At 54.6% G+C, this 57,338-nt stretch carries 52 protein-coding genes (1 of these 52 only partly in view); 28 read left to right on the forward strand and 24 right to left on the reverse strand.

Annotation, left to right across the window (positions count from 1 at the left end; all coding sequences use genetic code 11):
* Positions 1 to 276, forward strand: partial view of a TetR/AcrR family transcriptional regulator gene (locus tag H7K52_RS05515; protein WP_182629803.1) — the end only. Its footprint begins 375 nt before the window's first position; 276 of the gene's 651 nt are visible here — the last part of the coding sequence; its start codon lies beyond the left edge, outside the window; the stop codon is at positions 274 to 276.
* A 34-nt stretch (positions 277 to 310) separates the two neighbouring features.
* On the opposite strand, the gene rhaM is transcribed toward H7K52_RS05515, so the two are convergent.
* Genes rhaM through rhaB form a run of 4 tightly spaced genes read right to left on the reverse strand, consistent with a single transcriptional unit; the run spans position 311 to position 4,189 of the window.
* Positions 311 to 625, reverse strand: coding sequence for an L-rhamnose mutarotase (rhaM, locus tag H7K52_RS05520; protein ID WP_003853684.1), 315 nt, complete (start codon positions 623 to 625; stop codon positions 311 to 313).
* Positions 615 to 1,457 carry a rhamnulose-1-phosphate aldolase gene (gene rhaD, locus H7K52_RS05525; RefSeq protein WP_008925223.1) on the reverse strand — a complete coding sequence of 281 codons (843 nt, stop codon included), beginning with the start codon at positions 1,455 to 1,457 and terminating at the stop codon, positions 615 to 617. Before rhaD ends, rhaM begins: the two co-directional genes overlap by 11 nt.
* Positions 1,458 to 1,467: 10 nt before the next feature.
* Positions 1,468 to 2,724, reverse strand: coding sequence for an L-rhamnose isomerase (locus H7K52_RS05530; protein ID WP_003853686.1), 1,257 nt, complete (start codon positions 2,722 to 2,724; stop codon positions 1,468 to 1,470).
* Positions 2,717 to 4,189 carry a rhamnulokinase gene (gene rhaB, locus H7K52_RS05535; protein ID WP_182629804.1) on the reverse strand — a complete coding sequence of 491 codons (1,473 nt, stop codon included), beginning with the start codon at positions 4,187 to 4,189 and terminating at the stop codon, positions 2,717 to 2,719. The genes H7K52_RS05530 and rhaB overlap by 8 nt, the downstream gene beginning before the upstream one ends.
* Positions 4,190 to 4,480: 291 nt before the next feature.
* On the opposite strand from rhaB, the gene rhaS reads away from it, so the two are divergent.
* Together rhaS and rhaR are read left to right on the forward strand one after the other, a co-directional pair.
* Entirely contained in the window at positions 4,481 to 5,302 is an 822-nt protein-coding gene (gene rhaS / locus H7K52_RS05540; RefSeq protein ID WP_003853688.1) for an HTH-type transcriptional activator RhaS, read from the forward strand.
* 11 nt (positions 5,303 to 5,313) lie between these two features.
* Positions 5,314 to 6,180, forward strand: coding sequence for an HTH-type transcriptional activator RhaR (gene rhaR, locus H7K52_RS05545; RefSeq protein ID WP_008925224.1), 867 nt, complete (start codon positions 5,314 to 5,316; stop codon positions 6,178 to 6,180).
* 309 nt (positions 6,181 to 6,489) lie between these two features.
* Here the strand turns inward: rhaR and rhaT are convergent, their stop codons facing one another.
* The gene (rhaT, locus tag H7K52_RS05550; protein WP_182629805.1) at positions 6,490 to 7,524 is read right to left on the reverse strand and encodes an L-rhamnose/proton symporter RhaT; all 1,035 of its coding nucleotides are present in this window, start codon (positions 7,522 to 7,524) and stop codon (positions 6,490 to 6,492) included.
* Positions 7,525 to 7,883: 359 nt separating this feature from the next.
* Here rhaT and H7K52_RS05555 point away from each other — a divergent pair, with 359 nt between their 5' ends.
* Both H7K52_RS05555 and H7K52_RS05560 read left to right on the forward strand, forming a co-directional pair.
* On the forward strand, positions 7,884 to 8,207 hold the full coding sequence (locus H7K52_RS05555; RefSeq protein WP_003853693.1) for a hypothetical protein: 324 nt from the start codon (positions 7,884 to 7,886) through the stop codon (positions 8,205 to 8,207).
* Between the two features lie 43 nt (positions 8,208 to 8,250).
* Complete coding sequence (locus tag H7K52_RS05560; RefSeq protein WP_008925225.1) at positions 8,251 to 8,349, forward strand: YoaK family small membrane protein; 99 nt, start codon at positions 8,251 to 8,253, stop codon at positions 8,347 to 8,349.
* A gap of 3 nt (positions 8,350 to 8,352) precedes the next feature.
* Here H7K52_RS05560 and H7K52_RS05565 read toward each other — a convergent pair whose 3' ends face one another.
* Positions 8,353 to 8,619: a DksA/TraR family C4-type zinc finger protein gene (locus H7K52_RS05565; protein ID WP_003853696.1), complete on the reverse strand. Its 267-nt coding sequence runs from the start codon at positions 8,617 to 8,619 to the stop codon at positions 8,353 to 8,355.
* Positions 8,620 to 8,813: 194 nt separating this feature from the next.
* On the opposite strand from H7K52_RS05565, the gene aldA reads away from it, so the two are divergent.
* Positions 8,814 to 10,250 carry an aldehyde dehydrogenase gene (gene aldA, locus H7K52_RS05570; RefSeq protein WP_182629806.1) on the forward strand — a complete coding sequence of 479 codons (1,437 nt, stop codon included), beginning with the start codon at positions 8,814 to 8,816 and terminating at the stop codon, positions 10,248 to 10,250.
* Positions 10,251 to 10,326: 76 nt separating this feature from the next.
* On the opposite strand, the gene H7K52_RS05575 is transcribed toward aldA, so the two are convergent.
* Positions 10,327 to 11,595: an MFS transporter gene (locus H7K52_RS05575; RefSeq protein ID WP_003853701.1), complete on the reverse strand. Its 1,269-nt coding sequence runs from the start codon at positions 11,593 to 11,595 to the stop codon at positions 10,327 to 10,329.
* The gene (locus H7K52_RS05580) at positions 11,592 to 13,013 is read right to left on the reverse strand and encodes a M20 family metallopeptidase (protein ID WP_182629807.1); all 1,422 of its coding nucleotides are present in this window, start codon (positions 13,011 to 13,013) and stop codon (positions 11,592 to 11,594) included. The genes H7K52_RS05575 and H7K52_RS05580 overlap by 4 nt, the downstream gene beginning before the upstream one ends.
* A 140-nt stretch (positions 13,014 to 13,153) precedes the next feature.
* Between H7K52_RS05580 and H7K52_RS05585 the strand changes: the two genes are divergently transcribed.
* Entirely contained in the window at positions 13,154 to 14,068 is a 915-nt protein-coding gene (locus H7K52_RS05585; protein ID WP_182629808.1) for a LysR family transcriptional regulator, read from the forward strand.
* A gap of 43 nt (positions 14,069 to 14,111) precedes the next feature.
* On the opposite strand, the gene H7K52_RS05590 is transcribed toward H7K52_RS05585, so the two are convergent.
* On the reverse strand, positions 14,112 to 15,707 hold the full coding sequence (locus H7K52_RS05590) for an ABC transporter substrate-binding protein (protein ID WP_182629809.1): 1,596 nt from the start codon (positions 15,705 to 15,707) through the stop codon (positions 14,112 to 14,114).
* 127 nt (positions 15,708 to 15,834) lie between these two features.
* Between H7K52_RS05590 and pepT the strand changes: the two genes are divergently transcribed.
* The 4 genes from pepT to H7K52_RS05605 all read left to right on the forward strand — a co-directional run bounded on the left by pepT (position 15,835) and on the right by H7K52_RS05605 (position 18,769).
* A complete protein-coding gene (pepT, locus tag H7K52_RS05595; RefSeq protein WP_182629810.1) occupies positions 15,835 to 17,061 on the forward strand; it encodes a peptidase T in 1,227 nt (408 codons plus the stop codon).
* Between the two features lie 293 nt (positions 17,062 to 17,354).
* Positions 17,355 to 17,777, forward strand: a complete 423-nt coding sequence (locus H7K52_RS19005; RefSeq protein ID WP_310736375.1) for a hypothetical protein — start codon at positions 17,355 to 17,357, stop codon at positions 17,775 to 17,777.
* Entirely contained in the window at positions 17,774 to 18,046 is a 273-nt protein-coding gene (locus H7K52_RS19010) for a hypothetical protein (protein ID WP_310736376.1), read from the forward strand. Before H7K52_RS19005 ends, H7K52_RS19010 begins: the two co-directional genes overlap by 4 nt.
* 243 nt (positions 18,047 to 18,289) lie before the next feature.
* The gene (locus tag H7K52_RS05605) at positions 18,290 to 18,769 is read left to right on the forward strand and encodes an Hcp family type VI secretion system effector (RefSeq protein WP_182629811.1); all 480 of its coding nucleotides are present in this window, start codon (positions 18,290 to 18,292) and stop codon (positions 18,767 to 18,769) included.
* A gap of 79 nt (positions 18,770 to 18,848) precedes the next feature.
* Here the strand turns inward: H7K52_RS05605 and H7K52_RS05610 are convergent, their stop codons facing one another.
* Together H7K52_RS05610 and H7K52_RS05615 are read right to left on the reverse strand one after the other, a co-directional pair.
* Positions 18,849 to 19,625 (reverse strand): transporter substrate-binding domain-containing protein, encoded by a 777-nt coding sequence (locus tag H7K52_RS05610; RefSeq protein ID WP_003853710.1) that lies wholly within the window; start codon positions 19,623 to 19,625, stop codon positions 18,849 to 18,851.
* A gap of 60 nt (positions 19,626 to 19,685) precedes the next feature.
* Positions 19,686 to 20,852, reverse strand: a complete 1,167-nt coding sequence (locus H7K52_RS05615) for a methionine aminotransferase (RefSeq protein WP_078804431.1) — start codon at positions 20,850 to 20,852, stop codon at positions 19,686 to 19,688.
* A 125-nt stretch (positions 20,853 to 20,977) separates the two neighbouring features.
* Here H7K52_RS05615 and H7K52_RS05620 point away from each other — a divergent pair, with 125 nt between their 5' ends.
* Entirely contained in the window at positions 20,978 to 21,859 is an 882-nt protein-coding gene (locus H7K52_RS05620; RefSeq protein WP_039660196.1) for a LysR family transcriptional regulator, read from the forward strand.
* Here H7K52_RS05620 and H7K52_RS05625 read toward each other — a convergent pair.
* The 4 genes from H7K52_RS05625 to H7K52_RS05640 form a co-directional block, all read right to left on the reverse strand.
* Positions 21,817 to 23,481, reverse strand: a complete 1,665-nt coding sequence (locus H7K52_RS05625; RefSeq protein ID WP_008925235.1) for a methyl-accepting chemotaxis protein — start codon at positions 23,479 to 23,481, stop codon at positions 21,817 to 21,819. The two genes, H7K52_RS05620 and H7K52_RS05625, sit on opposite strands and share 43 nt — an antisense overlap.
* Positions 23,482 to 23,698: 217 nt before the next feature.
* Positions 23,699 to 25,219: a carboxylesterase/lipase family protein gene (locus H7K52_RS05630; RefSeq protein ID WP_110411379.1), complete on the reverse strand. Its 1,521-nt coding sequence runs from the start codon at positions 25,217 to 25,219 to the stop codon at positions 23,699 to 23,701.
* A gap of 429 nt (positions 25,220 to 25,648) precedes the next feature.
* Complete coding sequence (hglS, locus tag H7K52_RS05635; protein ID WP_182629812.1) at positions 25,649 to 26,992, reverse strand: 2-oxoadipate dioxygenase/decarboxylase HglS; 1,344 nt, start codon at positions 26,990 to 26,992, stop codon at positions 25,649 to 25,651.
* A 67-nt stretch (positions 26,993 to 27,059) separates the two neighbouring features.
* A complete protein-coding gene (locus H7K52_RS05640; RefSeq protein WP_003853721.1) occupies positions 27,060 to 28,394 on the reverse strand; it encodes an MFS transporter in 1,335 nt (444 codons plus the stop codon).
* Positions 28,395 to 28,714: 320 nt separating this feature from the next.
* On the opposite strand from H7K52_RS05640, the gene H7K52_RS05645 reads away from it, so the two are divergent.
* Positions 28,715 to 29,635 (forward strand): LysR substrate-binding domain-containing protein, encoded by a 921-nt coding sequence (locus H7K52_RS05645; protein WP_003853723.1) that lies wholly within the window; start codon positions 28,715 to 28,717, stop codon positions 29,633 to 29,635.
* On the opposite strand, the gene smrA is transcribed toward H7K52_RS05645, so the two are convergent.
* A complete protein-coding gene (gene smrA / locus H7K52_RS05650) occupies positions 29,632 to 30,198 on the reverse strand; it encodes a DNA endonuclease SmrA (RefSeq protein WP_003853725.1) in 567 nt (188 codons plus the stop codon). The two genes, H7K52_RS05645 and smrA, sit on opposite strands and share 4 nt — an antisense overlap.
* A 316-nt stretch (positions 30,199 to 30,514) precedes the next feature.
* On the opposite strand from smrA, the gene H7K52_RS05655 reads away from it, so the two are divergent.
* Positions 30,515 to 31,267 (forward strand): FNR family transcription factor, encoded by a 753-nt coding sequence (locus H7K52_RS05655; RefSeq protein ID WP_003853727.1) that lies wholly within the window; start codon positions 30,515 to 30,517, stop codon positions 31,265 to 31,267.
* Positions 31,268 to 31,384: 117 nt separating this feature from the next.
* Complete coding sequence (gene uspE, locus H7K52_RS05660; RefSeq protein ID WP_003853729.1) at positions 31,385 to 32,341, forward strand: universal stress protein UspE; 957 nt, start codon at positions 31,385 to 31,387, stop codon at positions 32,339 to 32,341.
* A gap of 48 nt (positions 32,342 to 32,389) precedes the next feature.
* On the opposite strand, the gene pntB is transcribed toward uspE, so the two are convergent.
* Together pntB and pntA are read right to left on the reverse strand one after the other, a co-directional pair.
* Positions 32,390 to 33,778, reverse strand: coding sequence for a Re/Si-specific NAD(P)(+) transhydrogenase subunit beta (pntB, locus tag H7K52_RS05665; RefSeq protein WP_003853732.1), 1,389 nt, complete (start codon positions 33,776 to 33,778; stop codon positions 32,390 to 32,392).
* 3 nt (positions 33,779 to 33,781) lie between these two features.
* Positions 33,782 to 35,314, reverse strand: coding sequence for a Re/Si-specific NAD(P)(+) transhydrogenase subunit alpha (pntA, locus tag H7K52_RS05670; protein ID WP_182629813.1), 1,533 nt, complete (start codon positions 35,312 to 35,314; stop codon positions 33,782 to 33,784).
* 539 nt (positions 35,315 to 35,853) lie between these two features.
* Here pntA and ydgH point away from each other — a divergent pair.
* Both ydgH and H7K52_RS05680 read left to right on the forward strand, forming a co-directional pair.
* A complete protein-coding gene (gene ydgH / locus H7K52_RS05675) occupies positions 35,854 to 36,807 on the forward strand; it encodes a DUF1471 family protein YdgH (RefSeq protein ID WP_003853736.1) in 954 nt (317 codons plus the stop codon).
* A 203-nt stretch (positions 36,808 to 37,010) separates the two neighbouring features.
* Positions 37,011 to 38,402: a basic amino acid/polyamine antiporter gene (locus tag H7K52_RS05680; RefSeq protein WP_003853738.1), complete on the forward strand. Its 1,392-nt coding sequence runs from the start codon at positions 37,011 to 37,013 to the stop codon at positions 38,400 to 38,402.
* 133 nt (positions 38,403 to 38,535) lie between these two features.
* On the opposite strand, the gene H7K52_RS05685 is transcribed toward H7K52_RS05680, so the two are convergent.
* Positions 38,536 to 38,949 (reverse strand): hypothetical protein, encoded by a 414-nt coding sequence (locus tag H7K52_RS05685; protein WP_003853740.1) that lies wholly within the window; start codon positions 38,947 to 38,949, stop codon positions 38,536 to 38,538.
* A gap of 178 nt (positions 38,950 to 39,127) precedes the next feature.
* Between H7K52_RS05685 and rstA the strand changes: the two genes are divergently transcribed.
* From rstA to H7K52_RS05710, 6 genes are all read left to right on the forward strand, one after another.
* Positions 39,128 to 39,853, forward strand: a complete 726-nt coding sequence (gene rstA / locus H7K52_RS05690; protein ID WP_003853741.1) for a two-component system response regulator RstA — start codon at positions 39,128 to 39,130, stop codon at positions 39,851 to 39,853.
* A complete protein-coding gene (rstB, locus tag H7K52_RS05695) occupies positions 39,850 to 41,151 on the forward strand; it encodes a two-component system sensor histidine kinase RstB (RefSeq protein WP_003853743.1) in 1,302 nt (433 codons plus the stop codon). Before rstA ends, rstB begins: the two co-directional genes overlap by 4 nt.
* 18 nt (positions 41,152 to 41,169) lie before the next feature.
* The gene (locus tag H7K52_RS05700; protein ID WP_078804437.1) at positions 41,170 to 42,657 is read left to right on the forward strand and encodes a carboxypeptidase M32; all 1,488 of its coding nucleotides are present in this window, start codon (positions 41,170 to 41,172) and stop codon (positions 42,655 to 42,657) included.
* Between the two features lie 159 nt (positions 42,658 to 42,816).
* Positions 42,817 to 43,347 (forward strand): acid resistance repetitive basic protein Asr, encoded by a 531-nt coding sequence (gene asr / locus H7K52_RS05705; RefSeq protein ID WP_003853747.1) that lies wholly within the window; start codon positions 42,817 to 42,819, stop codon positions 43,345 to 43,347.
* A gap of 81 nt (positions 43,348 to 43,428) precedes the next feature.
* Positions 43,429 to 43,527, forward strand: coding sequence for a small membrane protein YdgU (ydgU, locus tag H7K52_RS19075; protein WP_008925242.1), 99 nt, complete (start codon positions 43,429 to 43,431; stop codon positions 43,525 to 43,527).
* A gap of 115 nt (positions 43,528 to 43,642) precedes the next feature.
* Positions 43,643 to 44,452, forward strand: coding sequence for a trypsin-like serine peptidase (locus H7K52_RS05710; protein WP_182629814.1), 810 nt, complete (start codon positions 43,643 to 43,645; stop codon positions 44,450 to 44,452).
* A gap of 56 nt (positions 44,453 to 44,508) precedes the next feature.
* Here the strand turns inward: H7K52_RS05710 and hrpA are convergent, their stop codons facing one another.
* Complete coding sequence (gene hrpA / locus H7K52_RS05715; RefSeq protein ID WP_182629815.1) at positions 44,509 to 48,411, reverse strand: ATP-dependent RNA helicase HrpA; 3,903 nt, start codon at positions 48,409 to 48,411, stop codon at positions 44,509 to 44,511.
* Between the two features lie 255 nt (positions 48,412 to 48,666).
* Between hrpA and azoR the strand changes: the two genes are divergently transcribed.
* The gene (gene azoR / locus H7K52_RS05720; protein WP_140033388.1) at positions 48,667 to 49,266 is read left to right on the forward strand and encodes an FMN-dependent NADH-azoreductase; all 600 of its coding nucleotides are present in this window, start codon (positions 48,667 to 48,669) and stop codon (positions 49,264 to 49,266) included.
* 63 nt (positions 49,267 to 49,329) lie between these two features.
* Here azoR and H7K52_RS05725 read toward each other — a convergent pair whose 3' ends face one another.
* From H7K52_RS05725 to H7K52_RS05735, 3 genes are read right to left on the reverse strand one after another with little or no spacing between them, the layout of a single operon-like run.
* A complete protein-coding gene (locus H7K52_RS05725; protein ID WP_008925245.1) occupies positions 49,330 to 49,668 on the reverse strand; it encodes a YdbL family probable chaperone protein in 339 nt (112 codons plus the stop codon).
* 11 nt (positions 49,669 to 49,679) lie between these two features.
* A complete protein-coding gene (locus H7K52_RS05730; RefSeq protein WP_003853757.1) occupies positions 49,680 to 49,868 on the reverse strand; it encodes a YnbE family lipoprotein in 189 nt (62 codons plus the stop codon).
* On the reverse strand, positions 49,865 to 52,495 hold the full coding sequence (locus H7K52_RS05735; protein ID WP_304622240.1) for a YdbH family protein: 2,631 nt from the start codon (positions 52,493 to 52,495) through the stop codon (positions 49,865 to 49,867). Before H7K52_RS05735 ends, H7K52_RS05730 begins: the two co-directional genes overlap by 4 nt.
* Positions 52,496 to 52,641: 146 nt before the next feature.
* Between H7K52_RS05735 and H7K52_RS05740 the strand changes: the two genes are divergently transcribed.
* Positions 52,642 to 53,634 carry a 2-hydroxyacid dehydrogenase gene (locus H7K52_RS05740; RefSeq protein ID WP_003853762.1) on the forward strand — a complete coding sequence of 331 codons (993 nt, stop codon included), beginning with the start codon at positions 52,642 to 52,644 and terminating at the stop codon, positions 53,632 to 53,634.
* A gap of 45 nt (positions 53,635 to 53,679) precedes the next feature.
* Here the strand turns inward: H7K52_RS05740 and H7K52_RS05745 are convergent, their stop codons facing one another.
* The gene (locus H7K52_RS05745; RefSeq protein WP_003853763.1) at positions 53,680 to 53,955 is read right to left on the reverse strand and encodes a putative hemolysin; all 276 of its coding nucleotides are present in this window, start codon (positions 53,953 to 53,955) and stop codon (positions 53,680 to 53,682) included.
* 184 nt (positions 53,956 to 54,139) lie between these two features.
* Here H7K52_RS05745 and H7K52_RS05750 point away from each other — a divergent pair, with 184 nt between their 5' ends.
* The 3 genes from H7K52_RS05750 (at position 54,140) to ttcA (ending at position 57,336) form a co-directional block, all read left to right on the forward strand.
* Entirely contained in the window at positions 54,140 to 54,796 is a 657-nt protein-coding gene (locus H7K52_RS05750) for an MgtC/SapB family protein (RefSeq protein WP_003853765.1), read from the forward strand.
* 281 nt (positions 54,797 to 55,077) lie between these two features.
* Positions 55,078 to 55,263: a hypothetical protein gene (locus H7K52_RS05755; RefSeq protein ID WP_003853767.1), complete on the forward strand. Its 186-nt coding sequence runs from the start codon at positions 55,078 to 55,080 to the stop codon at positions 55,261 to 55,263.
* A 1,137-nt stretch (positions 55,264 to 56,400) separates the two neighbouring features.
* Positions 56,401 to 57,336, forward strand: a complete 936-nt coding sequence (gene ttcA, locus H7K52_RS05760; protein WP_008925249.1) for a tRNA 2-thiocytidine(32) synthetase TtcA — start codon at positions 56,401 to 56,403, stop codon at positions 57,334 to 57,336.
* The last annotated feature ends 2 nt before the right edge of the window (positions 57,337 to 57,338 follow it).

Here is a 57,338-nt window from a genome sequence, read left to right on the forward strand (position 1 = left end):
CTGTCGGCGGCGTCGAAGGAGATTGCCACTATGCTGCAACAGCAGCATCAGTCGCAGGAGCATGTATTAAGCGATTTTCTGCTGGCGCGTCAGCAGCGTAACGAACTGAGCGCGTCAGTCAATGTTCCGGCGCTGTCCCGTTATCTGGGTTGTATGCTGCAGGGCATGTCGGTGCGGGCGCGTGAAGGCGCTGAGCGCGACGATCTTGATAGTATTATTGATACGTTGATGGCGATGTGGCCAACGCTGACCGGCCTGTGTCAGACTAAACGGTAGATCATCAGGGCGGCGATGCCGCCCTTTCCCTCCACTACTCCAGAAAGAACACCGGTTTCAACGGCTGACTGATTGGGCTGTTATCGGCATTCGACGGCATTAAATCTTTCATTGATGCCCACCAGCGCTGGCACACCTCCGTCTTTGCCACCGCATGCCAGCGCTCCTCAGATTCAATCTCAACGCTGGCGAAGAGCAGATGCCGTTCGGCGTCCAGCCAGATAGCATAGTTGTGTGCGCCATGCGCTTTCAGCGTCTCAGCCAGTTCCGGCCAGATCGGGGAGTGGCGGCGCTCATACTCTGCATGAGCGTCGGCATTCACCTGCATCACAAAAGCTTTACGCAGCATTAGCAGGCCCCACATCCAGCGCGGGTTGCCACGGCTTCACCCCGAAGCGCTCACCCAATGCGACCAGCTGTTCTGTGGTAATGCTCTGGCGAATCCCGCCCATAGACAGCACTTTGACGATCACTTCGGACGATTTCTCCGCTGTGTCTATCAGACCAAAAGTCTCATCGAGCGTCGGGCCTGTACCAAAGACGCCGTGGAACGGCCACATTACCAACGTGTGCGACTGCATCTGCCCGGCCGTCGCCGCGCCGATTTCATCGGTGCCGGGCACCATCCATGGCAGCACACCCACGCCATCCGGGAAGACCACCAGACATTCAGTGCTGCCTTCCCATAACAGGCGGGTAAAGCGGGCAGAATCCATCTCCACCACATAGCTCAACGCCATAAAGTTGGTGGCGTGACAGTGCATGATCACCCGATCTGCGCCCTTGCTGACCGCTTTACGCACCGCGTGAGACTGGAAGTGTGACGCCAGCTCGGAGGTCGGCAATCCGCCATTCGACAGGCCCCAGTGAATGGTATAGGAGAGCCCTTTGTCATCGACCTGCAGCAGCGCCAGGCAATCCGCCGGATCAAGCTGAACGTTGCGCATGAATTTTCCAGACCCGGTCACCAGAAACCAGTCGTTTGCCAGCGAAGGTGCCGGTTGAGTCAGCTCAATGCAGCGAGGTGCTTTACAGAAGTCGTGGACGAAGGGTTTGACCTCCTCCTCCAGCAGACGCAGGCTGACGTTGCCGCCGTTGCGTTCGTCCCAGCCCTTCAGCCACATATCACTGGTCGCTTTGACCATTCCCTTAACAAACCCGGAAGAAAGAATGTTTTGCATCATGAAATCCTTAACGTTGGCTCAAGATCTGTTGTTCATAGTGACGGACATCACCTAACCAGCTGGCATCAGCCGGGACATCATGGCGCAGGCACCACGCTTCCCATACTGCCTGCCACGGCAGCGATTTTTGCTCTTCCAGCAGGGTCAACCGTGCGGTGTAATCACCGCTGTTTTCGGCCTGCCGCAAACGGTCGGTGGGCTCCAGCAAGGCACGCAGCAGCGCTTTTTTCGTGTTGCGTGTGCCGATAACCCAGGCGGCAATGCGGTTGATAGAGGCGTCAAAGAAATCGAGCCCGATATGGACTTTATCGAACAACTGGTGACGAACGATCTCATTCGCGATCGCCTGAGTTTCATCGTCCAGCAGCACCACATGGTCGCTGTCCCAGCGCACCGGACGGCTGACATGCAGCAGCAGACGCGGCACATAGAGCATCGCGGCAGAAATTTTGTCGGAGATCACTTCGGTGGGATGGAAATGGCCTGCATCCAGGCACAACGCCGTCTGGCGGCTGGCAGCGTAGCCGAGACAAAACTCACTGGAACCTACCGTATAGCTCTCTGCGCCAATGCCAAACAATTTGCTCTCTACCGCATCGATATGGTGCTGCGGGTTGAGTTTTTCTGAGATGACCTCATCCAGTGCGCTCATCAGACGCTGACGCGGAGCCAGTCGATCCACGGTGATATCTTTCATGCCGTCTGGCACCCAGATATTCATCACTGATGGCGAGCCCAGTTGCTCACCAAAATAGGCGGAAATACGGCGACTCGCTTTGCAGTGATCGATCCAGAACTGACGCACGGTTTTATCACTGTGCGACAGCGTAAAACCGTCTGCGCTCATCGGATGCGAGAAGCAGCTGGGATTAAAATCCAGCCCTAAATTGTGCTCTTTCGCCCAGTCAACCCAATGGGCAAAATGGGCAGGTTCAATCGCATCGCGCGTCACGGGTTTGTCGCTTTCCAGATAGATGGCGTGCAGATTCAGGCGTTTTGCACCGGGAATCAGGGACATCGCTTTGTCGATATCTCTGCGGAGTTCATCGGCGTTACGTGCTCGCCCTGGATAGTTACCCGTCGCCTGAATACCGCCGGTCAATGGGCCCTGTGGGTTTTCAAATCCCCGGACATCATCCCCCTGCCAGCAGTGCATTGAAACCGGGATGCGGTCCAGCTGACGAATAGCCTGTTCAACATCAACCCCCATGTCGGCGTAGCGGTGTTTAGCCAGTTCAAAAGCCTGTTCAATCTGCTTAGTCATAAATGGGTTCCTTAGCGGGTTGAGTCAGCGTCGCGAAGCGTGCCTGACTGGCACTCAAGACGCTGTGAGTTTGCGGTTCGAATTTTTCGAGAGGAAAGTTGTTAATAACGCTGCAGCGAAAATCCGCCACATCCGTCAGCTCGCCCAGCGCAATCAGCTGGCACCCAATATTGCCCAGCGTGGAGGCCTCAACCGGACCCGCCAGCACCGGAATCTGGCAGGCATCGGCGCAAAGCTGGTTCAGAAAACGATTCTGACTGCCACCACCCACTACGTGCAGCTGGCTGAAAGATTTGCCACGTAGTTGTGCAAGTTCGTGAATCACGTCGCGATAGAGGAGTGCCAGGCTGTCAAAAATGCAGCGCGCCAGCGCAGCGGCAAATTGCGGCACCGGCATGTCCTGCTCTGCACAGGCATTCTGAATTTCGCTTACCATGCTGTCGGGATTAATAAAGCGGGCATCGTTGGGATTGATCAGTGAGACACAGGCGGGCTGGCGGGCTGTTTCTTCAATCAGCGCGTTAAGATCGTCAATCTGCAGTTCGGCACAGATGCGCTGCAACAGCCACAAGCCCATAATGTTTTTAAGTACGCGATAACCCTCTGCGCCGCCCTCATTGGTGATATTGGCGCGCAGCGCGGCGTCGCTGGCATAGGGCTGCAGACTTTCAAAGCCCATCAGCGACCAGGTCCCGGAGCTCAGATAGGCGGCGTCATCCTGCATCAGCGGCGTTGCCAGCACTGCGCTGGCCGTGTCGTGCGTGGCGACCGCGATGACCGGAACCGGTATGCCTGCGCGGTTAATCCAGTGGCCGACGGTATTGCCCGGTGCCTGCGGCTGTCCGAACCACTGCGCATCCACCCCCGCCCAGGCGAGCAAATCACGATCCCACTCGCCGCTGTGAATATTGAGCATCTGCGTGGTAGTGGCGTTGGTGTATTCCCAGTTAAGGTTGCCGGTCAGACGAAAATGCAGGTAATCGGGAATCATCAGTGCATGTACTACGCGGGCCTGCCAGTCGGGCTGTTGCAGATGCAGGGCGCGCATCTGATAGAGCGTGTTAAATGGCAGAAACTGAATGCCGGTGCGGGCATAGATCACACTGCGGCCCAGTTCCTGATGCGCCTGCTCCATCACACCGTGAGTGCGCGCATCGCGGTAGCTGACCGCCTCACCCACCGGCTCGCCCTGTGCGTCCAGCAGCACCATATCAACGCCCCAGGTGTCGATGCCGATACTGTCCGGCACAATGCCTTCTTCATCTAACTGAGCCAGCCCGGCGCGGATCTCCTGCTCCAGCAGCATCAGATCCCAGCAGTCATAACCGGCACGATGTTGACGCGTATTGTTAAAGCGCCGGACCTCACGCAGCATCAGCTTGCGCTGCGCTGCCTCCCAGCTGGCGAGCATAACCCGTCCACTGGAGGCGCCGAGATCGATAGCAACAAAACTTCTCCTGGTCATAGCGGCGGTTTCCTGTGATTGCGTCGTCACAGCGTAAAAATCTTAGGGGTTTTACACCTTCCCCGGAGTGCCAGCGGCGGACAGGCCCTGGCAGACTGGCAAAGAACTTCGTGAGAGAGATCACAGAGGCGGCAGTGAGGAGGATGTGACCCCTGCCGCAAAATGATTAACTGCTGAGGATATCTTGAAAAATCAGCGTGATTCCTGCTGAGTCAGGATGAAAATTCAAGGTAAGGTGTTGGCGGGCTGATTAGACTGCGTTACGGTTTTGTAAAGTAGCGAGAGAAGATCATGACCATTTTACACAGTGCGGATTTCTTCCCCGAAGGTGATTACGCCATAGCAATAGAACCCCGACACCCGCAGGCAGCCTTTCCGGAACATCATCATGACTTCCATGAGATTGTGCTGGTTGAACAAGGCGCCGGCATTCATGTATTCAATGGTCAGCCACAAACGCTTTGCGCGGGGTGCGTCTGCTTTGTTCGGGATCACGATCGTCATCTCTATGAGCAGACAGATAATCTTTGCCTGACCAACGTGCTCTATCGCAGTCCCGGCGCGTTTCGCTTTCTCTCCGGGCTACAGGCCTTACTGCCCCGCGATCAGGATGGGCAATATCGCTCTCACTGGCGCATCAATCACAAAGTGATGACGCAGGCGCTGTGTGTGGCATCGCAAATGCAGCCCGATGAGAGCTGGTCGCTGGAGAAGCAGGCACGACAGGAGCAGCTTTTTTTACAGCTGCTGGTGCTGTTGCGAGAAGCATGCATTGACGGACAGAGTCAGGATCTGGAGGCACGGTTGCATCGCCTGCTTGACTGGCTGGGTGATCACTACAGTGACGAGATTGTCTGGGATGAGCTGGCCGATCGCTTCTCACTGTCGCTGCGTACGCTGCATCGGCAAATGAAGCAGCAGACCGGCAGCACGCCGCAGCGCTATCTTAACCGTCTGCGGCTATTACAGGCCCGTCATCTGCTGCGTCACAGTGATATGCGCATTACTGATATTGCCTTCCAGTGTGGATTTGGTGACAGCAACCATTTCTCAACGCTGTTCAGGCGCGAATTTGGCTGCGCACCGCGAACGGAGCGTCAGCAAATGCTGTAATGGAGGCGAACATGGCGTTGATACTCAGTCGGGATGACTATTTTCCCGCCACTACTTTGCCGGTGGCGGTGGCTGAAAGGATGCCACAACCCTCTTTCCCGCCGCACCGACACACGTTCAGCGAAATCGTGATTGTCTGGCGCGGCAACGGCCTGCATATCCTCAACGATCGTCCCTGGCTGATAACCTGCGGCGACGTTTTTTACATCCGCGACAGTGATTGCCACAGCTACGACAGCGTCAATGATTTGGTGCTGGATAACATCCTCTATTGCCGCGATCGCTTTGGTCTTGCCCTTGACTGGAACCAGTTGCTGCCGCAACAGGGCGCGGATGAACCGGGCGGCTGGCGGCTGACCACGCGAGGGATGGCGCTGGCACGGGGCGTGATCAGCCAGCTGGAACGAGAAAGCCGCAAAAGCGATCCGCTGTCCGTGCAGCTCTCAGAGGCGCTGTTTTTACAGCTGGCGCTGATTCTGCGTCGCCACGGCTACGCCGCTGACCGTCCATGGGCGTTACCGGAGGGTGAACAGCTGGATCTGCTGATGTCGGCTTTACAGGGTGCGATTGCCCGCCCCTTCGATCTGGCGGCGTTTTGCCAGCAGAATCGACTCAGCGAACGGGCGCTGAGGCAGCTTTTCCGTCAGCAGACCGGCATGACCATCGGTCATTACCTGCGTCAGCTTCAGCTCTGTCAGGCAAAATATCTGCTGCGCACCCAGGATTGTCTGATTAGTGAGGTCGCCGCCCGCTGCGGTTTTGATGACAGTAACTATTTTTCTGTCGTCTTCACCCGTGATACCGGGTTAGCGCCCAGCGCCTGGCGCCAGCGATTTATCGCGCCCCGGCAGGCACTGAAGAGTGCCGAGTCTGACTAAAAAGGGCCTGCATAGCAGGCCCTTTCAGGTTACAGACAAAAGCAGCCCTGCATTGTTGTGAAACAGTGTTTTTACAGGGAAAAGGATCAGACTGGAAAGACGCTAGAGCCGTGATCCGTGACATGCCCGGTCCGCGCGATTACGCACCTCATGGATGAGGTGCGCCCGTGGCCGGGCCAACGCGTTGCGTTGTTCAAAAAAGCTCCCGGCGTTTTTGTCCAGGGCGGCGGGACGCTTTCCTCTTCTGACCCCGTCTCCTGCACGTTCTGCTAATAGGTTGCTGTAACTTAACTCCGACGGAGTGAGCAATCAGGCCGCCATGCCCAGACCGACTATATTGGCGGCAATGATAATCACCACACAGCCGAGCGACAATACGCTCACCGGGCGACGTCCCGCTGACTTCCACTCTTTCAGCAGCAGCCCAACCAGCCCCCCACATAAGACATAAAGACTCATGTGCAGCATCCAGCTGACATAGTCATACTGTGCCGGGATTCGCGCATGTCCCCAGGCGTAGAAGAAGAACTGCAGATACCACATGGTGCCGCCAAGCATGGCAAACGCGGTATTCGCAATCAGCAGTGACTTCCCGACGGAAAAGTCTTTACGCACTGACAGCTCCGGCCGGGTGGCCAGCCGCCAGAAACAGAAGCCCAGATTGATCAACGCCCCGCCGCCCATGATGACCACGTAACTGGGTAAGGCCACATAAAGCGGATCGATGCCGAGATTAGCGGCAGCCTGATGCATCGGTTTCGCCGCATCCATCGCAAACGACATGCCTGCCGAGAAAATGCCGCACATCACCGCCAGCACCAGTCCCTTTTTGAGATTGAATTCCTCCGCGTTGATCCCCAGCGCGCGCTCCTTTAACAACCCGGCGCGTGTCACAATCCCCACACCAATCAGCGCCACCATGACACCCAGTAGCGTTAACCGGCCACCCGACGAGGCGAACAGCTCACCAAAGCGCCCTTGCAACAGCGGCGTCATCAACGTACCAACCACCAGGGTGATGCCAATCGCGATACCAATACCCATCGACATCCCGAGATAGCGCATGGTCAGACCATAGTTGATATTGCCTATTCCCCACATCGCGCCAAACAGAAATACCGGCGTGAGTTGCGACAGCGTAAAACTGCTGTAATAGGCCATAACGTTCGGCAGCAAAATGGCACTCACCGTCCAGGGCAGGATTAGCCACGACATCAGGCCGCCAATTGACCACATGGTTTCCCATGACCATCTTTTCACCTGTTTAAACGGCGCATAGAAACACGCCGCGCTGGCTGCGCCGACAAAATGCCAGAAGATACCCGCAATAATGGCACTGTTCATTGTTATTCCCCGGTTTGGTTGAGGCCTGTCGGAAACCTGTCTGCTTCCGCTCAGCAGGCAGTCTACGTTTTGCAGGAATTCCTCAGCCTTTGGATAAATGCCGGAAACCGCAGCAGCGTGGCAATTTCTGACCGTTATTCCTGTCAGGGATCACAATTTCACAGTTGTTATAAAACTGGACCAGCGCAAAGGTAACTTACTTATTATTCACTGTTTTTTACTGTTCTGCTGTGTAGCGCAGCACAATTCTGTTATGGCTGCCATAAAGGCTGATGGAGTGGCAAGTCTGCAAAGAAGCCTTTTATAAACCCAGCCAGGATTGTATAAACTGGGGAAAATTGATCGGATCAGGGATTGGGATGACATCAAAATGGTTAACACTGTTTCTTTCACAGTCAGTCAGCCGGGTGATGCTGGATGACATCAGGGCAATATTACCCGCAGATGCGATAAAGGTGTTTGTGAATGGCCTGGATGAAACGCACTATGCCACCATCGAGTGTCTGCAGTCAGAACAGCATTGCGCTCTCATCGCCTCAGCGATTGTAGTCTGGCGTCAGCTCGGCCATGTGCATCATATTGTCTATAAAAAAGGGGAAGTGTTGCGCGAAGAGAGTGATGCAACGCAGTTTCAGCTCTTTACCCTGCTGAAAACCCATCGCGCCGTTCTCCAGATCTCATGATAAGATCGTGGCCCCTGAAAACGCTGTTTGCAGCAGGTTGAATATGAGAATTGGAATTTTGTTTCCGATCGCCATTATTGTGGCGGGTGTAGGGTTTCTGGCATGGTTTATTGGCAGCGGCCTGGCGATGCCAGGCTCCTGAGGGTTAGCGCAGCTGACTATCCTTACTGCCCCGACGATTATACAGGCTGGTGCTCTGCTGCTGTTTGTCGATTTTTTCCTGACACGCCACGCAATAGTGCACGCCTTTAAGTGCCTGACGACGTGCTTCAGGAATCGGCTCGCCGCAGAGCTCGCATTCTGTGGCGCTTTCGCCCTGCCCGATTGACTGCCTTACCCGCTCAATACCGTCGTTCACGGTGCTATCAATCTGTTCCTGTACTGCGCCTTCTGCAGCCCATCCGCTTGCCATTATTTAACCCCTTTCACGACTTCACTTCTTTAAATCTACAACAGATTGACGTTTTTGCCTCAGAACTCACCGATACCTGTGATTGGCTGCCAGCCGATTACTGCACCTGGCACTCAGCTAAAGGTCACGCTTAACGATCTGTTTCACTCTGCGATTACATCACTGCAACATATCGATAGCGGAGAGCAAAGCGAATGACAACACATCATCAACATTACATTAATGGCGAGTTCGTCGCCCATCACGGTGACGCATGGATTGAGGTGATCAACCCGGCCACTGAGGCGCTGCTGTCACGTATTCCCGAAGGCACTCGTCAGGATGCCAGCCGTGCCATCAACGCCGCAGAAGCCGCTCAGCCAGCGTGGGAGGCTCTGCCCGCAGTGGAGCGTGGCACCTGGCTGCACAAAATCGCGAGCGCCATCCGCGACCGGGAACCTGAACTGACGGCAACGATTGTGGCTGAGGGTGGAAAAACCCAGGGACTGGCGAAGACCGAAGTGCTGTTCACCGCCGACTACCTTGATTACATGGCGGAGTGGGCGCGACGTTACGAAGGAGAGATCATCAACAGCGACCGACCCAATGAAAACATCTTTTTGTTCAAAAAAGCGATTGGCGTTACCACCGGGATTTTACCGTGGAACTTCCCCTTCTTCCTGATTGCCCGCAAAGCGGCGCCTGCCCTGATTACTGGCAACACCATCGTGATTAAACCCAGTGAGCTGACGCCAGACAATGCGGCCATTTTTGCCGACATTATTCACACGCTGGGTCTGCCAGCGGGCGTGATTAACATTGTCTACGGTCTGGGTCCGGAAGTGGGACAGGAGCTGGCGGCAAACCCCAAAGTCGGGCTGGTGAGCCTGACCGGTAGCGTCGGCGCAGGTATCGCTACCATGGAAGCCGCTGCTAAAAATGTCACCAAAGTGTCGCTGGAACTGGGCGGCAAAGCCCCGGCTATCGTGATGGATGACGCCGATCTCGATCTGGCGGTTCAGGCAATTGTCAGTTCGCGGATGATCAACAGCGGTCAGGTCTGTAACTGCGCAGAGCGTGTCTATGTGCAGGAAGGCATCTACGCGCGCTTTATCAGCGCGCTGACCACGGCGTTTCAACAGGTTACGTTTGGCGATCCCGCCGAACGCAGTGATATCGACATGGGGCCACTGATTACGGGCGAGGCAAGGGATCGGGTTGAGCAGAAAGTAGCAGACGCCGTCGCCGCCGGCGCCAGAGTGGTGCTGGGCGGCAAGCGAGCCGGCGATAAGGGCTTCTTCTTTGAACCGACGCTGCTTACCGATGTGCGTCAGGAGATGGCGATTATGCAGGAGGAAATTTTTGGCCCGGTGCTGCCGGTGATGAAGTTCAAAACGCTGGATGAGGCGATCGCTTTGGCTAACGACTGCGAGTATGGGCTGACGTCTTCGATTTATACCCGGAATATCAATACCACCATGACCGCGTTGCGAAAGCTGAAATTCGGCGAGACCTATGTTAATCGTGAGAACTTTGAGGCGATGCAGGGCTTTCATGCCGGATGGCGCAGGTCGGGTATCGGCGGTGCCGATGGGAAACATGGCCTGGAGGAGTATCTGCAGACCCATGTTGCTTACCTGCAGTTCAGTTAAACGAAGGCTCGATCTTAACGCCTCCCATTCCTGACGTTGTCAGCCACAAAATGGGCCAGCTAACCGGCCCATTTTGCTATGCCACCCGCTTACTGCAGCGCAGCAGCGCGATGCCACTTAGCACTGCCACCGCCATCAGGTAGTAGCCTGGTGCCAGACTGCTGCCGGTAGCGGCAATCAGCATGCTGCAAATCAGCGGCGCAAACCCGCCAAATACTGTCACCGCCACGTTGTAACTGATCGCCATACCGCTGGCGCGGGTGGTCGCCGGAAAGAGATCGGCCATCACCGACGGCACCGTCGAGAAATAGACTGACTTGAGCAGCGCCATCCAGGCCACCAGCAGGATTAACGTAGTGGGCGTGGTGTGATCGACCATCCATTTAAACGCAGGATAGATGGTAGCCATTAATAGCAGCAGCGATCCCCACATCAGCGGCAACCGGCCAATCCGCTCTGCCCACAATCCCATGATGGGCGTCACGACCGTCAGGATAATGCCCGCAATCAGTGTGGCGGTGAAGGCGACCGATCCCGGCAGATGCAGCGTTTTGGTGGCGTAAGTCGGTATGTAGTTGAGCATGTAGTTTACTGCAGTCGAAATCACCATCACGCCTATCGCCAGGGTGATTAGCGCTTTCTGCCGCCCGAACAGCGTCTTCAGCGGCGCGGATTCCTTCTCCTGTGAGGCAAAGCTGGCAGGTTCCTGCACATGGCGGCGAATGTAGATACCCAGCGGGCCAATCAGCAGGCCGAAGGCAAACGGAATGCGCCAGCCCCACGCCTGAATATCACTTTCGCTTAGCCAGTGCGTCAGCCCCAGCCCGAATGCGGATGCCATCAGCGTGCTCGCCCCCTGAGTGGCGAACTGCCAGCTGGCAATAAAGGCTTTACGTTCGGGAAAGTGCTCCACCAGAAAGGCAGTGGAACTGCCAAACTCGCCCCCGGCAGAGAAACCCTGAATCAGACGCGCCAGAATGATCAATAGCGGTGCGGCCAGACCGATAGTGGCGTAGCCCGGCATAAACGTAATGATCGCACCGCCCAGCATCATCAGGTTAATCGACAACAGCAGCGCCTTTTTGCGCCCATGGCGGTCGGCATAGTTGCCCAGCACAATGGCACCCAGCGGACGGATCAGAAAGGAGATACCGAAGCTGCCAAAGGTCAGCAACAGCGACACTGACGGATCGCTGACCGGAAAGAAAACGTGCGCGATGTAGCTGGCGAAAAAGCCATAGACCGCGATGTCGAACCACTCCAGCGCGTTACCAATGCAGGTGGCGAACAGTGTTTTGTGCAGGCTCGGTTTCACCTGCGAGGTCGTCTGCGCGATGCTGCTCATTGTTCACCTCTCCGCCACTGATGGTGGCGCGTCATCAACTGTTCGCCCTCTTCGCCCAGTTGCCAGAAGAGTCTCGTCATAATCGCCAGGCCTTCACGTGCAATGGAATTGAGCATGTGTTCGTTAACGCCATGCTGGCCGCAGGCGGGATAGGAGTGCGGCACCCACAACGTTGGCAGACCCAGGATATCGGCGAAGACTTCATTGGGCAGTGAACCGCCAAGATTGGGTAACAGCGCCGGTTTTTTACCGCTGCTACGCGCCAGCGTGTCCAGTGCCCAGGCCACCAGCGGATCCTGAGGATCGAGCCGCGTCGCCGGTGAGCCGCGCAGAAACTCCACGCTGACGTTATCGAAGCCGTGCTGACGCAGGTGACTTTCGACATGCTGCACCAGATTTTCCCAGTCAGTGCCGACCACAAATCGCAGCTGACACACCGCCGTGGCGCTGCCCGGAATCGCGTTCATGGGGCGCGCCGGATTGCCGGTTTCAAAGGCCAGCACTTCCAGCGTGTTCCAGCCATAAAGGCGCTCTGCAGGCGTCAGACCTGGCTCACCCCAGCCTTCTGCCAGCGCCGGATCGCCCGGCATACCGCCGACGTCAATATCACTCAGGATCGCCCGCACGGCCCTGGTCAACGAGTCAGGTTTAAGCGCAGCGACCTGCAATACGCCCTGCGCACTCACCAGGCAGGCGATCGCATTGGCCAGTTGCGTACCGGGATTACTGAGCAGTCCGCCCCAGTTGCCGGAGTGATAGGCGTTGTCACGCGCCCGAATGGTCAGCCGAAAGTTCGCCGCACCACGCGAACCCAAAAACAGCGTTGGCCGCACTGCGTTGAGCCGTGGGCCATCAGAGGCGATAAAGAGATCGGCTTTTAACAGCGCCTGCTGCTGCTGGCAGATCGCCGCCAGTCCCGGCGAACTGATCTCTTCGCCCATTTCAAACAGGATTTTGCAGTTAAAGCTCAGCTTTCCACCGCGCGTCTGCCACACCTGTTCCAGCGCCGCGAGGTTGATGCAGTGCTGACCTTTGTTGTCCGCGCTGCCACGTCCATACAGGCGATCGCCTTCAGCAGTGAGTTGCCACGGCGATAAGCCTTCGCGCCAGTTTTCATCGTCGCCGAATACGACATCACCGTGTCCATAGCAAAGCAGCGTCGGTTTCAGCGGATCTTCAATGCGGGTGGCAATCAGAAACGGCGGGCTGCCTGGCTGGGGATTTTCAAATGGATGTAACGTAAATCCCATCTTCGTCAGTTGCGGGCCAATTTCCTGCTGCAGATAGTGGTCCAGCTCCGCCCCTCTGCTGGCCTGCTGGCTTTCGGTCACACAGGCGACACGCCGTGCCAGCAGTTGCTGAAACTCACCACTGTCGAAATAGTGCATCGCCTGATCAACGGCCTGTTGCTCTGTCATGTTTGCCCTGCCTGTTTTTTTTATCGTGCTTTATCTTTGACAAACTTCTCTCTTTGCCACAATTATCAATTTATCGAGTGAGCGTTGCTTTTAAAGCAATGCCTGACTGCCCTTTTATGATGCGTTTTGACGGAGTGGAGATGATAAGCAGCGAGATCCGCTATTTCCTGGCGGTTGTTGAGAGCGGCTCGTTGAGCGCCGCCAGTGAGCAACTCTTTGTCGCGGTGTCGGCGATCAGTCGTCAGATTCAGCGACTGGAGGCACAGGTTGGGGTGCCGCTGTTTGAGCGTCATGCGCGCGGCATGGTGCTGAATGAGGCGGGTGAGATTTTTGCGCATCACGTGCGTAAGAGTCAGCTTGATATGGCGTATGCGCTGGCGGAGATTAAGGGATTGAAAGCGATACGCCGCAGTTTGATCCGCATCGCCTGCACGGATGGTATGGCGTTTAGTCTGCTGCCTGGCCTGCTGGCGGCGTTTCGCCTGACAAACCCGGGCGCACTGTTTGCGATTAATGTGACGCACTCGCAGGGCGTGGCGGCCTGTGTCCGGGCGGGTGAATGCGATGTGGCGCTGCAGTTTAGTCTGCAGCCGGAGCGCAGCGTTGAGGTACTGGGCTCGTGGCCCGCACCGGTGTTGCTGGCGATGCATGAGTCACATCCGCTGGCGTCACGCGAGGTGAAGCTGGGCGATCTGCCTCGCTGGCCGCTGGCGCTGCCGGGCCATCACACCACCGTCCGGCAGCTGTTTGATCTTTCCTGTCAGATGAATGACTGCGTGGTGGAGCCGGTGCTGACCTGCGACTATTTCGCTACGCTTTATCACTTTTTGCTGCATACGCCGCAGGCGGTAACCATCTGTAGCGCCTTTACGCTGTTGTTTGAGCGCGATGCGCAAAATCTGGTGTTGCGGTCGATGGGGGTGGATCAGTTGAGTCAGCGCACATTGCAACTTCAGACGGTGTCGGGCCGTCAGCGCAATGCGGCTTTGACGCTATTTCTGGCGTTTTTGCAGCAGCGGCTGACGGAGATGGATCAGCAGGTGAGGATGGGATAAGAGGCCCACGGATGTGTGGGCCATTGACGTTAACTGCCACGAGTTACTGCTTAATATCCACCTGATAGAAGATATGCTTGCCAAACGGATCGACCTGATAGCCGCTGACCGATTTGCGCACCGGCTCGAAGATGGTGGAGTGCGCAATCATCACGGCAGGCATCTGGTCATGCATTATCTGCTGCGCCTGCAGATAGAGCGCGGTGCGTTTGCCCTGATCCGGCTCGGCGCGGGCTTCGGTGATTAACTTCTCGAACGGCTGGTAGCACCATTTTGAGGAGTTAGAACCGCCCTGCGCAGAGGTACAACTGTACAGCGGGCCGAAGAAGTTATCCGGATCGCCGGTCGCTGTCGTCCAGCCCATCAGCGCCGCCTGATGCTCGCCACTGCGGACGCGCTTCAGGTATTCGCCCCACTCATAGCTGACGATATTGGCTTTGATGCCGACTTTGGCCCAGTCAGACTGAATCATCTCCGCCATGCGGCGCGCATTCGGGTTGTAAGGCCGCTGAACCGGCATCGCCCAGAGCGCAATTTCGGTACCCGGTTTGACGCCAGCCTGTTGCAGCAACGCTTTGGCCTTCTCCGGATCGTAGTCGTAATCCTTCAGATCTTTGTCCGCGCTCCAGACGCCCGGCGGCAGGATATTCTTCGCGACCGTGCCGGTGCCTTTGAATATCGCCTCAATGATCGCCGGTTTGTTGATCGCCATCGCCAGCGCCTGGCGCACTTTGACGTTGTCGGTTGGCGCTTTAGTGGTATTAAACGCCAGGAAGCCGGTGTTCAGACCCGCCTTCTGTTCCAGAATGATGTCCGGATTGGCGCGCATTTTGTCCAGATCGGCGGGGTTCGGGAATGGCATTACCTGACACTCGTTCTTCTCCAGCTTGGCATAACGCACGGAGGCGTCAGGCGTAATGCTGAATACCAGCCGATCGAGCTTCGCCTTGCCCTGCCAGTAGTCCGGAAACGCTTTATAGAGGATGCGGGAATCTTTCTGATACTGCACCAGTTCAAAGGGGCCGGTGCCAATCGGGTTCATATCGACATTCTCCGGCGTCCCTGCTTTCAGCATCGCGTCTGCATATTCCGCCGAGTGGATTGAGGCGAAGTACCAGGCGAGATCGGCAAGGAATGGCGCTTCCGGATGAGCAAGCGTGAAGCGCACGGTATGGTCATCAACCCGGTCAATACCTTTAATCAGCGTGGAGAGTTCAAGACTTTCGAAGTTGGAATAGGTGCCGCCAGAAACATTGTGGTAGGGATTTTTCGGGTCCATCTGACGCATAAACGAGAAGATCACATCATCGGCGTTGAAGTCGCGGCTGGGTTTGAACTGTTTATTGCTCTGGAACTTCACATTTTTGCGAAGATGGAAGGTGTATACGGTGCCATCCGGGCTGATCTCCCAACTTTCCGCCAGGCTCGGGACCAGATTGGTGGTGCCGGGCGTGAAATCCACCAGCCGGTTAAAGACCGGTACGGCACTGGCGTCAACACTGGTTCCGGAGGTATAGAGCTGAGGGTTAAAATTCTCTGGCGATCCCTCAGAACAGTAGACCAGCGTTTTGGCGTTTACGCTGCCAGCCAGCGCTATCCCAGCAGTAACAAGCGCTAAGGTGGCTATCTTGATTTTCATTATCATCCTCGCTTTGTATTGACTTCCGGTGATCACAATATCTAAATGAATCATTCAGATGCTTCATTGATAGCACGATTCGGCACCATAGCGAACCCCGCCAGTGGCTGACTAATAAGGAATAGTGATGACAGACAAACTTGAGTCGCAACTCACCGAACGTTTTTTTCGTTACCTCGCCGTCAGCAGTCAGAGCGATGCTAAATCAACCTCCTTGCCCAGCACCCCGAGTCAGCACGCCATGGCAAAACTGCTGGCAGATGAGCTGCGCGATTTGGGTCTGGATGAGGTGGTGATTGATGAACATGCCACAGTGACGGCAGTAAAACGCGGTAACCGTCCTGATGCACCGCGCATCGGGTTTATTACACACATCGATACCGTTGATGTCGGTTTGTCGCCTGATATTCATCCGCAGATCCTCACCTGGCAGGGCGAAGATCTCTGTCTGAATGCAGAGCAGGATATCTGGCTGCGCCGCGATGAACATCCTGAGATCGCGCCCTATGTGGGTCAGCAGGTGATTTTCAGCGACGGGACCAGCGTGCTGGGCGCTGACAATAAAGCGGCGGTTGCTGTAGTGATGACGCTGATGGCCAATCTTAAAGGCGACCACGGCGATATCGTGGTGGCCTTTGTGCCGGACGAAGAGATTGGCCTGCGCGGGGCGAAAGCACTCGATCTGGAATCGCGGTTTAATGTCGATTTTGCCTGGACCATCGACTGCTGCGAACTGGGTGAAGTGGTATATGAAAACTTCAATGGTGCTGCTGCAGAGATTGTGTTTACCGGTGTGCCCTCACACCCGATGTCGGGCAAAGGCGTGCTGGTCAATCCGCTGCTGATGGCACATGACTATATCAGCCTGTTTGATCGCCAGCAGACGCCGGAGCACACCGAAGGTCGCGAAGGCTATATCTGGTTTAATGAGATTCAGGCCAACGCCAGCAAAGCCACGCTAAAGGCCTCCATTCGTGATTTTGACCTCACCAGCTTCGCCGCACGCAAGCAGCAGTTGCAGCAGGCAGCGGAAAAACTCGCAGCGCGTTATCCCACCGGCGACGTGAGCATCACGATCAGCGATATTTACAGCAATATCAGTAATGCACTGGGTGAGGATCGTCGGGCGATTGATTTGATCTTCAGTGCGTTTGCCGCACTGGAAATTGAGCCAAAAGTCATTCCGATGCGTGGCGGCACGGATGGGGCTGCGCTGTCAGCCAAAGGGTTGCTGACGCCGAACTTCTTTACCGGCGCACACAACTTCCACTCACGCTTCGAGTTTCTGCCGATTACGTCCTTTGTGAAATCCTATCAGGTGGCGGAAAAACTCTGTTATCTGGCGGCGGGTTAACAGTTTTATTAATGCTTATATGTGCAGGGCTGAAATGGAAAATTCAGCCCTGATTTTGATACAGCCAGTGAAACCTAATCAGCGAATTTTCCACATTAAACGCGCGTTTCATTAAGGCCAGAACCTGCGTTATTCCGTCACTATTATAACTTCACCTCCCAAAAGCACCCTCCTTTTATCCGGTTTATTTTGATCGCGCGCATTAATGAGCACTTAAGCGGATTTACATACATCTTAATGCTCTTTATCTTCAATGAAAATTTAAATGCGGGGATAATTTAAGGGGTTCAGTTATGCAACACACTGATGAAATAATTAATTATTTACTGGCGAACGAAATTTTAGCAAAAAAGTTAGATCGGGCATTTAATGGGGTTAGTGATGCATTATCACATCAGATTGAACACATAGGTTCAGGCGTGCAACGTGCGCTTTATTACACCTCGTGCTTCACGGAAAAATATCAGGAGGTTTGTCAGAAGCAAAAAGTTGAGGACGTAAGATTTGCAAAGGGAGTATATCAACTACTTAGCCATGGTAATGTTGTGATCGATATGCTTAAGATATATTTCGATGGATTATTCAGATTAAAGACAGATCGCCAGCTTGAATGGATAAAAAAATATCTCATGGCCATCAATATACACATTGCCGCCAGTCATCTCACCCAAAACGGTTTTCTTCCGCAGTTACGGCAGCAGTTGCAGTCGGCATGAAAGTGAACCTTGATATGAGCGCGCTAATTGGCCGAAGGGCTGGCAGTGCACTTACAATTGCTGGAATTTATGGAGTCATTCAGAAAGCAGCAGATTGCGCCAACCGGTTAAATTACACTTTACCGGCATATTATGCAGCACTCTATGAAAAAGAACTTGAAATGATGTATTTCCTGATTGACACGTTATTTGTTAACTCGGGAGCCCTCAAAAACACGTCCCCATCCGATAATGAAATTTCAAAAATAATCACGACTATGATTCGATAGCCAAATGATTAAAAATATTATATACCGGCTTTTTAAAAGAATATTCAAATCAATGATTGAGGTTTATGCCCCCCCATTTCTTATTCTTACTTTCGCAGTCATCTTCGTGCAGATTTTTCCAGAAGGTCCTTTATGGCCCATTGCAGTCTTTGCCTTAATTGTAATAATGGTTTTTCCACGAATATTCAAATAGCAATGCTAAACATCAGATAATGTCAGAAACCTCAATAAGGAAATAAAATTATGTCTGTACCCGCTCATCTATGGCTTGACGATGAAAACGGTTCACCCATCGTGGGGAGCTGCCAGATGCCACTCCGACTCGGTTCAATAGAGTTAAAGTCGTTCGCGCACCACATCACCATTCCTGTTGATCCCGCCTGGGGAAAACTAACCTGTACGCGTGTTCACAGCCCGATTACTATCGTCAAAGAGTTCGACCAGACAACGTCCGTTCTTTATCGCGCAATCTGTGAAGGACGAATACTTAAAAATGGCACAACAAAAATGTACAGAATTGTGGAGTCAGGCAGCGAGGTTGAATATTTCAATATTATGCTGGAAGGGATTAAGCTCACTACCGTTTCTCCCTATCTTGCCCCTAACGGACTAAGCAGCACGCACCTGGAAACACTGGAATTGCGATATCAGGCTATTACCTGGAAATATACGGACGGAAACATTATCTATCGGGATGAATGGAATAACTTTGCAAAGGCTTAAATCTAAGAACTGTTTGATAAAAATGAAGGCTGACATAATCAATCGGAGAGAATCGGGTGCAGAGTGCGCCCGATTCTGTTTATGGCTTCGCGCTCACATCAATGCCCGGGAAGTATTTTTCAGCCAGCTTTTTGATGGTGCCATCGCCCTGCACTTTGGCGATCGCCGCATCAAGAGACTGCTTCAGCTGGGCGTCATCTTTGCGCAGGCCGTAGCCGATGCCCGAGCCAAGAATCGCGTCATCTTCGACCGGCTTGCCGACAAAGCCAAAGCCTTTACCCTGGGGCTTATCAAGGAAACCGGACTGACCGGCAGCAGACATCACCAGCGTGCCATCAAGGCGGCCCGCGACCATATCGTTGTAAACCTGGTTCTGATCCTGATACGACGTGACCGTTACGCCCTGCGTCTCCCAGTGCTTCTTCGCATAGGTTTCCTGAATAGAGCCCTGCAACACGCCGATGTTTTTACCTTTGAGACTGTCGGCGGTCGGTGCCAGATTTTCACCGTTTTTCGCCACAAGCATGGTCGGAATACGGTAGATCGGCTGCGTAAACGCGATGCTTTTGGCGCGCGCTTCGGTGATATTCATCGCCGAGTTGATGGCATCAAATTTTTTCGCCTGCAGCGCCGGGATCAGCGCATCAAAGCTGCTCTCGACCCAGTGGCAGCTGAAATTGCCGGCCTTACAGATAGCGTTGCCCAGCTCAATATCAAAGCCTTCCAGCTCCCCTTTGGCATTGCGGCTTTCAAATGGCGGATATTGTGACTCTACGCCGTAACGTAAATCCTGTGCCAGTGCCTGTACCGATGTCATCATGCCCAGAGCAAGAAAAAGCGCGTTCAGTTTCTTCATTATTTACCCCGAAAAGTCCTGGTTACCTGTTCCCGATGCTGCCTCACGCGGTGGCGTGATTCAGTGAGAAAAAGCAGATAGCGCCGCTGCGCCAGCCTCTAGTGTCGCCTCGTCTTTCGCAAATGAGAGACGAATCAGTTTGTTGTCTGTGCCATCCATATAAAACGCCGACAGCGGTATGGTGGCCACACCGTGATCGACGATGAGACGTTTTACCATTTCACTGTCCGGCTCGTCACTGAAATGTCCATAGCTGGCGAGCATAAAGAACGAACCGGCACTCGGCAGCAGCTGGAACGGCGAATTTTGCATCAGGGTGATCAGGCGATCGCGTTTCTGCTCATAGAAGGCACTGAGCGACAGGTAGTTCTCCGGCCGCTGCAGGTAGTGTGCGAAACCCACCTGCATCGGCGTGTCGGCGGCGTACATCATAAACTGATGCACTTTCACCAGTTCGGTCATCAGCGCTGCCGGCGCCAGGCAGTAACCCACCCGCCAGCCCGTGACGTGGAAGGTTTTACCAAACGAGGAGACGATGACGCTGCGCGCCGCCAGTTCCGGGTGCGTTGCCATGCCACAGTGAGAGTGACCATCAAACACAATATGCTCATAGACTTCATCGGAGAGCACCACGATATCGGTATTGCGAATCAATGCTGCCAGCTGATTAAGGTCATCAGGCGTCAGTACCTGTGCGCTAGGGTTATGTGGCGTATTAATGATGATCATGCGGGTGCGCGGTGTGATCGCCGCCCGCAGCGCATCCCAGTCGATGGCAAATGACGGCACCTGCAACTTCAGGCCTATCGGCGTACCGCCCTGCAACCGTACCACCGGAGCATAGCTGTCAAATGCCGGTTCAAAGAAGATCACCTCATCGCCCTGATGCACCAGCGCGGTAATCGCCATATAAAGCCCCTGGCTGGCGCTGCCAGTGATCAGCACTTCACGGGCAGGATCATATTTCTGGCCATAAAGCGCCTCCACTTTACTGGCGAGCGCCTCGCGCAAGGCCGGCAGGCCCATCATGGCGGCATACTGATTATGACCCTCCAGCATCGCGCGACTGACAGAGTCGACCAGCGCCGGATCGCAGGGGAAGTTGGGCGCACCCTGCGACAGGTTGATCGCCTGATGCTGCGCCGAGAGCTGGCCAATCACGCTGAAAATAGTGGTGCCGACGTCCGGCAATTTTGAGTGGATAGCGACAGGCGTTTTCAGGGACATAGTCTCTCCGTCAGGGGGATAACCGATCAGATGCGGTAAAACGCTATTCAACGGGCTGCCACTTGAGTCGGCAAGCGAAATGTCGTCATAATAGCCATGACAAAAATGCATAGCTGAGGTTCACTGTGTCACGCTTATCGCTGCCGCTTAATGCCATTCACGCCTTTGTGGTGACCGCCCGTCATCTCAATCTGACCCATGCAGCCCGTGAGCTGTGTCTGACTCAGGGTGCCGTCAGTCGCAAGATCGCCGCACTGGAGCAGTGGCTGGGTGTCACACTGTTTGATCGCCACGCGCGCGGCCTGCGGCTCACGCCACAGGGCGCCGCGCTGCTACCCGAATTGCAGCAGGGTTTTGAACTGATGGTTAAGGCCAGCGAGAAGGTCCGCCGCAGTCAGGTCAGTATTCGCCTGAAAGCGCCGACCTGTGCGATGCGCTGGCTGGTCCCCAGGCTGATGGCGCTGGAACAACAGCGCCCTGAACTGCATGTGGCCCTGACGACAACGCTGGATCATGCTACGCAGCTTGAAAATTTTGATGCCGCGATTGTCTATGGCAAGCCGCATCCCGAAGGCGTCTGCCTGTTCTGTGAGTCACTGACACCGGTAATGGCAGCGAATCAGCCCTGCCCGGACTCTCCGGCGGCGCTGACTGCAATGACCTTTTTGCATCCCACCGCAGACACCCGTGACTGGCAGTGCTGGCTGAAAGCGCAGCAGGTCACACTCAGCATGAAGCGAAACCAGCATTTTGCCACGATGGATTTAGCGATCAGTGCAGCGATTCAGGGATTTGGCGTGGCGATTGCCGACAGCAATCTGGTGGAGAGTGATATCGCCAGCGGCAGGCTGATTAAGCCGTTCGCTGGCGAGGTTAAAACGGGCGCCGTTTACAGTCTACTGCAACGGCCTGCGCAGGATGCGCCACCGTTCCTGGCGGAACTGGTGGCGTGGCTTAGCCGGGATCAGAAGGTGACCCAGTCGCCATTATCAGCAGGTTTGGCCTGAGGCGCACTTAGCACCGGGGCTTTTGGCGCAGCCGGTTTATTGCCGGTGACAGGTGCGCTCTGGCGTTCACTGGAAAGACGGAACTTCGACACAGAGGCCTGCAGCGCTTCTGTCTGCAGCGCCAGCGCGCTTGCGGCGGCGGAAACCTCTTCAACCAGTGAGGCGTTTTGCTGCGTGACACTGTCCATTTCTGTGACTGCTGTTCCCACCTGAGAAATGCCTTTGCTCTGCTCTTCTGAGGCGGAGGCGATCTGTTTCATAATCGCATCCACATCCTGTACCGATTTCAGAATATTATTCATGGTGCCGCCGGTGGTGCTCACCAGCTCGGCGCCTTTACCCACACGCTGAACGGACTCTTCAATCAGAGTCGCGATCTCTTTGGCCGCATTGGCACTGCGCTGGGCAAGGTTACGTACTTCAGACGCCACTACAGCAAAACCCCGACCCTGTTCACCGGCACGAGCCGCTTCAACGGCGGCGTTCAGCGCCAGAATATTGGTCTGGAAAGCGATACCGTTAATCACGTTGGTGATCTCAGCAATTTTCTTCGAACTGCCTGAAATGCCATCCATGGTGCTGACCACTTCGCTGACCAGCTGGCCGCCTCGCTGTGCCGTCGTGGTGGCGGTTTCAGCCAGCAGGCTGGCCTGACGGGCGTTATCAGCGTTGAATTTCACCGTAGCAGTCAACTGCTCCATGCTGGCTGCAGTCTGCTCCAGCGCAGCGGCCTGCTCTTCAGTGCGTGATGAGAGATCATTGTTACCTGCAGAAATTTCTGCCGCCCCACGCGAGATATTCTCAGTACCGCTGCGAATGGCGCTAACCGCTTCACGCAGGCTATCCTGCATGGCGCTCAGCAGCGGAACCAGTTTACCCACACAGTTGCGACCGAATTCATTGACCGGCTGGCTGAGGTCACCCGTGGCAATCACGGCGAAATGGGTGCGAATGCTTTCCAGCGGACGAACCAGCATCGTTACCAGATAGCGGTCGGTAAACAGCAGAATAAACAGACCAATGATGACCGTGATGGTAATTATTGTTTTCGTCGTCGCGGTGAGGTGATCAACTTCAACGCGGGTGGTATCCAGCTTTTGAGCTGCACCCTGACTGAATTTCTCTGCGCTGACGCCAAACGCGCGGCTTAATGCCGGAGTGACGTTGTTCGCCTGCTGGCGATAAGCATCAGGTGTTGGCTGACGCGCCAGCTGAAATTGTGGCGTTACGCCTTCATCCAGCAGCTTCTGCCAGCTCTGAATCACACCATCCACGACTTCCGGGTTCATCGGACCGGGGGCGAGCTGTTTGAAGCGTGCCAGTTGCTGGGTCATACCATCCAGCGCCTGTTGCACCGGCGCGTACGATTCGTCGGTCAGGGTTTTACCTGCCGCTTTGCTTTCCATCACACGGGACAAGCGCGTGACAACACGAAAATATTGATCGTTTCCTTTGCTCAGCACCGTCATTTGCTCAACCAGATGACGGTCAACCTCGTTGCCTTCGCTGAGCGCGCCAAGAGAGTGGATGCTATACAGCCCGACGCCGGTCCACAGTAAGCAAAACAGCCCCAGAATCGTGAGCATCACTGCGCGAATGGTAAAATTTTTGAGCATTCCCATACCAAAATCCTATACACGTTGACCCGCAAGCGTCGGGCATAGGAGGTTTATCGGCACAGGAAGGTGAAAATGTAACTGTTTTGTTACCTATTATTTTACAGCGTCAAATAGGATTTAACGCTGTAAAATTCTTAAATTTTAATACCTTACAGTTAATTAAGCAGATTAATTTCATTTGAAAAATTTAATGATTAGCAGGCTAATCTTAATGGCACACCTACAGCCTGACCAGATGCGTCATTAATAATCTGAAGAGACGCATTCGGGCGCGCATAAAGTTTCGCTTCAGAACCAATCCGCTTTTATGCTCCTGACCAAGTGACATTGTCACATCCTGCCCCGGATGCCAGGCGGGCCAGGCGACCTCGCCTTCAAGCTGGTGCTTATATTCTGTGGCATCTCGGGCGAAGGTAAACCAGTAGTCACTGACCTGCTCAGCAAAGGCCCGATCGGTATCACTGAACGGACGATTTTCGTTGGGATCGGGCATCTGGCTCAAAGTATTCAATACATAGGGCACTTCATTACCGTGCCAGGTACCGTGTGGATAGAGATCGTACGCATGCTCTGAAACATAATCAAACCAGTAGCGCCAGCCCGGCATGCCAGCATTGTGCTGCGCCCGCATCACCAGCCATGGCACCAGCGTGAAAGCCATATCGCGTGCCACGGCGCGTCCCAGTAGCTGATCGTCATGGATGTCATACATCCATTTAAGCGTACGGTAAGTGAGTCGATTTTTGTCGCGTAACTGCTGCAGCACTGCAGTAGCATCAACACCAAAATATTCCAGAACGCTGGCTTCATCGCTGTTACTGCCGGCCATCAGCGGCAGACGGTGCTGTTTTGCCGCCATAAAGGTTTTCAACATGGGCTCAGGCAAAACGGCATCACCGGCAATGGGTACCGGCGGAATCGCCAGTGGGCCGTCCAGCGACCAGAAGGCGTCAGCGGGCAGTGCGCGCAACGCCTCTGCGCTGACATCGGCTGGCAGTCCAAAATGGCGGGCTACAGCGACGCCCTGCTGACGCGCTTTTTTCAGCGGCGTGTCCGGCAGGCTATAGGCGCTCTGTACGATGCCTTTGTGAAACAGCCCTTCGGCAAGCGGTGAACAGCAGAGTGACAGCACACTGCGCGCACCAGAGGATTCACCGAAAAGCGTCACATTGCGGCGGTCACCGCCGAATGCAGGAATGTTGCGCTGCACCCACTGCAGTGCGGCAATCTGGTCAAGCAGACCAAAGTTGTTTACCGTGCCCGCGGCAGGATACTCAGCGTCCAGGGCCGGGTGTGAGAAGAAGCCGAGATGACCCAGCCGGTAGTTAAGGGTGACCACCACTGCGCCCCGGGACGCCAGCGGCTTGCCGCTGTACGGCGCCAGGCCGCCCGCACCAATGGTGTAGCCTCCTCCGTGCAGCCACACCATCACCGGCAGCGGCGTTGACGGTTCGACATCGGGTGTCCAGACATTCAGGTAGAGACAATCTTCACTAAACTCACCGGGATCGCCGCCGCCCACAGCCTGGCAATACGTGCGATTTTGCCAGGCGGATGACCCGAACGCCGTGGCATCGCGCACATGCTGCCACGGCATCACTGGCTGAGGCGGGCGCCAGCGTAGTGCGCCCTGCGGTGCCGCCGCATAAGGTATGCCTTTAAATACGAAAAGGTCATCATCCATGCCTCCACGTAACTCTCCCTCAGCAGTCATGATCCTCAGACCCGTTTCGTTTTTCATTCCTGTTTCCCTGTCTAAACGTTCCTCCATTATTTGCAGGCACGCCAGTATTGTCCAGGTACGGAGGGGATTTGCAGAATATGCCGAAGCGAGAGATGCAGGGGCTAGCATGCCCATCAACAGGTTCAGAGCGTCAGTGATGACCAGGGATTAACGTTGTTTACGTTTCGCCAGCACGTGAATGCGTTGTCAGCGCCGACGATATCCACATTTCTCACGCATCCCACGCGTTTTTACTGCAAATAATTAGTCAGTTTTCTAACACATCAGGATACTCACGCCGCTAAATTTTCGCTGGATGGTGAAGCGTCTTTTTTTCCAGGTGAACTGAACAGTCCTGATCGATTACCTTCCATCAGGACCATCCGCTTAACAGGGCTGTGGTGAAGAGAGCAACGCGGGCAACGTAGACGTTGCCCGTAGACACTGTCAGGCCTCGCGCAGGCCGCACTGCGCCAGTGAGCGCTGCTGGCGCTCTTCATATAACGCCATTTCATCCAGCACAGGGGTACCCAATGCGGCTTCAAACGCCTGCCGGCTCGCCTGTCCCGCCGAACGAACCTGCGCCCGATCGCCAAGGTTAGACTGAAAAATGCCTGCCGCGCTCACGGGAAGAAAATCCTCATAGGTGATGGGGTCAGCCAGTACACGCCCTTCTTTGATAAGGGTCTCCAGCGATTCCCCCTGGGCAGGCGGCGTAGCAATACCCTTTTCGCTCAGGCGATAATGAAACCACGCCAGTCCCTGCTGGCGCAGCGTGGTTTCGTCGTCCGGGAAATCGCGGAAAATCGTCGACAGATGTTGCTGGTGTTGCTGATTATCCTGACCGCTGCCCGCCTCGCTCAGTAATCGATCGTAGAGTGCGCGTCCTGCGGGCGTCAGCGCTGCCCCGCGCTGCTCAATTTCTCCGAAGCGCGCCGTATGCGTTCCCTGATGACCTTCTTTAAAGATGATCGGCTCTTCCAGCGCTTTAAAGCTGGTTTGACGTAACAGGATGGGGACCAGACGACGAGGCGGTCCCTCGATCAGGGTTTTCGGATCGATACCGCGCGACGGCATCAGTTGCTGGACACGGTCGATATCCAGTGTGCGCGGCGTAAGATGGTTGATGTGACAACCGGGAAAGCAGACTACATCCGCAATCAGCCGGTGCTGCTGGTTCAGCGCCTGATAGGTCTGGCTGTCTACACTGCTGTGAGCATGCCAGCGGAAGGTTTCCAGCGCTTCAGTCACAAATTCACCGGCCTGCTCCTCCGTTAATCCGCCCTGCTGCTGATGCAGTTGCAGCAACGCCCGGCAACGGGGAGTGAAAATGTTGCGCGCAGAGAGAATCTCCGCCGCTTTTTCGCGCAGCGCCGCATCGTCGATCAGTTCAGGGCGTAACAGCGAGGTAAAGACCCGGAAGGGGTTGCGCCGCAGTGCCGCATCGGTTACTGGCCGGAACGCGGTGGAGTGCACCGGCACCCCTGCCTGAGAGAGATCGTAATAGCCAACCGGATGCATTCCCATCACTGCAAACAGCTGTCGCAGTGTGGCGAGTTCGTCTGCGGTGCCGACACGGATCGCGCCATGGCGTTCAACATTAAGTCGGCCTATTTCATCAGCAGCCGTAAGGCGATCTTTCAGCGCACTATCCGCTTCCAGTACGCGTTCATTAACGGTAGCGACCAACTGCATCAGCGTGCCATATTGCGGCACTTCCTGCTGATACATGGCTGACATTGCCTGAGAGAAACGGGTGCGGATGAGGTCCGCACTGATAAAGTTGTCCATCTTATCCACCTGACACCATGATCGTTGCTGCTAATGTAATGCAACGCGCTGGCGCCAGTGGAAAAAATCACGAATCTGTGATCGGCTTAAAGCCATAGCGGTTTTTTAACAGCAGCATCAGGGTAGTGATCACAGCCGGTATTGCCAGCAGCAGAAAGATAACGCTGAAAGACCAGCCGAGTGACATCATCTCTGCACCGACGAAAGCGCTTAAAATCGCACCAATGCGGCCCACACCATGCATCCAGCTGGAGCCAGTGGCGCGTGCGTGCGTGGGATAGTAGCTGGCGGATAAGGCATTCATGCCGGTGTTAGCGCCGTTGAAACAGAAGCCACTGCAAAAAGCGATTGCGCTCATCATGCCCACTTCGGCTGGCGAAAAGCCAAGGGCCACGATAAACAGCCCGCCACAGCCGTAAATCGCTGCCAGCGCCAGATTGGCATTAAAGCGATCCATCATCCAGCCTGCAAACAACGATCCCAGCGTCCCGCCAGCCTGATACATCGCGGTGATAATCGCCGCTTCGGTGACAGACATGCCCAGCGTGTTGACCAGTGATGGCAGCCAGCTGCCAATCAGGTAGACCATGAAAAGTCCCATAAAATAGCCACCCCACAGCATCGTGCTGCCAAACAGATAGCGGCGTGACAGGACGGTGCCGATCGCACCACCCGCCGGCACGCTGACTTCCGGCGCGTGAAACGCACAGTCTGGTCGGGTTTTGCCCGGCATCATCCGATCAAGGATGGCGTGAATGCGGGCAGCCGGTGCACCACGACTGATGAGGAATCGCACGGATTCCGGCAGGCCACGAATCAGTAATGGCAGCACCAGCAGCGGCAGTATGCCGCCCAGTAGCAGCACGGAGTGCCAGTTATAGCGCGGGAGCAGCCATGAAGCGGCAAATCCCCCGCTGGCCGCGCCAAAGGTGAAGCCGCAGAACACAACGGTGATAAGAAATGCCCGCCGCCGTTCAGGCGCATACTCCGCCACCAGCGTACCGACGTTGGGCATTGCGGCACCCAGCCCCAGCCCGGTCAGGAAGCGGAACAGCATCATCTGTTCAATGTTTTGTGACAGCGCGGTTGCCAGCGTCCAGAGACCAAAAAAGAAAACGCTTAAGATAATCATCATGCGACGGCCATAACGGTCAGCCAGCGGCCCCGCCACCATCGCACCCAGCGCCAGACCGATTAAGGCGGCGCTGATGACAACGCCGAGCTGATGATTTGTTACGCCCCACGCGGCTTTAAGCGTCGGCGCAATAAAACCCATAATCGCAATGTCCATGCCATCGAGTGCTACCACGATAAAGCAGAGAGCAATGAGCCGCTTTTGCCAGGGGCTCAGTTGCTGCTGGTTGATAAGCTGGCGGACATCTACCGCCTCGATGCTGGTCAATGAACACTCCCTGAGTAAAGAAATCTGGCATCAGTTTAAGTAAAAAAAACGGCGTTTATGATAGCCGATCGTTAACCTTAAGCGGTCAGATTTTTGTTTGATAGTGAGAATCATTCATATTCATGCAATTAAGTCGTTGATTTCTCTTTAACCAGAGAATGAACGCATCACAACCGCTTTAAGATGAATCCTTGAAAATCATGGTCTTAAACAGCGAAGCGGTCATTCCCGTGCTTTTGTTAAAAAAAATTTGCAGCAAAGTTAACAGAATTCATTATTAACAGTTGCCTCACGCCCTTCATTCTCATTAAGTTTAGGATATGGAAAAAAATATCCTTTTCAATCAGCGCATTCGCTTGCGCCACTTACACACCTTTGTTGCGGTTGCGCAGCAAGGTACGCTGGGCCGGGCGGCTGAGACGCTTAGCCTGAGTCAGCCTGCCCTGTCTAAAACCCTGAATGAGCTGGAGGAACTGACCGGCGTTCGTCTGTTTGAACGTGGCCGTCTGGGCGCGCAACTGACCACCATGGGGGAACAATTTCTGACGCATGCCGTGCGTGTGCTCGACGCGCTCAATCATGCCGGTCAAAGTTTTAATGAGCAGCCAGGCGATGCGCCGGTGATTATCCGGCTGGGTGCGCTGACCACCGCCGCAATGGGGATGCTGCCACGCATTCTTGATCGTTTTCATCAGTTACAACCCAATACCACTATCCAGGTGGCAACGCTGCACAACAATGTGCTGCTGGCGGGATTACGCGGCGGTGAGTTTGATATCGGCATTGGACGGATGGCGGACAGCGACATGATGACCGGTCTGACCTATGAGCTGCTTTTTCTGGAGTCGCTTAAGCTGGTGGTAAGGCCGGAACACCCGCTTTTAAGTGACAACGTCACGCTGTCACGGGCAATGCAGTGGCCGGTGGTGATTTCGCCCGAAGGCACTGCACCGCGCCGGATTGCACAACAGATGCTGGATGAACAGGGATGTACGTTGCCACCTCACTGCATCGAGACCTCATCGACCTCACTGGCACGCCAGCTGGCTCTCCGCTACGACTATATCTGGTTCGTTCCTTCCGGCGCGATTAAAGAGGATCTCAGCCACAACGCGGTCTGTGCGCTGCCGATCAACTCATCCGGCCCGGGCGAGCCAGTGGGCATCATTACGCGTACCGGCGCAGAGCTCAGCCTGAGTGCCGAAGTGCTGATGTCTACCATTCGTAAATTTCACAGCTAGCGGCTGCGTTTCGCATGTCGCTCGCGGTTTTCAAGGCGCGCTTTATCGGTTTTACGTAAACCCACGTAGAGCGCACCGCCTCCGCCATGGCGGGTCTGTGCCACGCAAAAAGTCTGTACGTCGTCAAACTGCTGTAACCAGCGCGCGAGATAGCTTCGTACGATATTGGCATGTGACTCGTTATCACGTCCTTTGCCGTGAATGATCAGCAAATTTCGTAATCCCTGTTTGTGTGCCTGCATCATAAAATTGAACAGCGCCTGACGGCAGGTTTCCACCGGTTGCCGTAACAGGTTGAGACTGGCATCCAGCTTGTATTCACCCCGACGGAGTTTATCCAGAATACCCTGCTGGATGCCGTCGGCTTTATATTCCAGCTGCGTATTAAGTGGGATAATCTCCAGGTCACCCCGGGTCAGGAAATTCTCCAGCTCAGATTCGCCCGGCGGTTTGCGTGGTGCTTTGGTTGAAGGGGCTTTCAGCCACAGGGTCGTGGTGGTGTCTTTCAATGGCGTGACATCGCCCATGGCATCCCGAAAAAGATCGTTATCATCAAGGTTCATGGTTTTCTCACACCGGGTTAAATTGATCGAATGTGTCAGACAGGCTTTAACAGTTAGCGTAGCAAAACCTGGAATTACCGGACCACCCGCCTTTTCCCACCCTAACGGGCCGTAGAGAATCGTGCAACAGATCACATAAGCGGAAAGTTATCGTGACAGCGGTCTCTACCCGGGTACTGAAAAGCCCGTCACAGCGGCCTTTGACGCCGTATAACTCATCCATAATGTTTGTGGGTGTAAAACTGCTCGGATGAGTTCCCTTCAGCACAAAAAATGTTAAAATTGACCCCAGTCACTTATCGTCGAGCAAACCATTATGATCCCTGAAAAACGCAGCATACGTCGTATTCAGTCGGGCGGTTGTGCCATTCACTGCCAGGATTGCAGCATCAGTCAGCTCTGCATCCCCTTCACGTTAAATGAACATGAGCTGGATCAGCTCGACAATATCATTGAGCGTAAAAAACCGATTCAGAAAGGGCAAACCCTTTTTAAAGCGGGAGACGAACTCAGGTCTCTGTATGCCATTCGTTCCGGCAGTATTAAAAGCTATACCATTACCGAACAGGGTGATGAGCAAATTACCGGTTTCCATCTGGCGGGTGATTTAGTTGGCTTTGATGCCATTTTAAATGCCAGCCATCCCAGCTTTGCGCAGGCGCTGGAAACGGCCATGGTGTGTGAAATTCCTTTTGAAACGCTGGATGACCTGTCAGGTAAAATGCCGGCACTGCGTCAGCAGATGATGCGTTTAATGAGCGGTGAGATTAAAGGCGACCAGGATATGATTCTGCTGTTGTCGAAGAAAAATGCTGAGGAGCGACTGGCGGCGTTTATCTGGAACCTCTCACGCCGTTTCGGCCAGCGCGGCTTTTCACAGCGTGAATTTCGCCTCACCATGACGCGCGGTGACATTGGTAATTACCTGGGCCTGACGGTTGAAACCATCAGTCGCCTGCTGGGCCGTTTTCAGAAGTCGGGTATGCTGGCGGTAAAAGGCAAATACATCACGATTGAAAACCACGCCTTGCTGGAAGAGTTAGCGGGCCAGAGTCACCAGGCCGCCTGATTAATAGCCGGATCAATAAATCTTATTTTATTGATCCGGCAATAACTTTTTCACTTCTTCCGCTGTACAACATAGGCTATCTTTACTCCAGTCGCTCTGGTTTAAGGAGAACGCCTCATGTCCCAGTACCAAAATATTCTGGTCGCCATTGATGCCCAGCAAGACGATCAGCCCGCGCTGCGACGTGCGGTCTATCTGAATCAACGTATCGGCGGAAGAATTAAAGCCTTCCTGCCTATCTATGATTTTTCATATGAAATGACCACCCTGCTTTCGCCGGATGAGCGCGCGTCTATGCGCCAGGGTGTCATCAGCCAGCGTACCGAATGGATCCGCGAGCAGGCCCGCGCTTATCTTGATGCCGGTGTCGACATTGATATCAAAGTGATCTGGCATAACCGCCCCTTTGAGGCCATCATTCAGGAAGTGCTTGCTCATCAGCATGATCTGGTGCTGAAAATGGCGCATCAGCATGACCGCCTGGAGTCCGTGATTTTCACCCCGACCGACTGGCATCTGCTGCGTAAATGCCCGTGCCCGGTCTGGATGGTCAAAGATCAGCCGTGGCCGGAAGGCGGTAAAGCCATTGTCGCCGTCAATCTTGCCAGCGAAGAGCCGCATCACGATGGCCTGAATCAGAAGCTGATTCGTGAAACGATGAAGCTGGCGGAAAAGGTGAATCAGACCGAAGTCCACCTTGTCGGTGCCTACCCGATTACCCCAATCAATATTGCTATCGAACTGCCCGATTTTGATCCCAGCGTCTACAACGATGCTATCCGGGGTCAGCATCTGGTGGCCATGAAAGCGCTGCGCCAGAAATTCTCAATTGGTGAAGAGTTCACCCACGTGGCTAAAGGCTTGCCGGAAGAGGTTATCCCCGATCTGGCCGCGCATCTCGGTGCCGGTGTGGTCGTGCTGGGCACCATCGGAAGGACCGGACTATCAGCGGCGTTCCTGGGCAATACGGCCGAACAGGTGATCGATCATCTGCGTTGCGATCTGCTGGCGCTTAAGCCTGACGATTTCAAGTCGCCGATTGATCTGGATGATGAAGAGGACGAGGAGGATTAACGCCTCCTCGTAAAGAAAATGGGCGGCTGATTTGCCGCCCTTTTTTTATTACAGCGCTTTGAGAATTGCTTCCACGCTGGCTTTGGCATCGCCAAACAGCATCTGACTGTTCTCCTTAAAGAACAGCGGATTCTGAACCCCGGCATAGCCTGTGTTCATTGAACGTTTGAACACCACCACGTTGTGCGCCTTCCACACTTCCAGCACCGGCATTCCCGCAATCGGGCTGCGGGGATCATCCTGCGCTGCCGGGTTGACGGTATCGTTAGCACCAATCACCAGCACCGTGTCGGTGTCGCTGAAGTCATCGTTGATTTCGTCCATCTCCAGCACCACGTCATAAGGCACTTTGGCCTCAGCCAGCAGCACGTTCATGTGTCCCGGCAAACGCCCCGCGACCGGATGAATGCCGAAGCGCACTTTGATGCCAAGCGCGCGCAGACGTGCCGTGATTTCCGCTACCGGATACTGCGCCTGCGCCACGGCCATGCCGTAGCCCGGGGTAATAATCACCGAGCGGGAGGCTTTAAGCATCTCTGCGGTCTCTTCAGCGGTAATTTCACGATGCTCTCCCGCTTCCTGCGTTTCGTCACCACTACTGACTTCAGTACCGAATCCACCCGCGATCACGCTGATGAACGAACGGTTCATCGCTTTACACATGATATAGGAGAGAATCGCACCGGACGAACCCACCAGTGCACCGGTCACAATCAGCAGATCGTTGCTGAGCATGAAACCGGCGGCGGCGGCGGCCCAGCCTGAATAGGAGTTCAGCATCGATACCACGACCGGCATATCGGCACCGCCAATCGACGCGACCAGATGCCAGCCAAACGCCAGTGCAATCACCGTCATCAGCAGCAACGCAAAGACCTGCGCAGCGGTGCTGCTGGTGTTAACAAACCACAGCAGCAACAGGAACGAGACCAGCAGCGCCAGCAGATTGAGCTTGTGACGATGCGGTAACGCCAGCGGTTTTGAGGAGATTTTGCCGCACAGCTTGCCAAACGCCACCAGCGAGCCGGTGAAGGTGACGGCACCGATAAAAATACCGATAAACACTTCACTGAGATGGATATTTTCCATCACTGCTGGCAGGCCAGGTGCATGGTCGATATAGCTGTTTATGCCGACCAGTACCGCGGCCAGGCCAACAAAGCTGTGCAGAATCGCGACCAGTTCCGGCATTTCGGTCATTTCGACTTTCTTTGCCATGCGGATACCAATAGCGCCGCCAATCACCATCGCCAGCAGGATCCAGACCACGTTACCGCTGTCCGGACCAAAGATGGTGGCGACCAGCGCAATCGCCATACCGCTGATACCGAAAATATTACCCCGCTTAGACGTCTCGTGACGCGAAAGACCGGCAAGGCTACAGATGAAGAGAATCGCAGCAACAATATAGGCTGCAGTGACTAATCCGCCAGACATGTCTTACCCCTTACGAAACATTTTCAGCATGCGCTGGGTGACGGTAAAGCCACCAAAGATATTGATGCTGGCAATCAGCACGGCAATAAAGGAGATAAAGGTGACCCAGCCACCGTGCCCCATCTGCAAGACTGCCCCGATCACGATGATGCCGGATATGGCATTGGTCACGGACATCAGCGGCGTATGCAGCGCATGACTGATGTTCCAGACCACGTAATAACCCACCACACAGGCGAGCGCGAACACGGTAAAATGGGAGAGGAAATCGGCAGGCGCCACGTTGGCCAGGCTGCCAAACAACACGATGGCCAGAGCAATAAGTAGATATTTTCGCCACGGTGAAACAGGTTTCACCTCAATCTTCACTGCCGGTTTCGCGGTTGCCGGTGCAGCCTGAGGTGCAGCGGACACCTGAATCGGCGGTGCCGGCCAGGTGACTTCCCCCTCGCGCACCACAGTCACGCCCCGTACGACTACATCGTCGAAGTCGACCTGGATTTCGCCATTCTTCTCTTTGCACAGCAGCGTCATCAGGTTGACCAGGTTGGTGCCATAAAGCTGGGAGGATTGCGTTGCCAGACGGCTCGGCAGGTCGGTATAGCCAATGATTTTGACGCCGTCAGGTGTCACAGTAACCTGATCCGCGACGGTCAGCGCACAGTTGCCGCCAGTCTGCGCGGCCAGATCCACAATCACACTGCCGGGCTTCATGCTGGCAACCATCTCTTCGGTGATCAGTTTCGGTGCCGGTTTGCCAGGGATCAGCGCCGTGGTGACAATGATATCGACTTCTCTGGCCTGACTGGCAAACAGTGCCATCTCCGCTTTAATGAACGCCTCGGACATCACTTTGGCATAGCCATCACCGCTGCCAGCTTCCTCTTCGAAGTCGAGTTCAAGGAATTCGGCGCCCATACTCTGCACCTGCTCTTTGACTTCGGGACGGGTATCAAACGCCCGGACAATCGCGCCCAGACTGCCCGCTGCACCAATTGCTGCCAGCCCGGCCACACCCGCCCCAATCACCATCACTTTTGCAGGTGGCACTTTGCCCGCCGCCGTGATCTGCCCGGTAAAGAAGCGACCAAATTCATGCGCAGCTTCCACAATCGCACGATAACCGGCAATGTTTGCCATGGAGCTCAGCGCATCCAGCGACTGCGCCCGTGAAATGCGCGGCACCGAGTCCATTGCCATGACAGTGACCTGACGCGCGGCCAGTTTTGACAGCAGATCGGGATGTTGCGCGGGCCAGATAAAGCTAACCAGCGTGCTACCCGCGCGGGTCAGTGCAATCTCTTCGTCATCGGGTGCATTTACTTTCAGCACGATGTCGGACTGCCAGACCTGATCTCTGTCGCTGAGCGTGGCGCCAGCGGCGATATAGCTTTCATTATCGAAGCTGGCGCGTTTACCTGCGTCACGCTCCACGGTGACACTAAAACCCAGCCTGATGAGTTGTTCCACGGTCTTTGGCGTGGCGGCCACGCGCGACTCGTTTGGCAACCTTTCCTTGGGTATTCCAATTAACATAGTGTTTCCTTTCATCGGTTAAGGATGATGGCCCGTATCTGCACCACGACTGCGCAACTGAAACGCCGTTTCGGTTACTTATAGACGAAATGCATGTATTTCAAAGTGTTTATAACCTACTGAAAATGTGACCAGCGATCTATAGCGTCTGTACAGAGTGATGACATTCACTCAATTATTCAGCGTTCTGCTTAAAAATCGGTGTTAACCCACTGCAAAACAGCCTGACAGGCAAATATTCTGCCAGTGATAATGATCTGCGGGCGAATTAAGCATCAATAAAAACCTATAATTAACAATGCATTAACTGTTTAACCGATATTTGTTATCGCTTTTAGTGATAACCGTGGCTAAAACGGGCCATAACTGCGTTTGATGACAATTAAATGAAAAAATGATGGTTGAATAACGCGATCTGACACAAAAAATCGCTGCGACAGTCTGTTTATAACATGTAATAATCAGCGGCTAATCTGTTATACATCAAGAGTCCAGCACGTTTTCGTACTCATTTTTGCGTAAGGCGAAGGATTATTTTTATGAAGCTGAAGAACACTATTCTGGCGTCCACTTTGTTGTCCCTGCTGGCAGCCAACGCATTCGCTGCGCAGGAGTTAACGCCAGAAAAAGCGGCAGCGTTGAAGCCATTCGAACGTATTAATATCACCGGCCGTTTCAACGCGATCGGCGACGCTGCCGATGCCGTCTCTAAGCGTGCAGATCAGATGGGCGCTGCCTCTTATTACATCCAGGCAATCAACGACAGTAACGGCAACAGCGGTAACTGGCGCGTCACGGCTGACCTCTATAAAGCCGATGCGCCGGCAGCTTCAGCGTCAACAACGTATCGTCGCTTTAACGGCGTTAATGAACTGCCAAAAGCAGAAGCCTACAGACTTGAACCGTTTGATACCGTTTCGGTCAGCGGCTTCTTTGCCAGCCAGCCGGATGTTAACGACGCGATTTCAAAAGCCGCGAAAGAGAAAGGTGCCGCATCATTCTTTATCGTGCGCCAGATTGATGCTAACAGCGGTGGCAACCAGTACGTCACCGCCTATGTCTACAAAGCGGATGCTAAAGAACGTACAGTGCAGACACCAAACGCCATCCCAGCCGATTCAGAAGCAGGTAAAGCTGCGCTGGCAACCGGTGGCGCGGCAGCCGCTAACGTAGAGATTCCTGGCGTGGCCTCATCTGAAACGCCAAGCAACAAAGTGGGCCGTTTCTTCGAAACACAAAGCTCTACCGGTAAGCGCTACACGGTGAATCTGCCTAACGGTAAATCGGTGCAGGAAGTTAACGCGATTACCGCCGCGCAGATGCAGCCGTTTGATACCGTGACTTTCACGGGCCACTTCGGTTCACCTACTGAGGTTTCAGAAGAAGTGGCGAAGCGTGCTTCAGATAAAGGTGCCAAGTTCTATCACGTGACTCGTCAGTGGCAGAACCAGAGTGGCGGTAACCTGACCGTGACGGCTGACCTGTTTAAGTAATCCCTCACAGGGCGGCACCCGCCGCCCTGCTGTTTGCAAACCTGCTTTGTTTTGCATAGTTATGCATTGCCATCCCCTGCCACACTCCGTAAAATCCCCCGCCTGTTTTACCGGATATTGTCCCTGGATTGTGCCATTGGTCTGACATAACCCAGCGATATAATCCGATTTACCCAGCCATATATGCTAGCGGGAAGGTTGTTTTGGAGAAAAAATTAGGTCTCGGTGCGCTGACAGCACTGGTGCTCAGCTCAATGCTGGGTGCAGGTGTGTTCAGTCTGCCGCAAAACATGGCTGCAGTGGCCGGTCCGGCTGCTCTGCTGCTGGGTTGGCTGATCACCGGTGTCGGCATTATCTTTCTTTCGCTGGCGATGTTGCTGTTAACCCGCCTTAAACCCGAACTTGACGGCGGCATCTTTACTTACGCCCGCGCCGGATTCGGCGAACTAATGGGGTTCTGCTCTGCATGGGGCTACTGGCTGTGTGCTGTTATCGCCAATGTCTCCTATCTGGTAATTGTCTTCTCGGCCCTGAGCTTCTTCACCGATACGCCGGACCGGATTATTTTTGGTGATGGCAACACCTGGCAGGCGATGCTGGGCGCATCCGTGCTGCTGTGGCTGGTTCACTGGCTGGTGCTGCGCGGTGTGCAGACAGCAGCCAGCATCAATCTGATGGCCACGCTGGGCAAGCTGGTGCCCTTACTGCTGTTCATTGTGCTGGCGGTGATGGCGTTCAATTATGATCGCTTTCGCTTCGATTTTTCCGGCGTCACGCTGGGGCAACCGCTCTGGGAGCAGATCAAGCAAACCATGCTGATCACTCTTTGGGTCTTTATCGGGGTTGAGGGTGCGGTGGTGGTTTCTGCGCGTGCACGTCAGAAAAAGGATGTGGGCCGTGCAACACTTTTTGCCGTTCTGGCTGCCTTACTGGTCTATTTGCTGGTAACCCTGCTGTCGCTGGGCGTGGTTCCGCGCGCTGAACTGGCTGAAATGCGCAATCCGTCCATGGCGGGATTGATGACAAGACTAATGGGCAACTGGGGCGATGCGGTGATTGCGATTGGCCTGATCGTCTCTGTCTGTGGTGCCTACCTGAGCTGGACGATCATGGCTGCTGAAGTGCCGCTGATTGCTGCGCAGCAGGGGGCGTTTCCTCGCATTATCGCCCGACAGAACCGACACAACGCGCCGGCCGCCTCGCTGTGGCTGACCAACGGCAGCATTCAGCTCTGCCTGATCCTGATTGCCCTGACCGGTGCTAACTACAATAACCTGCTGACCATCGCCTCAGAGATGATTCTGGTGCCCTATTTGCTGGTGGGGTTATACCTGATCAAAGTGGTGCGCGGACAGAATAAACCCATGGCGATGGCGGTGGGTGTCGGCGCCAGTCTGTATGGCATCTGGCTGCTCTACGCGTCGGGGCCAATGCACCTGATGGCGTCAGTCGTGCTCTACTCCCCAGGCCTGCTGTTGTTTCTGTTTGCCCGACGCGGCGGCCGCGCTGATGTTGCGCTGACCTCGCTGGAGCGGATTGCAATGGGATTACTGATTGCTGCGACGCTGCCCGCTGTGTGGCAGCTGACCACATAGAGCCGGATCCATCGGGCGTCATTGTTGCAGAGAGTCTGGACACGGGTAGCGCAGGACACGCAGGCGTACATGAGGATAATGAGCGCTGCCCGGTGTCAGACTGACTGATTTACTAGCCTGGTGAGAGAGGTGCTTAGTGTGACTGCACCGGGATCGACACACACAGCAGGTCATCCTGCTGGGTAAGATTCAGCGGTTTTGAATATTCATGATGGATCGCGTCCAGCTGCTCCGCAGAGAGCGGATAAGGGAGCTGAATATCAAAACGGCTTATCTGCTGCTGTTCTGCGAGCGTAATCAGGCGTGCGATGTTAATTTCGTCGCTGACCTGAGTAGAAATGATTTGTAATGCTAATTCTTTTAACGGGTCGTCACTGCCCTGTAAACGGTGTGCTGATTTACGTGTCACCATGCCAAAGATCGGCATCACACCATAAATAGCATCAACGAAGCTCCAGCGCTTTTTGCAGGAAGCGGAAAGAAAGTCACTGTAATTGAAGCAGATGCGGTCGGGGTATATGGCTGATGCCAGCTCTTTATCAGACACACTAACGCTCCTCATGATAATCATCGATATCCCAAACCTGGCGCAAAAATGCCGCGCTAATGATTGCACATATTGACGGTTATATACCAGCAAGCCACGGATATTTCGTGCGATAACGTAGAGCTCAGGACCAGGACAAGATATGATTTCTCTCACGTCTGTTTCTGCTTTGTGAACTATGAACAAAATTGTTTATGTTGAAGATGAACCTGAAGTGGGTTCGCTGATTGCAGCTTACTTGGGTCGTCATGATATTGAGGTGATTGTCGAGACGCGCGGTGATCGTGCTGAAGCGGTGATAGCGGAACAGCAGCCGGATCTGGTGATGCTGGATATCATGTTACCCGGCAAGGATGGCATGACCATCTGCCGCGACCTCCGGGCCAACTGGCAGGGACCGATTGTGTTACTGACGTCACTGGACAGCGACATGAATCATATTCTGGCCCTGGAGATGGGTGCGCAGGATTACATTCTGAAAACCACCCCGCCTGCGGTGCTGCTGGCTCGCCTGCGCCTGCACCTGCGTCAGTCCCATCAGGGACAGCCGGAAGATACACCGAGCGCACCTGCTGCCAACCGTATGCTGCGTTTTGGCTCGCTGACCATTGATGCCCTGAACCGGCAGGTCACGCTGTTTGAGGAGCAGATCGCCCTTTCTACCGCAGATTTCGATCTGCTCTGGGTGCTCGCCAGTCATGCGGGCCAGACACTGAACCGGGATGCGCTGCTGAAAACATTGCGTGGCGTCAGCTATGATGGTTTAGACCGCAGCATCGACGTGGCGATCTCGCGGCTGCGTAAAAAGCTGCACGACAGCGCCACCGAGCCCTTCCGCATCAAAACTATCCGCAACAAAGGCTATCTGTTTGCACCTCAGGCCTGGGATACCCGCGGACTATGAGAAAGCTTTTTATTCAGTTCTATCTGCTGCTGTTTGTCTGCTTCCTGGTGATGGCCTTACTGGTGGGGCTGGTTTATAAGTTCACCGCTGAGCGGGCAGGCCGCCAGTCGATGAATGACCTGATGGCCAGCTCGCTCTACCTGATCCGCAGCGAACTGCGCGAGATCCCGCCGCGCGACTGGAATAAGACCATCAAGAGTCTCGATCTTGGTCTCTCATTCGACCTGCACATCGAGCCGATGAACAAATATCAGCTTGATGAAGGCAACATGCGTCGGTTGCGTGCCGGAGAGATTGTTGCGCTCGATGACCAGTACACCTTTTTACAGCATATTCCGCGCAGCCACTATGTGCTGTCAGTCGGACCAATTCCCTATCTTTTCTACCTGCATCAGATGCGGCTGCTGGATATTGCCCTGCTGGTGTTTATTGGCATGTCTCTGGCACTGCCGGTGTTCATCTGGCTTCGTCCCCACTGGCAGGAGATGCAGCGACTGGAAAAAGCAGCGCAGCGTTTTGGCCGGGGTGAGCTGGATGTACGTACCCATTTTGACAGTACCTCCAGCCTCTTTCGGCTTGGTATCGCCTTCAACCAGATGGCCGAGAATATCAATACGCTGGTAGCCAGCAAAAAGCAGCTGATTGATGGCATCGCCCATGAGCTTCGAACGCCGCTGGTGCGCCTGCGTTACCGGTTAGAGATGAGCGACAATCTTACGGATGGCGAACGGGTAGCGCTGAACCGCGATATCGGCCAGCTTGAAAGCCTGATAGAGGAACTGCTGACCTATGCACGACTTGATCGGCCGCGCGTCGATCTCAATCTTAAAACACTGGATCTCGCCAGCTGGTTGAGCGAGCGGCTTGACGATTTTCGCACCATCAACCCGGACATACGGCTCGACCTTGACCTGCCACAGCGTGAAAACATCGGCGTTTCTGATACCCGCCTGATGGAACGAGTGCTGGATAACCTGGTGAACAATGCGCTGCGTTATGCTCAGCAGCGGCTGCGTGTCAGTTTATGGTTTGATGGCGCGATTGGGTGTCTGCAGGTGGAAGATGATGGTCCCGGCATTCCGCCGGAAGAGCGTGAACGGGTTTTCGAACCCTTTGTCCGACTTGACCCGAGCCGCGACCGCGCCACAGGCGGCTGCGGATTAGGCCTGGCAATTGTCTACTCTATTGCTCAGGCGCTCAGCGGCAAGGTGACGATTGAGTCCAGCCCGCTGGGCGGCGCCAGCGTTCGCTTTTGCTGGCCGGTTGATCTAACCTTGCGCGAAATTGCGCAGCGTTAAAACCACAAGGAGTCTTACGTGACCTCAGCGTATCAACAACTGACCAAAACTTTCCAGCGCCTGTCCCGTTTCAGTCACGTCACGGCGATTGCCGGATGCGACATGCAGACCACCATGCCGCCGGGCGGCAGTCAGGCTCGCGGTGAAGCACTGGCTGAAATGAGCGTGCTGCAACACCAGATTCTGACTGCCCCTCAGGTCGGTGAGTGGCTTAAGGCTGCTGAGCAGCAGTCGCTGAACGATGTCGAGCGGGCCAATCTCAACGAGATGCAGCGCGCATATCAGCAGGCAACGCTGCTGCCTGATGATTTTGTTGAAGCCAAATCGATCGCCGGTTCGGTCTGCGAACATGCATGGCGCACTCAGCGTCCCGCCAATGACTGGCAGGGTTTTGCCGCCAACCTCAAAGAGGTGGTCCGCCTGAGCCGTGAAGAGGCCCAGCGCCGCGCCGACGCCAGTGGCTGTTCCCGTTACGATGCGCTGCTGGATCTCTATGAACCAGGTATGACCCGGGCCCGACTGGATCAAACCTTTGGCGAACTGAAAACCTGGCTACCTGACCTCTTACAGCAGGTCGTGGAAAAACAGGCACAGCAGAAGGTCATAACGCCGCAGGGGCCATTCGCCGTGCCTGCGCAGCGGCAGCTAGGTCTGAGCATTATGGAGACGCTGGGTTTCGACTTTAACCACGGTCGTCTGGACATCAGTGCACATCCCTTCTGTGGCGGTGTGCCGGAAGATGTGCGCATTACCACCCGTTACAATGAGAATGAGTTTCTCAGTGCCATGATGGGCGTGATTCACGAAACCGGCCATGCTCGCTATGAACAGAATCTGCCGAAGCAGTGGCGCGGTCAGCCGGTAGCACTGGCGCGATCAACGGCTATCCACGAATCACAAAGCCTGTTTATGGAGATGCAGCTTGGTCGCAGCCGTGAATTCCTGCAGCGCATTCTGCCGCAGGTGATCGCCACCTTTGGCGATCAACCCGCCCTGCTGGCGGATAATTTCGTGCGCCTGACCCAGCGGGTTTTGCCTGGCCTGATCCGGGTTGACGCTGACGAGCTCAGCTATCCGGCGCATGTCATTTTACGCTACGAAATTGAGCAGGCGTTGATCGAAGGGGACATTGAGGTTGAAGATATCCCGGCGCTGTGGGATGAGAAGATGATGCAGTCGCTGGGGCTGGATACGCGGGGTAACTACCGCGATGGCTGTATGCAGGATATTCACTGGACCGACGGCGCCTTCGGCTACTTCCCCACCTATACGCTGGGCGCAATGTACGCCGCGCAGCTGTTCCAGTCGTTACAGAAGGCTATTCCTCAGCTCAGTGAGCTGATTCAGCATGGTGAGCTGCAGCCGGTGTTCGACTGGCTGCAACAGAATATCTGGCAGCACGGCAGCCGTTTCCAGACCGACCAGTTGCTGATCAACGCCACTGGCGAAGCGCTGAACCCGGCTTTCTTCCGCCAGCACCTTGAACAACGTTACCTTAATAGCTAAGCTTTCGGGCGGTCATCTGACCGCCCTTTCCCGCCTTTGTACAATCGGTTACACGCCGATACCAAACACCCACGGACACCGTTCATTGATTTCCCTATAGTCTCTTCACCGGCCCCGCAGTGGGCTACACATGAAAAAATAGTCTCCGAGGGATTTGCGATGAAAAAATTATTTGCACTGGTTGTCGCCGCTGCTATGGGTATGTCTTCTGTTGCTTTCGCTGCTGACACCACAGCTGCTCCAGCTGCTGCGCCAGCCGCAACAACTACTACTCCTGCCGCTGCAGCACCGGCTAAAACTGTTCACAAGACTGCGCACAAGAAACACCATAAAGCTGCTCAGAAAGCCCAGGCTGCTAAGAAACACCACAAAAAAGCGGTGAAAAAAGATGCAGCGCAGAAAGCGCAGGCTGCTAAAAAAGTTCACCACAAAAAAGCGGTAAAACCTGCTGCACAGAAAGCTCAGGCCGCTAAAAAAGTTCACCACAAAAAAGTAACTAAACCAGCCGCTCAGAAAGCGCAGGCTGCTAAAAAAGTTCATCACAAAAAAGTAACTAAACCAGCTGCCCAGAAAGCTCAGGCTGCTAAAAAAATGCACCACAAAAAAGTAACTAAACCAGCTGCCCAGAAAGCGCAGGCTGCTAAGAAAATGCACCACAAAAAAGTTGTGAAACCAGCAGCTAAAAACTAAGGTCGCCTTCAGCGCACGGCCACGAGATGATGAATAAAAACACCCGGTTCTGCCGGGTGTTTCTTTACTGGAGTGGATGAAATGACGAGAGTGGATGAAATAGTGCGTCGCTATCGCTTCGAAATTATTCTGCTTGTTATGATCCTGTGTGGCATTGTTGCAGCCAGCTTTTTTATTTAGATGCTGTAGTGTACTGATTAACCAATAAAACTCCCTTTTTCAACGCTCACCGACTATAGTTACCGTACTTACGTAATAACAATAACGTTAATTTTTTCTCGCCATTGAGATTTCTATGCGCCTGGCTACCTTGTTAATGGTTGGACTCTTCAGCTTTGCCACCACGGTTCATGCCGATGATGACGATGACTCGCCTACTCCTGCTGAGATTAAGATGCTGTTCTTCGGCAAGGATCATCGCCAGGCAATCACCGATATTATTGCTGCCCCCTGGGATGCCATTGGCCAGCTGGAAACCGAAAGTGGTAACCTCTGTACTGCCACGCTCATCTCTCCCCATCTGGCCCTGACCGCCGGACACTGTCTGCTTTCCCCGCCCGGGAATTTCGATAAGCCGGTTGCGCTGCGATTTATGGCCAGCGATAAAGGGTGGCGCTACGAGCTTCATGATATTGATGCGCGGGTGGAACCTTCGCTGGCGTCAAAATTAAAAGCGGATGGCGAAGGCTGGATCGTGCCGAGCAGTGCAGCACCCTATGATTACGGCATCGTGATATTACGCAATCCGCCTTCAGCGATTACGCCCATTCCCTTGTTTGATGGCTCACGCAGCGATCTCACGGCGGCGCTGAAGCTGACCGGACGTAAAGTGACGCAGGCAGGCTATCCGGCCGATCATCTGGATACGCTCTACTCCCACAGCGATTGCCTGATTACCGGCTGGGCGCAACGTGCGGTGCTGTCGCATCAGTGTGACACGCTGCCGGGTGACAGTGGTTCACCGCTGCTGCTTAAAAGCGATAATGGCTGGCAGTTAATCGCGGTACAAAGCTCTGCGCCCGCAGCGAAAGATCGCTATCTGGCTGACAACCGCGCAATTTCGGTCACCTCGTTTAAAGACAAGCTGGAATCCCTCGCGCAGTAACCGCACTGACGCTTTACCATTGGGTGCGCGCCTGTTAAGACGCGCACCCTGGCTTTTTAAGCCGCTATCTGTTCCATCGTCTGCAGGATGCGCTTATCTGAAATGGGATAAGGTGTGCCTAACTGCTGAGCAAAGTAACTGATACGTAGCTCTTCAATCATCCAGCGGATGTTCTGAACCTCTTCATCATCCTGACGCTGCGGCGGCAACTTATTACGCCACGCCTGATACGCCTGTTCCACTGCCTGCACTTTTAACATGCGCGCCCGATCGCTGTGCGGGTCAGCAGGCAGCTTTTCGAGCCGCCGTTCAATACCATTCAGATAACGCAGCGTATCGGCCAGTCGCTGCCAGCCATTGCCGGTGACAAAGCCGCGATAGACCAGACCATTTACCTGCGCCTTGATATCCGATAATGCCAGCGCCATGGTCATATCAACCCGGCCTTTCAGACGCTTATTGATGTTGAAGACGGCCGTGAGGATCTGCTCAACCTGTTGTGCGATCGTCACAACGGTCTCATTGAGTTCACCGCGCACTTTGTCACGCAACTGCTCAAACGCGCCCTGGTCCCAGGCCGGACCGCCCGCTTCACCTATCAGCTTATCAATACCACAGGCGATACAGTCGTCGATGAGCTCCAGCACTTTGCCATAAGGGTTAAAGTAGAGTCCGAGCTTGGCTTTGTTCGGCAATTTCTCGTGCAGATATTTAACCGGAGACGGCACATTCAGCAGCAGCAAGCGACGCTGACCGCGCCACATCATTTTTTGCTGCTCCTGCTCGCTGTCAAACAGGCGAATGGCGACGCTCTCTTTCTCATCGACCAGCGCAGGCCAGGCTTTGACCTGATAGCTGCCGCGCTTCTGTTCATAGCTGCGCGGCAGATCGCCGAAGCTCCAGATGTGCAGTCCGCTCTGCTCCAGCCCGTCATCCGCCACTTTCGATAGCGTTTCCTGCACTTTATCTTTCAGCTGCGCCTTGAGCGCGGTGAGATCTTTACCTTCCAGCAGTTTACGGTTGTTCTCGTCTACCACGCGGAACGTCATTTTCAGATGATCGGGCACCTGTTCCCACTGCCAGTTTTCACGTTCCAGCGTGACACCGGTCATGCGGCGAAACTCACGCGACAGCGCATCAAGCAGTGGCATCTCCATCGCCTTCACGCGTCCCAGAAACGCTTCAGCGTAGTTGGGAGCTGGCACCAGGTTACGGCGCAGCGGTTTGGGCAGCGACTTAATCAGCGCGATGATCAGCTCACGACGCACGCCTGGGATCTGCCATTCAAAGCCGCTATCCTCAACCTGATTCAGCAGCGGCAGCGGAATATGCACCGTGACGCCATCCGCATCGGCACCTGGCTCGAACTGATAACTCAGCCTGAGTTTGAGGTTGCCCTGATGCCAGAAATTGGGGTAGTCGAGCTGGCTGACTTTATCCGCGCCTTCTTTGATCAGCATCTGCTTGTCGAAGTTCAGCAGCTCGGCGTTTTCACGGCTGGCCTGCTTCCACCAGCTGTCAAAATGCTTCGCCGACACCACCTCTTTGCCAATGCGCTGGTCATAAAAAGCAAACAGCGTTTCGTCATCCACCAGGATGTCGCGGCGACGGGATTTGTGTTCCAGATCCTCGACTTCACTACGCAGCTTCTGGTTAGCCCGGAAGAAAGCATGACGCGTCTGCCAGTCGCCTTCCACCAGCGCGTGGCGGATAAACAGCTCACGGCTCAGTGTAGGATCGATGCTGCCATAGTTCACTTTGCGAGCGGCCACAATCGGCAGACCATAGAGCGTGACTTTTTCAGCGGCCATCACCGCGCCCTGCGATTTCTCCCAGTGCGGTTCGCTGTAGCTGCGCTTAATCAGATGCTGCGCCAGCGGCTCAATCCACTCTGGCTCAATGCGCCCCGCCGTGCGGCCCCACAGGCGGCTGGTCTCAACCAGCTCCGCGACCATGGCCCACTTCGGCGGCTTCTTAAACAGCCCGGAGCCAGGGAAGATGGCGAAGCGGGTGTTGCGTGCACCGGTATACTCCTGCTTATCGGCATCTTTCTGACCGATGTGCGACAGCAGACCACTTAACAGCGCACAGTGAACGGGCTGCAGCTCAGCCGGTTCGCTGTTCACCGGAATCCCCAGTTCCCGCACCACCTGCCGCAGCTGGGTATAGATATCCTGCCATTCCCGCACGCGCAGATAGTTAAGGAAGTCGGTTTTGCACTGACGACGGAAAACATTGCCGGACAGCGCTTTCTGCTGATCCGCCAGATAGTTCCAGAGATTCACGTAGGCAAGAAAGTCGGAGTCTTTATCAGCAAAGCGTCGATGCTTCTCATCCGAAGCCTGCTTTTTATCTGCCGGACGCTCACGGGGATCCTGAATCGACAGGCCTGCGGTGATAATCATCACTTCGCGCACGCAGCCAAATTTCTGCGCTTCCAGCACCATCCGCGCCAGGCGAGGATCCACGGGCAGCTGCGCCAGCTGACGCCCGGATCCGGTCAGCTTGTAGTGACCGTTCTCTTCATTCAGCGTCAGCGCCCCCAGCTCTTCCAGCAGACGGACACCATCCTGAATATTGCGTTTATCGGGTGCTTCCACAAACGGGAAGGCGGCAATATCGCCCAGACCCAGCGAGGTCATCTGCAGGATAACCGACGCCAGGTTGGTGCGCAGGATTTCAGGATCGGTAAAGGCCGGACGACTCAGGAAGTCATCTTCTGCGTAGAGGCGAATACAGATACCGTCTGACACACGCCCGCAGCGCCCTTTACGCTGATTGGCAGACGCCTGGGATATGGGCTCAATCGGCAGACGCTGCACTTTGGTGCGGAAGCTGTAACGGCTGATACGCGCCGTGCCGGGATCGATCACATATTTAATTCCAGGCACCGTCAGTGAGGTTTCCGCAACGTTGGTCGCCAGCACGATGCGACGACCGCTGTGCGACTGAAACACCCGATTCTGCTCAGCATTGGACAGCCGGGCATAGAGTGGCAGCACTTCGGTGTGCGGAAGATCGCGTTTGTTGAGCGCGTCGGCGGTATCGCGTATTTCGCGCTCGCCGCTCATAAAGATCAGGATATCGCCACGGCTTTCCCGTCCCAGTTCATCCACCGCATCAAAAATCGCCTGCAGCTGATCACGGTCGCCATCATCCGCCTCTTCGACCACCGGACGATAGCGCACTTCAACAGGATACGTGCGGCCAGAAACTTCAATCACCGGCGCATTATTGAAATGACGGGAGAAGCGCTGAGGATCGATGGTAGCGGAAGTGATGATGACTTTCAGATCGGGGCGGCGTGGCAACAGCTCACGCAGATAACCGAGCAGGAAGTCGATATTCAGGCTGCGTTCATGGGCTTCATCAATGATGATGGTGTCATATTGCATCAGCAGGCGATCCTGCTGGATTTCCGCCAGCAGAATCCCGTCAGTCATCAGTTTAATCTGCGTCAGATCGCTGACCTGGTCGTTGAACCGCACTTTGTAGCCGACACAGCCGCCCAGTGAGGTGCTGAGCTCATCGGCAATGCGGTTCGCCACGGTCCGCGCGGCCAGACGGCGCGGCTGAGTATGGCCAATCAGCCCGGTAACACCGCGTCCCAGTGCCAGACAAATTTTCGGCAACTGGGTGGTTTTACCTGAACCGGTTTCACCAGCGACAATCACCACCTGATGATCGCGAATCGCCTCAGCAATATCCTGCTGCTTCTGACTCACCGGCAGATTGTCCGGGAACGTAATCGCTGGGGTAGCCGCGCGGCGCTGGGCCACGCGCTGTTCGGCGGCGACGAACTCCAGCGCCAGCTCGCTGGCAATGCCCTGCTGCGCCTCAGGATTTTTGGTTTTTCTGGCTCCCTGCAGGCGGCGCTGTAGCCGCTGGCGATCGCGCAGCATTAAACCGTCGAGCCGTGACCAGAGCGCTGCCAGTGGGGAAGTATCGGGTGATGACATAATTGTGACGTACCTTACTCAGACGGTGTCGCTACGTAAAGCAGCGCCCTGAAGCCGGGGTAACCAGCTGATTCAATAAAATAATTGCGCGTATCATAGCACATTCTGAACTGTTCAGGCGGCAGCTCCCGGTTACGCTTATTCAATAAATTCGAACATGGGTCTCGAAATATTGCGCTTTCACCGCGCCATCGATAACCGTAGAGTGTAAACCATTGAGCGGAAAGTCTTCCGCGTAACAGACAGGAAACCACCATGAGCACAGTTTTAGTTCTGAAATCAAGCATCCTTGCAGGCTACTCACAATCAAGCCAGCTCGCTGACTTCTACGTTGAACAGGCAAAGGCACAGGGTAAAGAAGTTACTGTACGTGACCTGGCGGCTAACCCGATTCCGGTTCTGGATGGTGAGTTAGTGGGTGCAATGCGTCCTTCTGATACGCCACTCTCCCCGCGTCAGCAGGAAGCACTGGATCTGTCCGATGAACTGATTGCAGAACTGCAGGCTCATGATGAAATCGTCATTGCCGCGCCAATGTACAACTTCAACATCCCTACGCAGCTGAAAAACTATTTCGACCTGATTGCCCGTGCTGGCGTGACGTTCCGCTACACCGAAGCAGGCCCGGAAGGTCTGGTTAAAGGCAAAACTGCAGTGGTTATCTCAAGCCGTGGTGGCATTCACAAAGATACCCCAACTGACCTGCTGACCCCTTACGTCAAGCTGTTCCTTGGCTTCATCGGCATCACTGACGTTGAGTTCGTGTTTGCTGAAGGCATCGCCTACGGTCCGGAAGTGGCCAGCAAAGCGACCGCCGAAGCGAAAGACGCTATCACGCAGATCGTGACCGCATAACGCTCAGCCATCTCAGGATGACGCTGTCAAAGACCGGGCCTGTGCCCGGTTTTTTTTCGCCGGTTAGTTGCTGCTGTCTGCCTCTTTTCTCAGCCATTGACCATTAATGCCACGCACATACTCTCCCGCTGCGGCACGGCTCACCAGTTTCTGTCCGGCAATGCTGGCCACATCGGCCGTGGAGAGATTGTTCTGGCCGGCCAGCCGCTGATACTCCTGCTGACGCCCGGCATTAATCCGCTGCACCAGCGCCAGCGTTTCACTGTCCTGCGAACGTGCCGCCAGATAGCCGGAGAGCGTTTCACCTGCACGGCCTGATTGCCTTGCCTCGTCGAGCGTCAGTGCCCAGGCAGGGAGCGCCATCGTCAGGGCAAGTAACAGCGCCGCGCTTATGCGTTTCATCATGGCTCTCCTCAGAACAGTCCGCTCTGGTTTTTCAGTAACGCTTCCACGTCTTTATCAACTTTGATGTGGATCTCATGCTCGATTTTTACATTCATATTGATGGTGATGGGGTCTTTGGGTGCCGTGACTTCAATGCGTGGCACGCATCCGATGCTCAGCAGTCCGGCTGCCAGAACCAGTAATGGCCTCAGGCTCATGGTGAAGTGTCCTTGTTCGATGGCAAAGTCGCATGTTGCTCTAACCAGGATTGCAAATTATCGCCAAAGCGCAGGCTGCGCCAGAGCTGAAAGAGGTTTTCCTGATGACGATAGTTAAGATTGACCGTCTGACGACGGTTACTGAACTGGCTGACGCCCTGTACCTGCGCTTCCATAGTGAGGTCGCCGAGGTTATTCAGATTGATTGTCGCCCAGCTGCGGGAGACTTCCATATAGCGTAACCAGTCAAGCGCTGCGCCGGTCGCTACGTTGTTGCGGGTAATTGCATCCGCCATATCTTTATCCAGCCGGAAAGTCAGCGGACCGCTGTTGGCAATCCACCCTTTTTCCACCAGCCAGCGTGGATTATTCAACCACAGCGGCAACTCACCGTTAACCTTACCCGACATGGCAAACTGTTTAGGCTTCAGCGCCGTCACCAGCTCGCTGAGGCTGATATTACGCAGCGACACCCGGGCGGGATCATGTTGCGGCATACGCAGGGCTGGCAGCGTAATCTGTCCGCCAAGCAGGTCAAGACTGACATCCTGTAAAGTCAGGGGGGATTGTTCAGACCACGGCCAGTTACCCTGCAGATCGGCCCGAATATTCTGCATGGCAAACTGGTTCTTCACCTCGGCAATGCGGAGTGAAACAGGGCCATGCTGACCAAACTGCCATTGCTGCTCATGAAACCTGAACGGCAGCGAGAAGTCGATACCGTTCACCTGACTGTCCGGCGTCCAGACACTGCCCTGTTTGACCGTCCAGTGGCCTCCCGCCTGGAAGCCCTGTTTACTGGCAGCGGAGAATGCGACCTGTGCCTGCAAACTGCCGCCCTGAATCTGCATTTTCATGTCGGGGCTGAGCAGCGGCTGAAACACAGTCAGCGACTGTGCCGGCCACCAGGCCTGACCGCGTAACCGTTTACCGTCCCAGCGGCCATTCACCCGCAGCGGGCCAACCTTCCCCGCTTTTAACTCGCCCCGCCAGAGGAAATAGCCGGGATCACGGCCTTTCGCCTCAAAGTCCAGCGTGGAATCAGCCAGACGGCCGCCATAGGTGAAGTGGGTCGGGCCCGCCTGCAGTCTGAAATGGCCATTGAAGGAAGGTTGCGCCACATCGCGCTGCCACTTAACGGGTTCGGTCAGTGTCAGGCGCGGTTTTGCGACGTTAACGCTGCCATAAGCCAGCTGATTAAATCCGGTGGAGAGCGTATCCAGGTGGATCAGCGTGTCGTGCCAGCCGCCGGTGCCTTTGACATCCCAGCGTGCCTGCAGCGGCAGCATCTCGCCCCCGCCCCAGTAGCGCCAGTCCCACTCGCCCTTATCGGGCCAGAAATTTGTGGCGCGTCCATCAAGATGCAGCCGGAAGCGGCCAAAGCTGGCATCGTGCGCGTTGAGAATGGCCTGCAGGCGGCCATCAATACCCTGCGAGGAGAGTCGCACGCCGGCCAGCGGCCAGCGCGCTTCGTCCACTTCCAGCGTAGAGAGCAGTCGCCCCCGCAGGCGCAGAAGCGATTTAGGTTGCAAAACTAACTGAGGATCTAGCAGCGAGCCGTTGAGCACGCCGGGAATAGAGCCGTAAAGTTGCAGATCGGCCAGCTTGCTTTCGCCGGTCAGCTGAAATGGCAGGTGGCTACTGGTCAGACTCAGGTTACCGGGACCGACGCCCAGTACCACGTTACCTTTACCGCCACGTCCCTGGGTCAGCAGGTTAACGCGCCCCGTAATCTGGCTGTTTTCAAGGCCTGACTGCCAGTTATCCAGCGTCAGGTTAATAAATCCAGACAGTGGCTGAGCCGCCAGAGGCCAGAAATACTCGCCCTTTTCGATCCGAATCTGATCGCGGCTGATTTGCCACGGCAGTCTGAGAAGCGGCCTTTTCTCATCCATCATCCCCACGCGCAGCTCGCCCTGCTGCTGCTGCCAGCTGAGCGTTAACTGCAGCGGATGCGGTAATGCATCCAGCGCCAGTTGTCCGTCCACCTCACCATTCACCGGCAGATCGGTGGCGAAAGCAGGTAACTCAAGATGACCACTTAGCGTAATGGGTTCAGGCAGCGCAGGATGGGTAAGCGTCAGGCGACTGATCGCGAGCTGCTGACCGGTCAGCGTCGCCGCCAGTTGCAGGTTGTCGCCCTGATAATTAAGTTGCTGGCGATCTTTTTCCAGCGTCAGGTCCAGCGCGCCCGCATAGGCCTGCCAGGGTGCCACGACAAGTTTGTTCAGATGAACATCGGCACCCGGTAGCATTGCCTGCCATTCGGCCAGCGTTTTGGGGGCTGTCGATCTCTCGTCACTGGCGGGTAATTTTTGCAGGCAGGTGCTCTCCACCACCAGCTCGTCCGCATCCAGCTTCCAGCGCGACTGATGCCAGCCCAGTGACACTGCCTTTACGGTTGCCAGTGAGCAATCGCCTGCGAGGTAACGAATCTGAGGCAGCCACAGGCCACCCTGCCGCCAGCGCGGTGCGCTCGTCAGTTCAATACGGGTATCCTCAGGCAGCCAGATGCCGACCAGCCTTGGCAGCCATTGCGTCACAGTCAACATCAGGCCGAGCAGCAGGAGAATCAGCGCAAGTACGGCCGCCAGCCGTCGCCGGAACATCCGTGGCATAAAAGCCATAATCCTTTTCCTTACAGTATCCTGACAACGATGATGGCATGTAATCTGCCAGAGGTGAAGGTGTGCACGGGACGCAAATACGCAGTTTCAGCAAAGTCGGTCAGAAAACGTTATCCTTGGTTTATCACCTCTGCAGGAGCACAACGATGAAAATCGCGGTTTACAGCACTAAACATTACGATCAGAAATACCTTGAGCAGGTTAACCAGCAGTTTGGTTTCGAACTGGTATTTTTTGACTTTTTACTCTCAGAGAGCACGGCAAAAACCGCAGTGGATTGCGATGCTGTCTGCATTTTTGTAAACGATGACGGCAGTCGCCCGGTGCTGGAAGAGCTGGCCGGGCTGGGTGTGAAATATATCGCGCTGCGTTGCGCTGGCTTCAATAATGTCGATCTGGCTGCAGCGAAAGAGCTGGGTCTGGAAGTCGTACGGGTGCCGGCCTACTCACCGGAAGCGGTGGCGGAACATACGATCGGCCTGATGATGACCCTTAACCGCCGTATTCATCGCGCGTATCAGCGTACCCGTGATGCGAACTTTTCGCTCGACGGACTGACCGGCTTTAACATGTACAACAAAACGGCGGGCGTTATCGGCACGGGTAAGATCGGCATTGCGACCATGCGGATTCTGAAAGGGTTTGGTATGCGGCTGCTGGCGTTTGATCCCTACCCAAGTGAGCAGGCGCGTGAGCTGGGCGCAGAATATGTTGATTTAAAGACGTTGTTTACAGAATCCCACGTCATTACGCTGCACTGTCCGCTGACCCCGGAGAACCATCATCTGCTGAATGCCGACGCGTTTCGTCAGATGCGCGATGGGGTGATGATCATCAACACCAGTCGTGGCGGGCTGATTGATTCACAGGCAGCGATTGACGCGCTGAAACAGCAGAAAATCGGCGCGCTCGGCATGGATGTGTATGAGAATGAACGCGGCCTGTTCTTTGAAGATAAGTCGAATGATGTGATTCAGGACGATGTGTTCCGTCGTCTTTCAGCATGCCATAACGTACTGTTTACCGGTCATCAGGCATTTTTAACGGCTGAAGCGCTGACGGCCATTTCCGAGACGACACTGAATAATCTTAGCCAGCTCGATCGGGGTGAAGAGTGCCCGAACCGACTCTCAGCCTGACGATTCTCTGCTAATGATGCGGGCCGGTGCTATCCGGCCTGTTCATCAGCGCGCGCAGTTCCCGCCAATTAACGCCTGCTCATCGCAGCGACGGCCATTCACTAACTGACACATGCCCACACGTGATCCATCCAGCTGATGTGAAAACGCCAGCGTTCCGCCTGCGTTCGAACAGGTGCTTTCTGCCAGGGAAGACATCACCACACGAGGCTGGATGTGCGCGGCGGTGGCTTGTTGCGGTGGCTCGTTATCATCACTGTTGCTACTGCAGGCAGAGAGTAATAATGCGGCACCGGCCAGCAAAAAGGTGGCTGCTTTCATCAATCGGACTCCGGGAATGGGGATAATAGGCTGGCTCAGCATATGTCAGGCAGCACAAGGGGTCGAGAGGTGAAACAGCTTTTTACAAAATTCTCCACCGTGATTTGCAAGCAGAATTATCTTGTTTACCTGCTATCGCTGAACTGTCACCCTTTTTCGGTTCCTATTATTTCGGAGTAAAGCCATGTTAATGGATATGTTAATTCGCATCGCCCTGGCCGGTATTCTTGGCGGCCTGATTGGTCTGGAGCGTCAGATGCGGGCCAAAGAAGCGGGACTGCGTACCCATATTCTGGTCGGTATCGGCAGTGCGATGTTCATGCTGGTGTCGAAGTATGGTTTCGCCGATATGCTCACCAGCGACCATGTGGCACTGGACCCCAGTCGTATTGCAGCCCAGGTCGTCAGCGGTATGGGCTTCCTGGGCGCAGGCACCATCATGATTCAGAAGCAGGTGGTGAAAGGCCTGACCACGGCAGCGGGATTATGGGTAACGGCAGCGATTGGTCTGGTGATCGGCAGCGGCATGTATGAGATCGGCATTTATGGCACAGTGCTGGCGCTGGTGGTGCTGGAAGTGTTCCGCCGCCTGAGCCATGTTTTAATCGGCAAGCACCATACGTTACTGGTTTTCCTTAAGCCTAAAAGCGTGCCGCTGGTGCTACTGGTTATGCAGCGGGAAGGTATTCGTTATGGCAATGTGACGGTGATTAATCGTGATGAGGAGAGCGGCCTGTGCGAACTCAGCATACAGGTAACGTTGTCCCGCAAGTCAAATGATGCGCACCTCTACGATAAGGTCATTGAGATAAAAGGCGTACAGTCGCTGGAGATGATGTAAACGTTTGCTGAACAAACCCGCCACTACACATGGCGACAAAGACATAAGAACCTTGCAGAAGGCGGTGAGCGGCAGTCACCGCCCTCCTTCTCCTGCCATTTCTGAAAAATCAAAAATGCGCAGAGTCTGACCTTAAAAGTAGTGCCTGCCGGGAAGTAATGGCATAATCCGTTATTGTTAATTTACGTAATCATTTTACCCGGAAACTAATGCCTCAGAACTCTGACCATTCAGAAGACGCCCTTTCCAGTACTTCGCCTAAATATCGGTTCGCAGTCAGCATGCTGATTTTTACGCTGATAGCGGGCGCCGCAGCCATCATGATGCTCCTGGAACATCGGGATTCAGTGAATAATGCGCTGGAGACCGGACAATGTCTGGCAGAAGAAGGGGCTGAGGATTTAATGGAAGTGCTCAGGCATTTTCTGCATCATGCCTACCGCTGGATTTTTAAAGCCTGTGGCTGACGGTAATGCGTTTAGTGCAGCAGAAAATGCAGCAAACCGTGTCGGTTAACCAGCAACAAAACCCCGCAATACATGACGGCAACATAGCAAAGTGAAAAGAGTAGCAGCGTCATAATAAATCTGATGCCGTACTTCTTTATTTTGTCTGTTTTATCCGAATATTTCATAGACGTTAAATGTTGATTCATTTTTTAATTTTATACCCGGTCATTAAACGGCTTCATCGGAATGCTGTATTGCCGAAATGTGCGAAACGAACGGCATCCACGCAGGACGTTGCAATAAAAAAATCAAACGCAAAACACCTTTCCCGCATCCTGACAATTTACTGATCATTGTAACCTGATGGATACATATTCACCTTGAGCAGCAATGACTTAAGCAACGGCGCGGTGTGTAAGCAAAATAATCTGAATTTAACGTTTCACAGGCTTCAGCGGCAATATAAGGATCAGTCTCTATCTGATTGGTCAAACGTATATTCAACAAAGTATGATTTTCAGATTTTGACATTGTAAAAGTCATTCCGGGTCACAAAATAAACCCTGTGAGGTTTCGTATCCGACTTAATTTGATGCGCATCAAATCTGGCAAGTACAGACAACACGCCGTTTAATCAGTATTGATTAATAACTGCGTAAGCTGCTTTTTTTACTCATTAAATCGACCCGATGAAAACGCTATTCATTCTCTCTGTCATTTTTATGATCGCCGGTTGTACAGCAAAAAAAGATCATGTGCGTGCTGATGCTTACAAGGCCTCCCCCCCTTCCTGCTCAACACACAGTGATGAAATTGATTGTCAGTGGAAGAATGTTCCTGCCAGCTGACCTCGCACTATTCTCCCGCGTGACATCGTCTCATCCAGCAGGCTGTCTTCCTGGGGATGTAAAGGCGCGCTCTCACCAGCATCTTCCTCGCGGCATTCCTTTTCGGCAATATCTGCTTTAAAAGAGAGACGCTGCCGGATGCCTCCGGCAGCGATTTTCCGCTGATTACTTCACTCCAGTGCTGGCATTCGCGACAACAATCCGTACCATACGCTGCATATTCGTGACACCGCAGTGAAGTGTCTGGCTGGACGCGCACAGCAATTTGCCCTTCGGCTACGCTCTCTGGTTTTTGAGATAGGTAAAAATGCAAGATAATCAAACGGTTGACAAGAAAGAACAGTACAACCTCAATAAGCTGCAGAAACGTCTGCGTCGTAACGTCGGCGAAGCCATTGCAGATTTTAATATGATTGAAGAAGGCGACCGCATCATGGTCTGTCTGTCGGGCGGTAAAGACAGCTACACCATGCTGGAAATTTTGCGCAGCCTGCAAAAAAGTGCGCCGGTCAACTTCAGCCTGATTGCCGTTAACCTCGACCAGAAACAGCCTGGCTTCCCGGAGCACATCCTGCCGCAATATCTTGAGGCACAGGGCGTTGAGTACCGGATTATCGAAGAAGACACCTACTCCATCGTCAAAGAGAAAGTGCCGGAAGGTAAAACCACCTGCTCACTCTGCTCGCGCCTGCGCCGTGGCATTCTCTATCGCGTCGCGACTGAACTGGGTTGTACTAAAATCGCGCTCGGCCACCATCGCGATGACATCCTGCAGACGCTGTTCCTGAACATGTTTTACGGCGGAAAACTGAAAGGTATGCCGCCAAAACTGATGAGTGATGATGGCAAGCAGATTGTGATTCGTCCGCTGGCCTACTGCCGCGAGAAAGATATCATTCGTTTCTCAGACGCGCGTCAGTTCCCGATTATCCCGTGCAATCTCTGCGGTTCTCAGCCAAACCTGCAGCGGCAGGTGGTAGCCGATATGTTGCGTGACTGGGATAAGCGCTATCCTGGCCGCATTGAAACCATGTTCAGCGCAATGCAAAACGTCGTGCCGTCGCACCTGGCAGATATCAATCTGTTCGATTTTAAAGGGATTAAGCATGGCGATGCGGTCGTTGATGGCGGCGATCTCGCTTTTGACCGCGAAACCCTGCCGTTGCAGCCTGTGGGCTGGCGAGCTGATGAAGAGGATGCACCGGACCTCAGCGCACGTCTGGATGTGCTTCAGATTAAGTAAGT

This window comes from Pantoea hericii (assembly GCF_014155795.1).
Lineage (GTDB): Bacteria > Pseudomonadota > Gammaproteobacteria > Enterobacterales > Enterobacteriaceae > Pantoea > Pantoea eucalypti.

What these genes read in the sequence shown, in the direction of transcription:
- ydgU (WP_008925242.1), top strand. Translation starts at nt 43,429, where the DNA reads ATGACGAGAGTGGATGAAATAGTGCGTCGCTATCGCTTCGAAATTATT.
- rhaT (WP_182629805.1), bottom strand. Translation starts at nt 7,524, where the DNA reads ATGAACAGTGCCATTATTGCGGGTATCTTCTGGCATTTTGTCGGCGCA.
- rhaS (WP_003853688.1), top strand. Translation starts at nt 4,481, where the DNA reads ATGACCATTTTACACAGTGCGGATTTCTTCCCCGAAGGTGATTACGCC.
- H7K52_RS05585 (WP_182629808.1), top strand. Translation starts at nt 13,154, where the DNA reads ATGATAAGCAGCGAGATCCGCTATTTCCTGGCGGTTGTTGAGAGCGGC.
- H7K52_RS05745 (WP_003853763.1), bottom strand. Translation starts at nt 53,955, where the DNA reads ATGAAAGCAGCCACCTTTTTGCTGGCCGGTGCCGCATTATTACTCTCT.
- rstB (WP_003853743.1), top strand. Translation starts at nt 39,850, where the DNA reads ATGAGAAAGCTTTTTATTCAGTTCTATCTGCTGCTGTTTGTCTGCTTC.
- ydgH (WP_003853736.1), top strand. Translation starts at nt 35,854, where the DNA reads ATGAAGCTGAAGAACACTATTCTGGCGTCCACTTTGTTGTCCCTGCTG.
- H7K52_RS19005 (WP_310736375.1), top strand. Translation starts at nt 17,355, where the DNA reads ATGCAACACACTGATGAAATAATTAATTATTTACTGGCGAACGAAATT.
- H7K52_RS05560 (WP_008925225.1), top strand. Translation starts at nt 8,251, where the DNA reads ATGAGAATTGGAATTTTGTTTCCGATCGCCATTATTGTGGCGGGTGTA.
- H7K52_RS05555 (WP_003853693.1), top strand. Translation starts at nt 7,884, where the DNA reads ATGACATCAAAATGGTTAACACTGTTTCTTTCACAGTCAGTCAGCCGG.
- aldA (WP_182629806.1), top strand. Translation starts at nt 8,814, where the DNA reads ATGACAACACATCATCAACATTACATTAATGGCGAGTTCGTCGCCCAT.
- rhaD (WP_008925223.1), bottom strand. Translation starts at nt 1,457, where the DNA reads ATGCAAAACATTCTTTCTTCCGGGTTTGTTAAGGGAATGGTCAAAGCG.
- H7K52_RS05730 (WP_003853757.1), bottom strand. Translation starts at nt 49,868, where the DNA reads ATGAGCCTGAGGCCATTACTGGTTCTGGCAGCCGGACTGCTGAGCATC.
- H7K52_RS05740 (WP_003853762.1), top strand. Translation starts at nt 52,642, where the DNA reads ATGAAAATCGCGGTTTACAGCACTAAACATTACGATCAGAAATACCTT.
- hglS (WP_182629812.1), bottom strand. Translation starts at nt 26,992, where the DNA reads ATGGACAACTTTATCAGTGCGGACCTCATCCGCACCCGTTTCTCTCAG.
- H7K52_RS05615 (WP_078804431.1), bottom strand. Translation starts at nt 20,852, where the DNA reads ATGTCCCTGAAAACGCCTGTCGCTATCCACTCAAAATTGCCGGACGTC.
- H7K52_RS19010 (WP_310736376.1), top strand. Translation starts at nt 17,774, where the DNA reads ATGAAAGTGAACCTTGATATGAGCGCGCTAATTGGCCGAAGGGCTGGC.
- H7K52_RS05575 (WP_003853701.1), bottom strand. Translation starts at nt 11,595, where the DNA reads ATGAGCAGCATCGCGCAGACGACCTCGCAGGTGAAACCGAGCCTGCAC.
- pntA (WP_182629813.1), bottom strand. Translation starts at nt 35,314, where the DNA reads ATGTTAATTGGAATACCCAAGGAAAGGTTGCCAAACGAGTCGCGCGTG.
- H7K52_RS05735 (WP_304622240.1), bottom strand. Translation starts at nt 52,495, where the DNA reads ATGGCTTTTATGCCACGGATGTTCCGGCGACGGCTGGCGGCCGTACTT.
- H7K52_RS05755 (WP_003853767.1), top strand. Translation starts at nt 55,078, where the DNA reads ATGCTGATTTTTACGCTGATAGCGGGCGCCGCAGCCATCATGATGCTC.
- pepT (WP_182629810.1), top strand. Translation starts at nt 15,835, where the DNA reads ATGACAGACAAACTTGAGTCGCAACTCACCGAACGTTTTTTTCGTTAC.
- hrpA (WP_182629815.1), bottom strand. Translation starts at nt 48,411, where the DNA reads ATGTCATCACCCGATACTTCCCCACTGGCAGCGCTCTGGTCACGGCTC.
- smrA (WP_003853725.1), bottom strand. Translation starts at nt 30,198, where the DNA reads ATGAACCTTGATGATAACGATCTTTTTCGGGATGCCATGGGCGATGTC.
- H7K52_RS05710 (WP_182629814.1), top strand. Translation starts at nt 43,643, where the DNA reads ATGCGCCTGGCTACCTTGTTAATGGTTGGACTCTTCAGCTTTGCCACC.
- H7K52_RS05610 (WP_003853710.1), bottom strand. Translation starts at nt 19,625, where the DNA reads ATGAAGAAACTGAACGCGCTTTTTCTTGCTCTGGGCATGATGACATCG.
- rhaR (WP_008925224.1), top strand. Translation starts at nt 5,314, where the DNA reads ATGGCGTTGATACTCAGTCGGGATGACTATTTTCCCGCCACTACTTTG.
- ttcA (WP_008925249.1), top strand. Translation starts at nt 56,401, where the DNA reads ATGCAAGATAATCAAACGGTTGACAAGAAAGAACAGTACAACCTCAAT.
- H7K52_RS05590 (WP_182629809.1), bottom strand. Translation starts at nt 15,707, where the DNA reads ATGAAAATCAAGATAGCCACCTTAGCGCTTGTTACTGCTGGGATAGCG.
- H7K52_RS05630 (WP_110411379.1), bottom strand. Translation starts at nt 25,219, where the DNA reads ATGAAAAACGAAACGGGTCTGAGGATCATGACTGCTGAGGGAGAGTTA.
- H7K52_RS05580 (WP_182629807.1), bottom strand. Translation starts at nt 13,013, where the DNA reads ATGACAGAGCAACAGGCCGTTGATCAGGCGATGCACTATTTCGACAGT.
- uspE (WP_003853729.1), top strand. Translation starts at nt 31,385, where the DNA reads ATGTCCCAGTACCAAAATATTCTGGTCGCCATTGATGCCCAGCAAGAC.
- H7K52_RS05605 (WP_182629811.1), top strand. Translation starts at nt 18,290, where the DNA reads ATGTCTGTACCCGCTCATCTATGGCTTGACGATGAAAACGGTTCACCC.
- H7K52_RS05725 (WP_008925245.1), bottom strand. Translation starts at nt 49,668, where the DNA reads ATGAAACGCATAAGCGCGGCGCTGTTACTTGCCCTGACGATGGCGCTC.
- asr (WP_003853747.1), top strand. Translation starts at nt 42,817, where the DNA reads ATGAAAAAATTATTTGCACTGGTTGTCGCCGCTGCTATGGGTATGTCT.
- H7K52_RS05750 (WP_003853765.1), top strand. Translation starts at nt 54,140, where the DNA reads ATGTTAATGGATATGTTAATTCGCATCGCCCTGGCCGGTATTCTTGGC.
- H7K52_RS05565 (WP_003853696.1), bottom strand. Translation starts at nt 8,619, where the DNA reads ATGGCAAGCGGATGGGCTGCAGAAGGCGCAGTACAGGAACAGATTGAT.
- H7K52_RS05530 (WP_003853686.1), bottom strand. Translation starts at nt 2,724, where the DNA reads ATGACTAAGCAGATTGAACAGGCTTTTGAACTGGCTAAACACCGCTAC.
- H7K52_RS05655 (WP_003853727.1), top strand. Translation starts at nt 30,515, where the DNA reads ATGATCCCTGAAAAACGCAGCATACGTCGTATTCAGTCGGGCGGTTGT.
- pntB (WP_003853732.1), bottom strand. Translation starts at nt 33,778, where the DNA reads ATGTCTGGCGGATTAGTCACTGCAGCCTATATTGTTGCTGCGATTCTC.
- rhaM (WP_003853684.1), bottom strand. Translation starts at nt 625, where the DNA reads ATGCTGCGTAAAGCTTTTGTGATGCAGGTGAATGCCGACGCTCATGCA.
- azoR (WP_140033388.1), top strand. Translation starts at nt 48,667, where the DNA reads ATGAGCACAGTTTTAGTTCTGAAATCAAGCATCCTTGCAGGCTACTCA.
- H7K52_RS05645 (WP_003853723.1), top strand. Translation starts at nt 28,715, where the DNA reads ATGGAAAAAAATATCCTTTTCAATCAGCGCATTCGCTTGCGCCACTTA.
- rstA (WP_003853741.1), top strand. Translation starts at nt 39,128, where the DNA reads ATGAACAAAATTGTTTATGTTGAAGATGAACCTGAAGTGGGTTCGCTG.
- H7K52_RS05625 (WP_008925235.1), bottom strand. Translation starts at nt 23,481, where the DNA reads ATGGGAATGCTCAAAAATTTTACCATTCGCGCAGTGATGCTCACGATT.
- rhaB (WP_182629804.1), bottom strand. Translation starts at nt 4,189, where the DNA reads ATGACCAGGAGAAGTTTTGTTGCTATCGATCTCGGCGCCTCCAGTGGA.